The organism is Streptomyces spirodelae (assembly GCF_017676385.1).
Taxonomy (GTDB): Bacteria; Actinomycetota; Actinomycetes; order Streptomycetales; family Streptomycetaceae; genus Streptomyces; species Streptomyces spirodelae.
In genome coordinates this window covers 1-57671 of sequence record NZ_JAFFZN010000002.1, presented here as the reverse complement: position 1 = coordinate 57671, position 57671 = coordinate 1, and the positions used below count along the sequence as shown (strand labels likewise).

Below are 57671 nucleotides of genomic sequence, written 5' to 3'. Positions count from 1 at the left end.
CCGAGAGCCCGGCGATCCTGGTACTGACAGCACCTGGCAGCCGGTGTGCGGCGGCCGGACGATGGAGGATGTGACAGTCATCGCCGAGACAGCAGCGGAGCCGCGGGCGGCGCGCAGCGCCGCCGGAACGCCGCGTACCGGCGGGCGGCGCCGCAGGTCCGAACTGGCCACGTTCCTGCGCAGCCGCCGCGCCCGGGTCTCGCCCGCCGACGTCGGGATGCCTCCCGGGCCGCGCCGCCGTACCCCGGGGCTGCGCCGCGAGGAGGTGGCCCAGCTCTCCGGGGTGGGGGTTACCTGGTACACCTGGCTGGAGCAGGGGCGCCCGATCAACGCGAGCGCGCAGGTCCTGGACGCCGTGGCACGTACGCTGCGGCTCGACCAGGCCGAGCGCGAGCATCTGTACCACCTGGCAGAGGTGCCCCACCCGCCGTCCCCTGAGCGGATCGCCGAGGCCGTCGATCCGGAGGTGCACCGCATCCTGGACGCGATGGACCCGATGCCGGCCGTGGTCTACAACGGCCGGTACGACGTGCTGGCCGCCAACTCCGGCTACCGCCGGCTCTTCCCCGTCCTGGATCTGGTGGACCAGCCCGAACGCAATGTGCTCTGGCAGCAGTTCGTGGCGATGCCGCCGTGCTGCTGCGCGCTGCTCAACCGGGAGGCGGAGCTGTCGCTGATGGTGGCGACGCTGCGCGGCACCTACGGCAGACATGTCGGCGAGCGGCCCTGGGAGGAGTTCATCAGCCGCATGTGCGAGGCGAGCGCCGAGTTCGCCGGGCTGTGGCGCAGCGGGGATGTCGCCCCTCCTGGTGCGCGGATCAAGCTGGTGCAGCACGCCTCGGTGGGCCGGCTTCGGCTCAGCTCGACCTCGCTGCAGATCAGCGGCGCCCCCGAGACGCGGATCGTGGCCTATGTGCCGCACGACGACGAGACCGAGAAGCTGCTCGCGCGGCTGCGGAAGGTGGAGGACCCGTTGATCGGCTGCCGGGAGCACGCCCAGCCGCTCTCCCTCGTACAGGAGCGGCTGCTGCGCGCGAGTCGGCGCAAGGCGCGGGAGCTGGGTGGGGAGCCCGTGGCGGAGTGAGCGGACAAAAAATCCCGCCCTCCGCGTGGGAGGGCGGGATTCGAGAGGTCCGCGTGGAGCTAAGGAGAATCGAACTCCTGACCTCTTGCATGCCATGCAAGCGCTCTACCAACTGAGCTATAGCCCCGAGGACCGGCGCCGGAGCGCCGCGAACGAGATGCAGCTTAGCGCGTGGCCAGGCCGAATGAGAAATCCGCCCGCCCGCGGCCGGCCGCAGCGGCGTTCGGCGATCTCCGTCCGCCTGCCGCCGGCCGGTCTCAGTCGTCGTCGCCGAGCACCGGCTCGGGCAGGCTGCCCGCGTTGTGCTCCAGCAGCCGCCAGCCGCGCACCGTCTCGCCCAGGACCGACCAACTGCAGTTGGACAGCCCGCCCAGGGCCTCCCAGGTGTGCGACGGCAGTCCGATGAGCCGTCCGATGGTGGTGCGGATGGTGCCGCCGTGGCTGACAACGACGAGGGTGCCGTCGTCCGGCAACTTCTCCGCGCCGCGCTCCACCACAGGGGCTGCCCGCTCCGCGACCTCGGTCTCCAACTCGCCGCCGCCCCTGCGCACCGGCTCGCCCCGCTTCCACGCGGCGTACTGATCGCCGTACCGGGCGACGATCTCCTCGTGGGTGAGCCCCTGCCAGTCGCCCGCGTACGTCTCGCGCAGGCCCTCGTCGTGGGTGACGTCGAGGCCGGTGAGGGCCGCCAGCTCGGCTGCCGTGGCGGCGGTGCGCTGGAGGTCAGAGGCGAGGATGGCGTCCGGGCGCAGGGCCGCCAGCAGCCGCGCGGCCCGCCGCGCCTGGTCGAGTCCGGCCTCGGTGAGCGGGATGTCCGTCGAGCCCTGGAAGCGGCGTTCGAGGTTCCACGCGGTCTGGCCGTGCCGCCAGAGAACGATCTTGCGGTTCCTCACCGCCCCCGTGCCGTTCAGCGCAGCTCTCCGTCCAGCTCGTCCGCCGTCCCCGGCACCTGCTCCTCACCAGCGGCCACGGCGCTCGCGTGCTCGGCGGCCCTGCCGTGGGTCGCCTTGGCGTCCTCGGGCAGCTCCAGCTGGGGGCAGTCCTTCCACAGCCGCTCCAGAGCGTAGAAGACCCGCTCCTCGCTGTGCTGGACGTGGACGACGATGTCGACGTAGTCGAGGAGGACCCAGCGGCCGTCCCGCTCGCCCTCGCGGCGGGCGGGCTTGGCGCCCAGCTCCTTGTTCAGGCGCTCCTCGATCTCGTCGACGATGCCCTTGACCTGCCGGTCATTGGGCGCCGAGGCGAGCAGGAAGGCGTCGGTGATGGCGAGCACGTCGCTGACGTCGTAGGCGACGATGTCGTGCGCGAGCTTGTCGGCCGCCGCCTGGGCGGCGGTGTTGATCAGCTCGAGGGAACGGTCCGTGGCGGTCACAGGCAAGGCTTTCGGGTCGGAAACATCTCGTCTTCCAGGGTCTCACGGCCGCGCACGGCATTTTCAGCCCTCGTAGTCGGCACCCAGCACCACCGTGACGTCCGCGTTGGCGGCGCCCTTGGCCTTGCGCACAGCGCTGCCGGGCAGCTCCAGCGTCTTGGCGATCTCCTCGGCCCTGGCCTTCTGCCCGGCCTCGGCGTAGGTCACCAGCGATCTGGTGCGGGCGGCTCCTGTGCCGCCCTTGACGACGGTGTAGCCGCCGTTGACCAGCGCGACGGAGGCGGCGTTGTACAGGCCCCGCTTGCCTGTGGCGTTCTTCAGGCTCACCCGGGGCGCCGCGTCGGGGTCGGAGTTCTTGACGCTGCCGCCGAGGATCTTCTTCACGATCTGTTCGCTGACCTGCGGGCTGAGCGTGCCGTCGGCGCGCACGGGCAGCGTCCGGGTGCGGTAGTCGCCCTGTTCGGCGTGGGTCGCCAGTTTCGCCAGCGAGGCGCCCAGCTGCGACTCGGACAGCGAGGGATCGGGGACCTGCCCGAGGGACTCGACGGTCTTGGTGGCGGCCCCCGCGTCGGTGGAGAGCTTCTTGAGGACCGCCTGCATGACCTGCCCGAACCGGGCCAGCTGCTTGGTCTGCGGCTCGCCAGGGGCGCGGTAGGTGGAGTAGGCGACAGCGGCACGTCCGTCCAGATCCCGCGCGCTGCCCTGCTCGACCTGCGGCCCTTCGCCGCGCTTGGCGCCCGGCACGGTGGTGTCGGCGTCCACGGAGATACCGCCGACCAGTTCCACCAGGTTCTCCAGGAACGGGGCGTCCAGCCGCCAGGTTCCCTTGATGCCGGAGCCGAGCAGGGTGTTCAGGGAGTCGCGGGTGGGCCCCGCGCCCTGGTCCTCGACGGACCTGCCCAGTGTGGTCGTCTTCCCGTCCTCCGTGGAGACGGCCAGCGAGTTCGGCAGCAGCACGGTGGAGCCCTGGCCCGCGCCCTCGTTGTCCACGAGCAGCGCAGTCGAGCTGGCCTCGCCCCGCTTGCGCAGGTGCACCACGATCACGTCCCGCTGCTCACCGGCCGCCGCGCCGCCCTTGCCGCCGTCGTCACCGGTACCGGGCAGCATCCCCGCGTACCAGAGGTAGCCCACGCCGCCCGCCAGCAGCAGGGCGAGGACGACCACGAGCGCGACGACGCGGTTGCGGCCCTTGCGCCTGGCCTCCTCGCGGCGCTCGGTGCGGCTCTCGGTGAACTTGAGCCAGTCGATGACGTCCTCGGTCTCGTCGGTGCTCTCCTCGACGAACGAGAACTGCTCGGTGCGGTAGTCGTCCTCCGCGCCGGGGGACGGCTTCGCGGGACCGGGTGCGGCCGGTCCGGACGGCGCCCCGGCCGCCGGGTCCCCGTACGGCTGCTCGCCGTACGGCTGCTGCGCCGCGGGCCCGGTCTGCTGCGCGCCAGGTGCGTACTGCTGCGCTGCCGTCTCGTACTGCTGTCGGCCGTACTGGTCCTGCTGCGGGTCGTACTGCTCCTGCTGCGGCGGCCCGCCCTGCGCGGGCATTCCTGGCGCCCAGTCGGTCTGCTGCTGCGCTGCCTGCTGCTGCGCGTAAGGGTCGTACGCGCCGGGGTGGGCGCCCTGCTGTTCCTGGTAGCCCGCGTAGGGGTCGTACCCGGGCTGCTGCTGGGCAGAGGGCCGGGCATAGGGGTCGTAGGACGGGTACGCGTCCTGGCCGGCGTACGTGCCCTCCTGCGGGGCCTCCGGCCGGCGGTATACGGGCCGACCGTACTCGTCGTAGCCGATGATCTCCGGCTGCGGGCCGTACGGGTCGTATCCGTAGCCGTCGCTCACGCTCGCGAATCCCCCTCCGTGCCGTCCCGGTACAGCGCGCGCTTGTTGATGTACCGCACGACGCCGTCGGGGACCAGGTACCAGACCGGATCGCCGCGTTCCACCCGGGCGCGGCAGTCCGTGGAGGAGATGGCCAGCGCGGGGACCTCCACCAGGGAGACGCCGCCCTGCGGCAGCCCCGGGTCGGCCAGCGCGTGGCCCGGACGGGTGACACCGATGAAGTGAGCCAGTGAGAACAGTTCTTCGGTGTTGCGCCAGCTGAGGATCTGCGAGAGCGCGTCGGCGCCGGTGATGAAGAACAGATCCGTGTCCGGATTGGCCTCGGCGAGCTCGCGCAGGGTGTCGATGGTGTACGTCTTGCCGCCGCGGTCGATGTCGATCCGGCTGACCGAGAACTGGGGGTTCGACGCCGTCGCGATGACCGTCATCAAATAGCGGTCCTCGGCGGGCGAGACATGTTTGTGGCTCTTCTGCCACGGCTGCCCGGCCGGTACGAACACCACCTCGTCGAGGTGGAAACGCGCCGCCACCTCGCTCGCGGCCACCAGGTGACCATGGTGGATGGGGTCGAAGGTCCCGCCCATCACGCCGAGCCGCCGCTTACCGGTCCCGGGCACTATGTCCTCTCCCATGCGGGACGACTTTACGCTCAGCGATCCCGGCCGGGGTCAGCGATCCCGGTTGAACCGGGTGGTGATCCACAGCAGCAGGAAGAGCGCGAGGAGCGCACCGCCACCGGTCAGGTACGGGCTCAGGCTCTCGTGCTGACCGCCTTCACCGTGCTCGCCCCCCGAGGCGAGGGTCAGCAGGGCGTCGTGTGCGGTGCTGGGCAGAGTCATCGTCGGCGGTACCTATCCCTGAAGGCGCGGACAGTTGGCGTGCACCCGTCCCGACGCCGCACACCGGTGCGGCGCGGAAGTGCGCAGCCACATCGTAAGCGGGGACCCTCCGGCACCTCACCCCGACTCATCCGGAACGCAACGGGAAGGCCCCGCTCCGCGTCCCACCCTCTAGTGTGGACAGCCCAGTCGAAGAGGGGGATACACCATGACAGACGGCACAGGCGGCACGGAGCGCCTGCCGGGCCGCGAAAGGCGGCGTTTTGAGGGCATCTCGTCCCGCGCGTACGAGCACCCCACCGATCGCTCGGCCCTGGTGGCGCTGCGCAAGCTGAGCGGCTTCGACACCGCGGTCAAGGCGCTGAGCGGCCTGCTGCCCGAGCGGAGCATGCGGCTGTTGTTCCTCTCCGACTCGGTGCGGGTCAGCGACCAGCAGTTCGCCCATCTCAACGCGATGCTGCGGGATGCCTGTTACATACTGGATCTCGAGAAGATCCCGCCGATGTACGTCACCCAGGACCCGAAGCCCAACGCGATGTGCGTCGGTATGGACGAGCCGATCATCGTGCTCTCCACCGGCCTGGTCGAGCTCCTGGACGAGGAGGAGATGCGCGCTGTCATCGGCCATGAGGTCGGGCACGCGCTCTCGGGCCACGCGGTCTACCGGACGATACTGCTGTTCCTGTCCAACCTGGCCTTCAAGGTCGCCTGGATTCCGCTGGGGAACGTCGCGGTCATGGCGCTGGTGACGGCGCTGCGCGAGTGGTTCCGCAAGTCGGAGCTGTCGGCCGACCGGGCCGGGCTGCTGGTGGGCCAGGACCTGCAGGCGTCGATGCGCGGGCTGATGAAGCTGGCGGGCGGCAACCACCTGCACGAGATGAACGTGGACGCCTTCCTGGCGCAGGCCGAGGAGTACGAGGCGGGCGGCGATCTGCGCGACTCGGTGCTGAAGATCATGAATGTGCTGCCGCGTTCCCACCCGTTCACCACCGTGCGCGCGGCGGAGCTGAAGAAGTGGGAGGCCAGCCGCGACTTCCAGCGGATCATGGACGGCCACTACCCCAAGCGCACCGACGACAAGGACACCTCGGTACGGGACTCGTTCAAGGAGTCGGCGAGCCACTACTCCGAGACGGTGCGCAACAGCAAGGACCCGCTGATGGGCTTCGTCCGCGACCTGGCGGGCGGCGTGGGCGACGTCGGCGGCAGGCTGCGCGACACCTTCGCCGGCCGGAGCGGTGGCGGCCAGGACGGCGGCAACGGCGGCAACGGCGGCAACGGCGGCAACGGCGGGGCTAACGGCTCGGGCGGGAAGGATGGTCCGGGCTCGGCTGAGCGCTAGCCGCCAGCAGCCCGCACGCCGAGGCGGCGGACCTGCCCCGCGCGAAGGGGTCGGTCCCCGCCTTGCCCGCTTCCTTGGCCCGCTCGCCCGCCAGCAGCGGCGTCAGCGCCTCGGCGGAGTCCCCGCCGCAGTCCATCGGGCCGGCCCGCATGGCGACCTGCCGCACGGTGACCTGGCGCTCGCGCAGGTCCTCGCGCTCGAACCGGAAGTGCACCTCCCGTCGTACGGAGAACAGGGACGCGCTCTTGCGGGCCTCCTCGCCCTTCTCCGCGTCGGCCGGGCGCAGGGCGTAGACGAACACATGGTCGGCGGTGACCTCGAGTCCGTCGCCGACCTCCTGGACCGCGAGCGTGCCGTCGACCCGTACCTTGGGACTGGCGAGCGCCGCCTTGTCGCGGTCGAAGCGCACCATCCAGGCCGTGGCCGCGTGCCGCCCGTCGCTGCGCGGCTTCTCGACGCTGCGGTCGAACTGGTTCTGCTGACGCGGGTTCAGCAGAACCCGCACCGGCCGTACGGCGCCCCCGGTGAGCACCTTCGGGTCGAGCGAGCTCTCCACCACGTACTCCTTGGCCATGGTCAGCGCTGCCAGCACCTGGCTCTCGGAGAAGTGGTCACTGCTGCGAACGGGTGGCAGCGCCACTCCATCGGCCCCCGTCGCGAACCGGTCGGCGGGGCTGTTCTCGAACAGGTCCGCAGGGGTGCTGCCGGGCACCGGTGCGGTGGGTGCCAGCGGAAGTGTTTCGCTGTGCAGGGGCTCCGCGCCGGTCCGTGCGGGAGACCGGTACGGATTCCGTATGCCCATGTAGATGGCGGTGCCGAAGGCGAGCGCGATCAGCAGCACCAGAACCAGGCCCTGCCGGGAGAAGCCCAGCCCCGTCCTGCCGTGGCGTTCGGCCTCCGGGCGGGCGCGGACCGCGGCGTGCTCCTCGTCCTGGAGGCGCTCTTGTGCCGAGAACTCCTGGAGGTGCGCAGCCTTGACGAACGACTCGTCGAACACCAGCGACCGGTATTCGTCGTCGCCGCCACTGGCGCCGTCGGGACCGCCGTCGGACGTCCCGTCGGGAGGATCTGCTCGCCCGGCCATGACAACAGGGTAGGACCGACCGGGCGGAGGCGAACGGCGTGGCCCCGGCCAACTTGCGGGAACCGGGAGGGTCTGTTCCGCCGGCTGGAACCGTCCATCCGGCGGCGGGGAACCCCGGGCGCGCTCAGCCGCCGGGTGGCTGGGCCGAGACGGTGGGCGGCGCTGCCGGTCCGTTCCGCTCCACGCCGGTGGTGGCCGGTGGCGGGGTGGGTTGCTGCCGCTGGTTGGAGGTGCCGCGGTAGACGGCCGAGAAGGCGAGCGCGACCATGCCGATCCCCATCACCACGGCGAGCACCCAGGCGACGGGCCGCTGCCAGCTGCGGTGGCCGCGGTAGGGGCGCGAGCCGTCGCGGTAGGGCGCGTGGCGGCCGTAGGCGCCGTACGCGTAGCCGAAGTCGGCGCCGTGCTCGTAGGCCGGGTCCAGCTCCGGCGGGAAACCGTAGGCGCCCTCGTACTCCACGCGGTACTCGGAGCGGTCGAAGCGGCCCTCGTCGTCGTCCGGGTCGTCGTCGAAGCCCTCGTCCGCTTCGATCAGCTCGTCGTGCGGGAACTCGCCCTCGCCGCGCGCGTAGCCGACGCCGTCCTCCAGCGCGCGGGGGTTCTCGCTCTCCGCGTGCGACTGGGCCGAGGCGAGTATCCGTTCGGCCGCGGTCGGCTCATGGACCTCGGCGGCACGTACGAAGTCCTCGTCGAGTACCACGGAGGCGAACTCGTCGTCCGCTGCCCCGTGGTCGCGGTACTCGGGCTCCTCACCGTCCGGGAACGGCCCGCCCCCCACGTCGTCCGGCACGCGACCAGCGTAGACCTGCGCGGACGTTTTGGGCAGGGCCGGCGGGAAGCGGACGGAAATCCGCCCCTCCCCACCCGGCGGGCGCTCAGTCGCGGATGTGGCCGTCCCCGGTGACCACGTACTTCGTGGTCGTGAGCTCGGGCAGCCCCATGGGACCGCGCGCGTGCAGCTTCTGCGTGGAGATGCCGATCTCGGCGCCGAACCCGAACTGGGCGCCGTCGGTGAACCTGGTGGAGGCGTTGACCATGACGGCGGCGGAGTCGACCAGGGCCGTGAAGCGGCGGGCCGCCGCCGTGTCGGTGGTGACGATCGCCTCCGTGTGCCCGGAGGACCAGGTGCGGATGTGCTCGACGGCCGCGTCCAGCGAGGGTACGACGGCGGCCGCGATGTCGTACGACAGATACTCGCTCGCCCAGTCCTCGTCGGTGGCCGGCAGCACGGTGCGCGCCGAGGCCCCGGCCACCGTCTGCCAGGCGTCGTCGCCGTGCACGGTCACACCGGCCTCGGAGAGGGCTTCGAGGGCGCGTGGCAGGAAGGCGTCGGCGATCCCCGCGTGCACCAGCACCGTCTCGGCCGCGTTGCAGACGCTGGGGCGCTGCGCCTTGGAGTTGACGAGGATGGCGAGCGCGGTGTCGATGTCGGCGCGCTCGTCCACGTAGACGTGGCAGTTGCCGGTGCCGGTCTCGATCACCGGCACTGTGGACTGCTCGACCACGGTCTTGATCAGCGAGGCGCCGCCGCGCGGGATGAGCACGTCCACCAGGCCGCGGGCGCGCATCAGCTCGGTGACGCTCTCCCGGCTCTCACCGGGCACCAACTGCACGGCGTCCGCCGGGAGTCCCGCCTGTGCGACAGCGTCCCGCAACACGGCGACCAGCGCCGTGTTGGAGGCGTGCGCGGAGGACGAGCCACGCAGCAGTACGGCGTTGCCGGACTTGAGGCAGAGCGCAGCGGCGTCGACCGTGACGTTCGGGCGGGCCTCGTAGATGATCCCGACGACGCCCATCGGCACCCGCACCTGGCGCAGCTCCAGCCCGTTGGGCAGCGTGGAGCCGCGCCGCACCTCGCCCACCGGGTCGGGCAGCGCGATCACGTCGCGGACATCCGAGGCGATGGCCGCCACCCGCTCGGGGGTGAGCGTGAGCCGGTCGACGACGGACTCGGCCACCCCGGCGGCGCGCGCCTTGGCGACGTCGTCGGCGTTGGCGGCGACGATCTCCTCCGTGCGGGCCGTGAGCGCCTCGGCGATGGCCAGCAGCGCGCTGTCGCGGGTGGTGCGAGGGGCCGGGGCGAGGTCGGCTGCCGCAGTCCGCGCGCGGCGGGCCGCCTGGCGGACGGGGGTGTCCGTGGTCTCGGATGCGCTCATGGCGCGCATGGTAGCCGGGGTGCGAGGCGGCCGCCTCGCCGTCTCAGAACGGGTGCACCCCCACCGGGCTCGCGGGCGGCGGACCGTAGCCCTCCGCGACGCGCTGCTGGTAGGTCTCGCGCCCGATCACCTCCAGTCCGACGATCTCCCAGGGCGGCAGTTTGGCCGAGGCCCGGTGCTCGCCCCACAGCCGCAGCGCCACAGCCGCGGCGTCGTGCAGATCGCGGGCCTCCTCCCAGTAGCGGATCTCGGCGTGGTCGTTGGCGTAGCGGCTGGTGAGCAGGAACGGGTGGTCGTGGGCGAGCTGTTCGAGCGCGCGCCGTACGTCGGCCAGCGGCGACTCCCGCCCGGCGACGCTGAGCGTGATGTGCCAGAGCCGGGAGCCGACTCGTTCCTCGGGCTGGGGAGAAGACGCCATGTCGACGCTGGCCAGTCGTCTCACCGGTGGCCTCCTGGAGTGGTGCTGGTGCTGCTCGGGTGTCCGTGCGTGGTTCCTCGGGGACGCTGCGTGCACGTGCGGGTGCACGTGCCGCTCGCGGCGCCCGCGTCAAAGTTGACCAGTCCGAGGGCCGGCGCGGGGCCGTTTTACGGAAGGTGTCCGTGGAAAGGCTGGACTTTTTCTCGCACTGCAACCGTCCGGCTTCTCGCACTGCAACCGTCCGGCCCGAAACATCAGGCGCGGCGGACGGCACCAGTCAGTTGCGCAGCAGCACCAGGTCGTCGCGGTGGACGACCTCACGCTCGTAGGCAGGGCCCAGCTCCCTGGCCAGCTCGTGCGTGGTGCGGCCGAGCAGCCGCGGCAGCTCCTTGGCGTCGAAGTTCACCAGCCCGCGCGCGACGGCCCGCCCCCCGGCGTCCCGCAGCTCCACCGGATCGCCCGCCGAGAAGTCGCCCTCCACCCCGGCGATCCCCGCGGGCAGCAGCGAGGTGCGGCGGTCCACCACGGCCCGTACGGCGCCCTCGTCCAAGGTGAGCGCGCCGGTGGGCGTGGAGGCGTGCGCGAGCCACAGCAGGCGTCCGGCCGCGCGCCGCCCGGTCGGGTGGAAGTAGGTGCCCGTCTCCCGGCCCGCCAGCGCGTCCGCCGCGTGCACGGCGGAGGTCAGTACGACGGGCACTCCGGCGCCTGCCGCGATACCGGCGGCCTCGACCTTGGTGACCATGCCGCCGGTGCCCACCCCCGCGGTGCCCGCGCTGCCGATGTCGATGCCCTCCAGATCGGCGGGGCCGCGCACCTGGGCGATACGGCGGGTGCCGGGGGTGGCGGGGTTGCCGTCGTAGAGGCCGTCCACGTCGGAGAGGAGCACCAGCAGATCGGCGCGGACCAGGTGGGCGACGAGCGCTGCGAGCCGGTCGTTGTCGCCGAAGCGGATCTCGTCGGTGGCCACCGTGTCGTTCTCGTTGACGATCGGCACGGCGCCCATGGCCAGCAGCTGGTCGAGCGTGCGGTACGCGTTGCGGTAGTGGGCCCGGCGGCTGGTGTCGTCCGAGGTCAGCAGCACCTGGCCGACGCGGCGGCCGTAGCGCGCGAAGGAGGCCGTGTAGCGGGCCACCAGCAGCCCCTGGCCGACGCTGGCGGCCGCCTGCTGGCGGGCCAGGTCCCGGGGGCGCTTGGCCAGCCCCAGCGGCGCGAGACCGGCGGCGATGGCGCCGGAGGAGACCAGCACTGTCTCCCGGCCGGGAAGGCCGCCCGGCTCGCCCTCGGGGCGCTGCGCGCCGATGTGCTTGGCGAGTACGTCGACGAGGGCGTCCACCCGGTCGGCGTCCAGCCCGCCGGCCGCGGTGGTCAGTGAGGAGGAGCCGACCTTGACGACGACACGGCGCGCCTCCCGCACGGCCTTGCGCGCCGCGCGGTCACTCTCCGTGGCGCTCCCGGGCCCCTGCTGGCCGTCCCCCGCAGCGCCCGCCGCGCGCCCTGTTCCGCTGTCTCCTGCCACGCCCGTACGTACCCCTCGCACCTGTGCCGCCGCGGCGGGCCGTGGGGCGCCGCTGTGCGCCCGCGGCCCGGGACCCGCCCGCTCTTGTGTCGCAATCTACGTCAGCGCCGCTGCGCGCCGCTCATCCGTTTCGCGCAATGGACGCGTGAGGATGGTTACCTTTGACCAGGTAAGCACGTATCCAGGGCCGACGAAGATTGTCACTTGACCCGCGGGCGTCATACGGTCAGTGGTCGACCTTGGCCACCGCCACCGGCCACCCCTGAAGCCAGTTCCCCTGCGAACTTCGATCTCCATGCCAGGAGCCCAGCCCGTGCCCTCTGCCGGACTCTCCGCACGACGCGCCGTGCAGCTCGCGGCCCTGCTCGCACTCGCGGTGTTCTACACCGTGCAGCTCGCCGGCGCGCTGCTGCCGAACGTGCCCGTCTTCGTCACCGCCTCGCTGGCGGGACTCGCCCTCGACCTCTACCTGACGCACAAGCAGCCCGGGCTGCTGGCGCTGCTCGGTAAGGTCCGTTTCGATGTCACCACGCGGCAGCTGCTGCGCGACATGCTCGTCGTCATCGGCCTGGTGCGCCTCCCCGAGGTCCCGCCGGACATCGAGCGCCCGCTGACCCTCCTGCTGCTGGCCGCCTACGCCGCGCACTTCCTGTGCCAGGCGGTGGCCCAGCTCGTGCGCCGCTCCCGCACGCTGCCCGTCGTGACGCGCAACATCGACACCTCCTCGCTCGACCTCACCCACGCGCCCTCCCGGCTGCTGGCCCGCCAGCCCAGCCGCCGGCTGCTGCGCTTCTCCATCCCGGGCACTGTGGGGCTGATGCTCAGCGCGGGTCTCTCGGCGCAGGAGTGGGGCCTCATCGGGGTGACCTGCACTCTGCTGCTGTCCCTGGGCAGCGCCGTCTACCTGGGCACCTGGCTGCTGCCCAGGAAGCGCTCCAAGAGCGAGCAGGAAGTGCTGGCGTGGCTGGACAAGTGGCTCGAGCGGTACCGGCCCACGGTCGGGATGTACTTCTCGGGCGGTGCGTCCTCCGCGTATCAGGCGAACATGTGGCTGAGCACGCTGGCCCAGCTGGACGGACGGCCGCTGATCGTGCTGCGTGAGCGGTTCATGGTGCAGAAGATCGACGCCACCGACATCCCCATCGTCTGCATCCCCAAGGTCGCCCACCTGATGCGGCTGGAGCACTCCACGCTCAAGGTGCTGCTGCACCCGGCCAACTCCGGCAAGACCTCCCAGGTGCTGCGCATCCCGACCCTCAAGCACGCCTTCATCAACCACGGCGAGTCCGACAAGCTCTCCTCCTGCAACCCCTACGCCAAGGCATACGACCAGGTCTGGGTCGCCGGAGAGGCCGCCCGCGAGCGCTACCAGCTCGCCGAGGTCGGGGTGGACGACAAGGACGTGGTCGAGGTCGGCCGCCCCCAGCTGAGCCCGATCCAGCACGCCGACGAGCGCGCCGGAGCGCGGGAGAGCGAGTACACGACGGTGCTGTACGCGCCCACCTGGGAGGGCTGGGACGGCAACCCGGGCAACACCTCGGTACGGCTGGCGGGCGAGAACATCGTCAAGGCGCTGCTCGCCGACCCGAAGGTGCGGCTGCTGTACAAGCCGCACCCGATGACCGGCTCGGTCGACCCCCGCGCGGGCGCCGCCGACCAGCGCATCCGCGCCCTGATCACACAGGCCAACGCGGCACGCGGCGGCTCGCGCCGCGCCCCGGAGGCGGTCGCCGAGCTGGAGCGGCGCACCGCGGAGCTGGACCGGGTCTCCACCGCCGCTTTCCGCAACAGCGCGGACGAGATGGAGCGGATGAAGATCCAGGGCACGCCCGAGGAGGGCAACGCCGAGCGGGTGCGGGCCGCGACCGAGGCATGGGAGGCGGCCTACTGGGCGTCCTTCCCCGAGTCGGAGCACCAGATCATCGACGGCCCCCGGCCGGCCATCTTCACCTGCTTCAACCAGGCCGATCTGCTGATCTCGGACGTCTCGTCCGTCGTCTCGGACTACCTCAGCAGCGAGAAGCCCTACGCGGTGGCGAACACCAGCGGGATGACCGAGGACGAGTTCCGCGGCACCTTCCCCACCGTACGGGCCGGCACGGTGCTCACTCCGGACGCGCAGCAGATCCCGGCGCTGCTCGAGTCGGTGCGCCACCCGGAGAAGGACACCCTGGTGCGGGCCCGCAAGGAGCTCAAGACCCATCTGCTGGGTCCCTCGGAACCGCCCTCGCTCGTCCGTTTCAACGCCGCGGCGCTGGAGTTGGCGGACGAGGCCGAGGCCCGCAACGAGCGCGTGGCACGGCGTACGACGGAGATCCCCGGCCAGCGGGAGGCCGAGGAGGCCGCCGAAGAAGCCGAGATGGAGGCTCCGGGCAGCGCCGACCCGGAGGACGTGGTGCCGACCTGAGGCGCCGAGGCGGGCCGCGCACGGCGCCCCGCCGTCCCGGCGGGGACACGGCGTTCCACCTGTTCGGGTGATGTTCGCGCGTTACACCGGCGCATAGGAGCACGAAACGGTGCGGGGCCCCGGGAGGAGTTCACCTCCCGGGGCCCTTCCGTATGCCTGCGTCACTTCTGTCCCACTCGTACCAGCAATTGGGATCATCGCCTGAAAATCGGGCTTTGCGCTCCCTACGCTCGCTGGCGACCCGGCCCGCACCATCCGCCGGGTTCCGCACCATCAGCCAGGAGGGGACGCACGTGACACGCCTGAGAACAGCCATAACACCTCTGGCCCTTGCCCTGGTGGCGGGGCTCCATCTCATGGCCCCCTCCCCCGCCACGGCCGCATCTCCCGCCACGGCCCCATCTCCCGGCATGGCCGCGTCTCCCGCCATGGCCCCATCTCCCGGCACCGGGCCCGTCTTCAATCTGCCCAACGGCACGCCCGCGCAGCAGCGCGCCATCCGCAGCGATCTGCTGGCCCGCGTCAAGGCGGCCGCGCCCCGCTCCACGATCAAGGTGGCCCTCTACCACTTCTGGGACGCGGAGGTGGCCCGCGCTCTGGCCAAGGCGCACACCTCCGCCAAACGACGCGTCAACGTCCAGGTGATGCTGGACGAGTCGAGCGTGAGCGCGATGCCCTCCAGTACCTCGTACACGATCCTGCGCAAGGCGCTCGGCACCAACCGGGCGAAACGGTCCTTCGTCGGACTGTGCCCGAAGGGGAAGTCCTGTCTGGGCGATCCGGGTGCCGGACCGTCCATCGCGCACAACAAGTTCTGGCTCTTCTCCCGGACCGGCCGGCTGCGGAACGTCGTGGTCCAGACGTCGTCCAACCTGTCCAGCGGCAGCTGGACCAAGTTCTGGAACGACGCCATGGTCGTCTCCCAGGCGCGCACCTACACCGCCTACAGCCGGTACTTCGACAAGCTCGCCGCGGCCGACTGGCGCGCCTGGCGCTACACCCGCGCGGGCGCCGGGCCGTACACGGGCTACTTCTTCCCGCGCCCCGGGCGCGCCGACACCGTGACCGCGATCCTCGACAACGTCACCTGCCGCTGGAAGGACGCCCTCGGCAGCCATCGCACCAGCGTCCGGCTGGCCATGTTCAAGCTCACCAGGCAGCGCGTCGCCGACAAGCTCGCCGCGCTGCACCGGCAGGGATGCGCCGTCGACATCGTCTACGCACAGACCGACAGCGAGGACAGCACCGGCTCGCCCGGTACCTGGGAGGCCCTGCACGCGCCCGGCGGCCCGGCGGTGCGGTGCCTGCACTACGACGACGACGGGAACTCCAGGACCTCCCGCGAGGTCCTCCACTCCAAGACGCTGATGATCTCCGGGCGTTACGCGGGCGCCCGGAACAAAGTGGTGTGGACCGGCAGCCACAACTACTCGGGCCCGGCGCTCACCAGGAACGACGAGGCGCTGCTGAAGGTCGACGACGACGCCGTGCACGATGCGTACGTGCGGCACTTCCACCGGGTGCGCGGCTCGGCGCTGCCCGGTCTGGCCGACGACACCCCCAGTTGCAAGGGGGTGAGCCCGCAGCCCGAGCACTGATGGCCGTCCATGCCCATCTGACGGCCATCAGATGGCCATGGACGGGCGCGGGGCTCAGCCCTCGAACGGGTCGAAGTCCTCGTACTCGCCCAGGGCCTCGTCGCGCTCCGCCTCGCGGTCACGGCGGCGCTGGGCCGCCGGCCGGGGGGCTTCCATACGGTGGTCCTCGCCGCGGCGGCCGAGCATTTCGGCGCCGGTCACCATGGCGGGCTCCCAGTCGAAGACGACGGCGTTGTCCTCGTCGCCGATGGCGACGCCGTCGCCCTCGCGGGCGCCCGCCTTCAGCAGCTCCTCCTCGACGCCGAGCCGGGCGAGCCGGTCCGCGAGGTAGCCGACGGCCTCGTCGTTGTTGAAGTCGGTCTGCCGCACCCAGCGTTCGGGCTTCTCGCCGCGCACCCGGAAGAAGCCCTCCTCGATGCGGGTCACCGTGAAGCCCGCGTCGTCCACGGCCTTGGGCCGGATGACGATGCGCGTGGACTCCTGTACGGGACGTGCCGCACGGGCCTCGTCCACCAGCCCCGCCAGCGCGTAGGACAGCTCCTTGAGGCCCTGCCGGGAGACGGCCGAGACCTCGAAGACGGCCAAGCCGCGCTCCTGGAGGTCGGGCCGGATGATGTCGGCCAGGTCCTTGCCCTCGGGGATGTCCGTCTTGTTGAGGACGACGACGCGCGGCCGGTCCTCCAGACCGCCGTAGCGGGCCAGTTCGGCCTCGATGACGTCCAGGTCGGAGACGGGGTCGCGGTCGGTCTCCAGCGTGGCGCAGTCCAGCACATGGACCAGCACGGAGCAGCGCTCGACGTGCCGCAGGAACTCCAGCCCGAGCCCCTTGCCCTCGCTGGCGCCGGGGATCAGTCCCGGCACGTCCGCGATGGTGTAGACGGAGCCGCCCGCGGTGACCACGCCCAGGTTGGGCACCAGGGTGGTGAAGGGGTAGTCGGCGATCTTCGGCTTGGCGGCGGAGAGTACCGAGATCAGCGAGGACTTGCCCGCACTCGGGTAGCCGACGAGCGCGACGTCCGCGACCGTCTTCAACTCCAGGACGACGTCCCGCTCCTCGCCGGGCTCGCCCAGCAGCGCGAAGCCGGGGGCCTTGCGCCGCGCGGAGGCCAGCGCCGCGTTGCCGAGCCCGCCGCGCCCGCCGCGGCCCGCGACGAAGGTGGTGCCGGCGCCGACCATGTCGGCCAGCACCTCGCCGCGCCTGTCGAGTACGACGGTGCCGTCCGGCACCGGCAGCACCAGGTCCTTGCCGTCCTGCCCGGACCGGTGCCCGCCCTCGCCGGGCCGGCCGTTGGTGGCCTTGCGGTGCGGGCTGTGGTGGTAGTCGAGCAGCGTGGTCACATCCGGGTCGACGACGAAGATCACATCGCCGCCGCGCCCGCCGTTGCCGCCGTCGGGTCCGCCGAGCGGCTTGAACTTCTCCCGGTGCACGGAGGCGCAGCCGTGTCCACCGTTACCCGCGGCGACATGCAGCTCGACGCGGTCCACGAAGGTGGTCATAGGGGGTGTGCCTCCAAAGGCGTGCTGGGGGGTGTACTGCGCACGCAGCGCGCACGAAGCCGCGCACTACGCACCGAGGGCGGACCCGCTTCCCGTGCGTACGCGGTGCCGTACGCACGGGAGGAGGAGGTCCGCCCTCGGGTGTGGAGAGTGTGCCGTCCGGCTGCTTACTTGGCGGCCGGGACGACGTTCACGACCTTGCGGCCGCGGTGGGTGCCGAACTGCACCGCACCCGCGTCCAGCGCGAACAGGGTGTCGTCGCCGCCGCGGCCGACGCCCTTGCCCGGGTGGAAGTGGGTACCGCGCTGGCGGACCAGGATCTCACCCGCGTTGACGACCTGACCGCCGAAGCGCTTCACGCCGAGGTACTGCGGGTTGGAGTCGCGACCGTTCCGGGTGGACGATGCGCCCTTCTTGTGTGCCATCTCTCCTCAGTCCTTACTTCTTGGCCGGGGCGGGGATGTCGGTGACCTTCAGCGCGGTGTGGAGCTGGCGGTGACCGATGCGCTTCTTGTACCCGGTCTTGTTCTTGTACTTCTGGATCCGGATCTTGTCGCCCTTGTGGTGGTCCACCACCTCGGCCTGGACCTTCACGCCCGCCAGGACCCAGGGGTCGCTGGTGACGGCGTCACCGTCGACGACGAGCAGGGTGGAGAGCTCGACGGTGTCGCCGACCTTGCTCTCAGAAATACGGTCAACCTCGATGACGTCGCCCACAGAGACCTTCTGCTGGCGCCCGCCGGTGCGCACGATCGCGTACACGCGGAACTCTCTCTCGCTCGAATCGGAGCTCCTGACGCCAGCCGCCCGCCCGCGCCGGAGCGCGGATCTGATCCGGAAGGATTGAGCGGCCTCTCCCGGAGACCCGGGAGGGATTTGCTCAGGAGCAGCGCGCCCGGGTGAGGACACGCCGACGGTCAAGGGTACCCCATACGGTCCCGGGGTCCGGCCCCGAGGCCCTGGCCGGGGCCCGGTGGGGGTGGGGAGGGCAGCCCCCTCCCCACCCCCACCGGATCACTCCTCGGAGGCCGAGGCGGAGACCGAGGTTCCGGCTCCGCCTTCCTGCTCGGCGGCGGCCGTCTTCTTGGCGGCGGACTTCTTGGCGGTCTTCTTCGCCGCCGTCTTTCCTGCCGCCTTCGCCGTGGACTTCGCCGCCGGCTTGGCCGTCGACTTGGCCGTCGACTTGGTGGCCGACTTCGCCGTCGTCTTCTTGGCGGCGGTCTTCTTGGCCGCCGCCTTCTTCGCCGGAGCCTTCTTGGCCGTCTTCTTGGCCGCGGTCTTCTTGGCCGGGGCCGGGGCCTCGCCCTCCTCGGCCGGCGCGGTGGTGGTGATCGTCCGGGTCACCCTGCGCCGGGGGCGGAGGGGAGCCACATCGGTGACGACCTCGCCGACCACCGGCTCGGGCTCGGGGGCGGCGGCCTCGGCAGCCGTCTCGTCCGCGGGGACGACCAGCACGGCGGCGGTGTCGTCAGCGGCTGGGGGCGCCCCGGCCGGTGCGCTGACCTTGCGCGTGACCCGGCGCCGACGCCGCGCGCCGGTGGCCGGCTCGGCGGCGGACGGCTCGGGGGTGGTCGGCTCCGGAGCGGGACCGGTCGGCTGCTCCGTGCCCGGTCCGGCAGCCGGTTCCCCGGCCGGTTCCGCCGTCGGCGCCGCCTCGGGGGCGGCGGGCACGGCCGGGGCCTCAGCCGAAGCGGATTCCTGGGCCCGGGCCTGTACCGGCTCGGTCACGGCAGGCTCAGCGGCGGCGCGCTCCGGCGCCACCGGCTCGACCACCTCCGCCGCCGCGCTCGCGGCCTTCGGCGAACCGGCGGGAGCGCCCGCCCTGCGGCTGCCGCGCCGCCGGCCGCGCCCACCGCGTGCGGCGGCCGCCGCTTCCGCCTCGGCCGCACTGTTGAACAGCTCCTCGTCCGGCACGAACTCCACCGGCACCGGTGCCTGCGCCGAGACGTCGGCGGCCTCGGCCACCACCTCGGCGGGCTCCACGGCAGCAGCCGCGGGAGCGGTCGCCGGAGAGGGCTCGGGCTCGGCGGGGACGGGCTCGGCTGCAGCGGTCACCGGCTGCGGCTGCGCGGCCTGCCGACCGCCCTTGGCCTCGACCTTGTCCGCCTTGCCCTTGCCCTTCTTACCCTTCTTCCCGCCGCCACCGCCGGCGGTCATGGCCTGGTCCAGGTGGACGATGACGCCGCGCCCGTTGCAGTGCACGCACTGCTCGGAGAACGACTCCAGCAGCCCCTGGCCGACCCGCTTACGGGTCATCTGCACCAGGCCCAGCGAGGTGACCTCCGCCACCTGGTGCTTCGTTCGGTCCCGGCCCAGGCACTCCAGCAGGCGGCGCAGCACCAGATCGCGGTTGGACTCCAGGACCATGTCGATGAAGTCGATCACGATGATGCCGCCGAGGTCGCGCAGCCGCAGCTGGCGCACGATCTCCTCGGCCGCCTCCAGGTTGTTCCTGGTGACCGTCTCCTCCAGGTTGCCGCCCTGGCCTGTGAACTTGCCGGTGTTGACGTCGACGACGATCATCGCCTCGGTCCTGTCGATCACCAGCGAGCCGCCGCTGGGCAGCCACACCTTGCGGTCCAGCGCCTTGGCCAGTTGCTCGTCGATCCGGTACGTGGCGAAAACGTCCACCTCCGAGCTCCACTTCTGGAGCCGGTCGCCCAGGTCGGGAGCCACGTGCGAGACATAGCCGTGGATGGTCTCCCATGCCTCGTCACCGCTGATGGTGACCTTGGAGAAGTCCTCGTTGAAGATGTCCCGCACCACGCGGACGGTCATGTCCGGCTCGCCGTAGAGCAGCGTGGGCGCGTTGCCCTTCTGGGCCTTCTTCTGGATGTCCTCCCACTGCGCCTGCAGCCGCTCGACATCCCGGCGCAGCTCGTCCTCGCTGGCACCCTCGGCCGCCGTACGGACGATCACGCCGGCGCCCTCGGGGACGACCCGCTTTAGAATCTGCTTGAGCCGCGAGCGCTCGGTGTCCGGGAGCTTGCGGCTGATGCCCGTCATCGAGCCCTCGGGCACATAGACCAGGTAGCGGCCCGGCAGCGAGACCTGGCTGGTCAGCCGGGCGCCCTTGTGGCCGATCGGGTCCTTGGTGACCTGCACCAGCACCGACTGGCCCGACTTGAGGGCCGTCTCGATCCGGCGCGGGCCGCCCGCCATGCCCAGCGACTCGAAGTTGACCTCGCCCGCGTACAGCACGGCGTTGCGGCCCTTGCCGATGTCGACGAAGGCGGCCTCCATCGACGGCAGCACGTTCTGCACCTTGCCGAGGTACACGTTGCCGACGTACGAGGTCGACTGCTCCTTGTTGACGAAGTGCTCGACCAGCACATCGTCCTCGAGGACGGCGATCTGTGTACGCTCGCCGCTCTGCCTCACGATCATCTCGCGCTTGACGGCCTCGCGGCGGGCGAGGAACTCCGCCTCCGTGATGATCGGCACCCGGCGACGGCCCTGCTCACGGCCCTCGCGGCGGCGCTGCTTCTTCGCCTCCAGCCGGGTGGAGCCCTTGATGGCCTGCACCTCGTCGGAGGGCTCGTCCTTCTTCTTGCGCGGCTCGCGGACCTTGACGACGGTGCGCTCGGGGTCGTCAGCGGTCACGGTCTCGGTCGTCGCGGGCTCCGCGTCACCGGAACGGCGGCGGCGCCGACGGCGACGGCGGGAGCTGCTGCTGGACGGGCCGCCGGAGGGCGCGGTCGCGCTCTCCTCGCCCGCGGCACCGGCCTCGGCGTCCTCCGCGGCTTCGCCGGCCGGGGCAGCGGCCGGCTCTGCGGCCTCGGTCTCCCGGTCAGCGGAGCGGTCCTCGCGCTCGGCCTGCTCGTCGGTCTCGGCGCCCTCGGCCTGCTCGGCACTCTCGCCACGGCGCCGACGCCGACCGCCCCTGCGACGGCGGCGTGCGGGACGCTCGTCGGCCTGGGCGCTGTCCTGCTCCTCGGCCTCGGTCTCCTCGGCCTGGTCCTCGCGCTCCTCCTGGCCCTCGTCGCGGGCGGTGGGAGCCGGCTCGGCCGACTCGGCGCGGCGCCGACGGCGACGGCGCGGGGCGCCCGCGCTCTCCTCCTCGGCTCCGGCCTCGAACTCCGGCTCCGCCTCGGACTCCGCCTCGATCTCGGCGCGGCGTTCCGCTTCCGCGGCAGCGGCGGCCGACTGCGGGGTCTGGAAGGCCGGCTCGGTGAAGACGGGCGGCTGGAACATCGCCATGGGCGGCGCGGTCCGCTTCCGGCGCCCCGCGCGGGCCTCGGTCTTCTCGGACTTCTCGGTCTTCTCGCCCTTCTCGCCCTTGGCCGGCTGTGCGGACTCCCCGCCCGTCCCGGCGGTCTCGGCGGGAGCCCCGCTCGCGGGGGCCGCGAAGCCCTTGGCGACCTTCGGCTCGGCGGCCTCGGTGCCCTTGCGGGCCGCACGTCGGCGGGTACGGGCAGGCGCGGGAGCCTCGTCGGCTGCCGCGGCCGGCTCGCCGGTCTCCGCGGTTCCGGAGGCGGCGGTCTTCTCCCCCTCGGTTCCGGTCCCGGCCTCCGTCTCGGCCGCTGCCTCGGTGGCCGCCGCCTTACGGGTGCTGGTACGGCGGCGGCTGCGCGCCTTGGGGGCCTCGTCGCTCTCTTCCGGGCTGGCCGCCTCGGTGGCCTCACCCGTCGCGGCGGGCGCGGCGGTCTCGGTGGCTGCCTCGGTGGCGGGCGTGGAGGCCGCACGGGTGGCACGGCGACGCCTGGTCGTCGTGGGCTTCTGCTCGGGTGCCGTCTCCTCGGTGCCCTCGGCCTCACCGGCCTGAGCGGCGGAGGCGGCGGAAGCGGCGGAAGCGGCCTTGCGGCTGGTGGCGCGGCGGCGGGTACGTGCCTTCGGCGCCTCGGTCTCTGCTCCCCCGGCTCCCTCGGCCTCGGCGGGCTGCGCGGTCTCGGCGGACTCCGCCGGGGCAGGCGAACCCGCCGGGGCGGTGGCCTTACGAGTGGCGCGGCGACGACCTGCGGCCTTCGGCGGCTCCGTGCCCACCTCGACGGTGCCCCCCGCCACGTCGGGCTGCGCGGCGGCAGCGGGCTGCTCGGTGCTCCCGGGCTGCTCTGCGGGGGTCGCCGGAGGCGGCGAACCGGCCGGTGCGGTCGCCTTGCGCGTGGCCCGGCGCCGGGTGCGGGCCGCGGGGGCCGGAGCGACCTCGGCGGGGGTCTCGGAAGAGGCGTCACCAGCGGCGCCGCCCTGACCGCCGTCCTGGCCCTCGGCGTCCTGCGGGGCCTCGGCGGCGCTGTTCAGCACGGTCGGTGTCGCGGCCGTGCCCGCCGTCTCGCCCGTTTCGGTGCCGGACGGCGGCCCCTCAGGGCGGCTGGCGGCGCGGCGACGGCGCGGCGGCAGGGTGTCGCTCGGCGTGCTGAGCGCACCGCCGGCGGTCTCGGGCGCACCGGTGGCTCCGCCGCCGACAGTGCTCCGACTGTCGACGACCGATCCGCCGGACGCGGTGGACGATCCCGGAACGCCGGAAGTGCCGGGTTCCGCTGAAGCGGCGCTACCGACTGCGGGTGCCTCGGCTTCGTTGGATTCAGTTGGTTCGAGCATGCGGGCATATCTCCCGTCACGCTCCCGGGCGCCGCGCTCGTGGGGTCCGGGGCGGCCCGCCCTTGTGGGTGGGCCGCTCTCCGGGGCGCGGGCGCCGCACGGGAGCTCGTTGTCTCACTCGCCGGTTCCGGCCCTTGTCCGGCCCGGCTACGGCGAAAGTCTGCTGGTCTGTGCGCTCGCCTGCCGTACGACTGCCCGGGTGGCTCCCTGGCGTGCGTCGTCGGCGGCGGCGCGGCTTCGGCGGCTGTCCTACGCGGCGCCGCCCGGCACCGTCGCGGCGCTGGAGATCCCTGAGCCGATGGGCTCCGGAACCGCGTCGCGGTCAGGTGCGAACGGGTCGGTCACCGTGCCGTTCTCCTCATCGAGTGGCCCCTGCGCCAGCCTGGTCACCGCTGCGGGTGACGGCGGCGCCAGGTCGGCCGTAGCGCGGAGACCGGACAGGACGTCGTCGGGTCGTACGGCAGGTGTCACGTGTCGTACTACCAGGCGCAGTATCGCACAGGCCCCCTTGCCGGGCCTATCGGCGCCGGTGGAGGTGTCCGCCTCGGCGCTCGGCGCGGCGACCGTGAGCGAGCGGACGGCGGCGCGGGCGTCGAAGGAGCGGATGCCCTTCTTGGTCTGGCGCTGCACCTCGACCGACTCGGCGGCCAGGAACGCGTCCGCCGCCCGCTGTGCCTCGTGCGGGGTGACGCCGTCGAGGCGCAGCTCCCACACGGACGCCTGGAGGCGGTCGCTGAAGTCGGAGCCGCGCGCCTCGACGGCGTCGACGATGTCGAGGCCGTCCGGCATGCATCCGTCGAGCAGTGTGCGCAGCTGTTCGGGGTCGCGCTGCTGGACGAGGGCGATCTCCAGGTACTCGGCCTCACTGCCGGTGCCCGTGGGGGCGGCGTTGGCGTAGCTGACCTTGGGGTGCGGGGTGAAACCGGCGGAGTACGCCATGGGTACCTCGGCCCGGCGCAGTGCCCTCTCGAAGGCGCGCTGGAAGTCGCGGTGGCTGGTGAACCGAAGGCGGCCTCGCTTCGTGTAGCGCAGGCGGAGGCGCTGCACGGTGGGTGCGGGCGGCGGGCCTTCGGGCTGTCGCTTGCCCAGTGGTTCTCTCCTCGGTGCAGGGCGGCGCGCGGAGCACGGCCGCCCATGTCTTATGGGTCTGCCTTATGGGTCTGTATGGGTCCGTCTTGTGCGTCGTGTACGAAGGCGGAAGTCCGCACCGGCCAGGCCCGGCGCTCTCGGTGACGAGGCGCCTCACCTGCGGCCGACGCAACCGGACGCCAGGGTTCCGCCGGCGGTGGCCGGGGGCGTCCGCCCGGGCCGGAGCCCGGAACGCGTGTGCGTTTGTGCGGATGATCCTGCTGCCTAGGGTACGCGGCTGCCCTTCGACAGCGGCTCCCGCTCCTTGGAGCGGGGCGCTGCCCCGGCCTCCGGCCGGGGAGACCCCCACAGGGCACGCCGTATCTCTGCCCGCGTCGCGCGCGCCGATTCACGCGCAGCGCGCAGCGCTTCCCGCACCGGCCGTGCGGCGGCTCGCAGGGCGCAGCCCACCGCACGCGCGGCATGGGTCAGCGGAGTCCACACCCAGTCGCGCAGCAGCCTGCCGACCGGCGCGACCACATACCGCCACAGCCCCACGAAGGGGGCGATCAGCAGGACGTAGAGCACTCGTCCGAGCAGCCGGAAGAGCGTCACCGTCACCCGTCCGGTCACCCGCCAGGCGACGGCCACGGCGTCCGCGAACTCCCGTGCGGCCAGCGCGAGGCCGCGTACCACAGGTGCGAGCACCCAGCGGTGGAGGGCGAGCGCGGGCACCACGAGCAGATACCGCCCCAGCCATACCAGCCCGGTGCCCACCGCCCGTCCCACCGGGGCCAGCACATACCGCCACAGCAGCACCGAGGGCAGCAGCACCAGGTGCCGGCCCAGCCAGGACAGCGCGCTGCCCAGGCCACGCAGCAGGACCAGCACCGCATGGCCGAGCGGGGTGAGGAGCGTGGCGTACACCCACACCAGCGGCACGACGACCAGCACCCGGACGGCAAAGGTGACGGCGATGGCGAGACCGCGGCCCACCGGCGCCACCACGTACCGCCACAGGGCGACCCACGGCCAGACGAGAAGAGCCCTGGCCGTCCAGGTCAGTACCAGCCCGATGCCGCGGAACAGCGGGGCGAGGACGGCGCGCCACAGCCGGCTCGCCGGAGCCGCCACCAGCGTGCGCCACAGCCACGCCAGCCCGCGCCCCACCGGGAGCAGCACCCCGCGCCGGACGGCACGCCCCGCCAGCACCAGCCCGTCCCACACCAGGCGGACGGGCAGCACCAGCACGACCATCACGACGCGCACTGGCAACCGGACCGCCGCGATCAGACACCCTTCGGGTTCCTTGGTGCGCGCGGTGGCGCCGTGCCGTGGCTGGTATCCGTTCACGCTGGTGAGGACATGGAGAGCCACGTCACCGGTTCGGCGGCCGGTGTGCGGATCCGGTAACGGGCCGACCCGAGGCCGGGGATGCGGACTTCCCAAGCGCGAGAGCCGGCCGTTCAGGGACGCGGAGAACTACCTGTTGACCACACTCAGCGGCAGCAGCTTCTTGCCTGTGGGGCCGATCTGGATCTCGGTGTCCATCTGCGGACACACGCCGCAGTCGAAGCACGGGTCCCAGCGGCAGTCGGGGACCTCGGTCTCGTCCAGGGCGTCCTGCCAGTCCTCCCAGAGCCAGTCCTTGTCGAGGCCCGAGTCGAGGTGGTCCCAGGGGAGCACCTCCTCGTAGGAGCGCTCGCGGGTGGTGTACCAGTCGACGTCCACGCCCGTGCCGTCCAGCGCCTCGGCGGCGGAGGACATCCACAGGTCGTAGGAGAAGTACTCGCGCCAGCCGTCGAACCGGCCGCCGCGCTCGTAGACCTCGCGGATCACCGCGCCGATCCTGCGGTCACCACGCGAGAGCAGGCCCTCGACGATGCCGGGCTTGCCGTCGTGGTAGCGGAAGCCGATCGAGCGGCCGTACTTCTTGTCACCGCGGATCTTGTCCCGCAGCTTGCCCAGCCGGGCGTCCGTCTCCTCGGCGGAGAGCTGCGGCGCCCACTGGAAGGGGGTGTGCGGCTTGGGCACGAACCCGCCGATGGAGACGGTGCAGCGGATGTCGTTGGACTTCGCCACCTCGCGGCCCTTGGCGATGACATTGACGGCCATGTCGCCGATCTGCAGCACGTCCTCGTCGGTCTCGGTGGGCAGCCCGCACATGAAGTACAGCTTCACCTGGCGCCAGCCGTTGCCGTAGGCGGTGGCGACGGTGCGGATCAGGTCCTCCTCGGAGACCATCTTGTTGATGACCTTGCGGATGCGCTCGCTGCCGCCCTCGGGGGCGAAGGTCAGTCCGGAGCGGCGGCCGTTGCGGGTCAGCTCGTTGGCCAGGTCGATGTTGAAGGCGTCCACCCGGGTGGAGGGCAGGGAGAGGCCGACCTTGTCCTCCTCGTAGCGGTCGGCCAGGCCCTTGGCGATGTCGCCGATCTCGCTGTGGTCGGCGGAGGAGAGGGAGAGCAGGCCGACCTCCTCGAAGCCGGTGTTCTTCAGCCCCTTGTCGACCATCTCGCCGACCCCGGTGATGGAGCGCTCGCGCACCGGGCGGGTGATCATGCCCGCCTGGCAGAAGCGGCAGCCGCGGGTACAGCCGCGGAAGATCTCCACGGACATCCGCTCGTGCACCGTCTCGGCGAGGGGGACCAGCGGCTGCTTGGGGTAGGGCCACTCGTCCAGGTCCATCACGGTGTGCTTGCTCACCCGCCACGGGACGCCCGAGCGGTTGGGCACCACGCGGGAGATCCGGCCGTCGGACAGGTACTCGACGTCGTAGAAGCGCGGCACGTAGACGCCGCCGGTCTTCGCCAGCCGCAGCAGCAGTTCATCCCGGCCGCCGGGGCGTCCCTCGGCCTTCCAGGCCCTGATGATCTCGGTGACCTCCAGCACGGCCTGCTCGCCGTCCCCGATCACCGCGACGTCGAGGAAGTCCGCGATCGGCTCCGGGTTGAAGGCCGCGTGCCCGCCCGCCATCACGATCGGGTGGTCCTCGGTGCGGTCCTTCGCCTCCAGCGGGATGCCCGACAGATCGAGCGCGGTGAGCAGGTTGGTGTAGCCGAGTTCGGTGGAGAAGGAGACGCCCAGCACGTCGAAGGCGCCGACCGGGCGGTGCGCGTCGACCGTGAACTGCGGGACGTGGTGCTCCCGCATCAGCTTCTCCAGGTCCGGCCAGACGCTGTAGGTGCGCTCGGCCAGCACTCCCTCGCGCTCGTTGAGCACCTCGTAGAGGATCATGACGCCCTGGTTGGGCAGACCGACCTCATAGGCGTCCGGGTACATCAGCGCCCAGCGGACATCGCACTCGTCCCAGTCCTTGACGGTGGAGTTGAGCTCGCCGCCCACGTACTGGATCGGCTTCTGGACGTGCGGGAGGAGGGCCTCTAGCTGGGGGAAGACCGACTCGACGGGCATCACGGGCGCGCTTTCGTACAAAGGGACAGGGCCAGTCGTCCAGCGTAACGGTTGGCCGCGACAGCCCTGCCGGGCCGGGCCGGGGCGCAGAGGGCCGCTCGGGCCTCCCGGCGCCCCGGCCCGGCCCCGCTCATGCCGCTATGGGGCGCTGGGTGCGGATCGACTGGAGCAGCCCGACCGCGATCCACACCGCGAACATCGAGGTGCCGCCGTACGAGACGAACGGCAGCGGCAGACCGGCCACCGGCATGATGCCGAGCGTCATCCCGATGTTCTCGAACGCCTGGAAGGCGAACCAAGCGATCACACCGGCCGCCACGATGGTGCTGTACAACTCTGTCGACTCACGGGCGATCCGGCAGGCGCGCCAGATCAGGATGCCGAGCAGGACGAGGATCAGCCCGCCGCCCACGAAGCCGAGTTCCTCGCCCGCGACGGTGAAGACGAAGTCGGTCTGCTGTTCGGGGACGAACTGGCCGGTCGTCTGGGTGCCGTCGAAGAGGCCCTTGCCGGTCAGGCCGCCGGAGCCGATGGCGATACGCGCCTGGTTGGTGTTGTAGCCGACGCCCGCGGGGTCCAGCGCCGGGTTGGCGAAGGCCGCGAACCGGTTGATCTGGTACTCGTCCAGCAGTCCCAGCGTCCACACCAGCACCGCTCCCCCGGCGCCCGCCAGGCACAGCCCGATCACCCAGCGGTTGGAGGCGCCGGAGGCGAGCAGGACTGCGAGCACGATGATGACCAGCACCATCACCGAGCCGAGGTCGGGCATCAGCAGGATGATCGCGATCGGCAGCGCCGCGAGACCGAGCGCGTGCAGGACGGTGCGGTGATCGGGGTGCTCCCGGTCACCGGCGTCGACCTTGGCCGCGAGCAGCATCGCCATACCGAGGATCACGGTGATCTTGATGAACTCGGCCGGCTGGACGGTGAAGCCCGCGCCGAGGTTCAGCCAGGCGCGGGACCCGTTGATGGTGGCGCCGAGCGGGGTGAGGACGCAGACGGCGAGCAGCACGGTGATGCCGTAGAGCACCGGTACGGCGCTGCGCAGTCTGCGGTGGCCGAGCCAGACAGTCCCTATCATCAGCGCGAACCCGATGCCCAGGCTGATGACGTGGCGCACCAGGAAGTACTGCGGGTCGCCCTGGTTGAGCTCGGTCCGGTTGCGGGTGGCGGAGTAGACCAGGAGCGAGCCGATGACCGCGAGGGCGACACCGGACAGCAGGATGACCCAGTCCATCCGCCACACGATCGAGTCGCGCGCGGTCAGCCGGTCCCACGCCGAGCGCCGGCGGGGGCCGTAGCCGCCGAGTGCGAATGTCCGGCTGCTCATGGGCGCTGACCTCCGGCGAGCACCCGGGTGGCGCGGGCCTGCTGGGCACCGTCCCGGCGGCGCTGCTGCCGCTCGCCCTCGTTGCGTACGGCCTCTGCCTCACCGCGGGCCCTGGGGGTCTCCCCGGGGGGCGAGGCGGACGGGCTGCTTCCGGTGGGCGAAGCCGACGGACTCGCGGACGGGCTCGCTGACGCGTCCCGGCCCCGCCGCTTGTCGCGCTTGGCGACGATGGTGCCGTCCTTGGAGATCTTCGGCAGCTTGGCCTCCGGCTTGGGCAGCAGCGCCTTCTTCTTGTCGATGCCGCCGTCCTCGCCCACGCCGTACATGGCGTCGTAGATCTTGCGTACGGCCGGCCCCGAGGCGCCGGAGCCGGTGCCGCCCTGGGAGATGGTCATCACGATGGTGAAGTCGTCGGTGTAGGTGGCCAGCCAGGAGGTGGTCTGCTTGCCCGCGACCTCGGCCGTACCTGTCTTGGCGCGCATCTTGATCTTGTCCTGCGGCCAGCCGGCCTCGCCGAAGCGCCAGGCCGCCGTGCCGTGGGTGGCCACGCCCTGGAGGGCCTTGTCCATCTGCTTGAGGGTCTTCTTGCCGAGCGGCAGCTTGCCGTGCGACTGCGGCTTGATCTCCTTGACCGACTTGCCGTCCCCGCTGACCACGGCCTTGCCCAGGGTGGGGTCGTAGAGGGTGCCGCCGTTGCTGAGGGCCGCGTAGATGGTGGCCATCTGGATCGGGGTGACGAGGGTGTCGCCCTGGCCGATGGAGTAGTTCACGCTGTCACCGGCGCGCATTTTCATACCGGATACGCAGTTCTCCTTGGCGATCCGCTCGGCGTAGCTGGGCCGGCCCTTGGCGTTGTCGGCCTGCTTGCACCAGGCGTCCTTGTTGGCCTCCCAGTAGTTCTTCTTCCACTTGCGATCCGGGACGCGGCCCTCGACCTCGTTGGGGATGTCGATCCCGGTCTTCTCACCGAGGCCGAACTGGTGCGCGGTCTTGTAGAACCAGTCCTTGGCGCCCTTCTTGGGCAGGTTCCCGCCGTCCTTCTTCCACTCCTTGTAGGCGAGCCGGTAGAAGACGGTGTCGCAGGAGACCTCCAGCGCGCGGCCCAGGTTGATGCTGCCGTGGCCCTCGGACTCGAAGTTCTTGAAGACCTGGCCGCCGATCTTGAAGCTCGGGGAGCAGTCGTACCGGCCGTTGAACGGATAGCCCGCGTTGACGGCGGCCGTGGTGGAGATGACCTTGAAGATGGAGCCCGGTGCCGCGAGCCCCTGGACGGCACGGTTGAGCAGCGGGTAGTTGGACTTCTTGCCGGTGAGCTTCGCGTACTCCTTGCCGGAGATGCCGCCGACCCAGGCGTTGGGGTCGTACTCCGGGTTGGAGGCCATGGACACGACGCGCCCGGTCTTGTTCTCCATCACCACGACGGCGCCCGCGTCGGCCTTGTAGTTGCGGCCGGTGTTCTTGTCGAACTTCTTGCGCGCTTCCTTCATCGCCTGATCGAGCTGCTTCTCGGCCACGGCCTGCACCCGGGCGTCGATCGAGGTGATCAGGCTGGAGCCGGGGCGGGCCTTGTCGCTCTCCGCCTCGCCCATCACCCTGCCGAGATTGTCCACCTCGTAGCGGGTCACCCCCGACGAGCCGCGCAGCTCGCTGTCGTAGGAGCGCTCCAGCCCGTTGCGGCCCACCTCGTCGGAGGGCAGGAAGGGCGAGTCGGTGTCCTTGGCCTTCTCGATCTCCTCGTCGGTGACGGGCGAGAGGTAGCCGAGCGCCTGCGCCGTATTGGCCCCGTACGGCGCCGGGTAGCGGCGGACGGCCTCCGGCTCGGCCGTGATCCCGGGGAAGTCCTCGGAACGCTCCCTGATCTGCAGGGCCTGCTGGGGCTTCGCGTCGTCGGTGATCGGGATCGGCTGGTAGGGCGAGCCGTTCCAGCAGGGCTGCGAGGTGTCGGCGTCGCAGAGCCGGACCTTCTCCCTGACGGTCTTGGGCGACATGCCCAGGACCTTGGCGAGCCGTTCGAGAACGGCCTTGCCGTCGTCGTCCTGCTTCATCAGCTCGGTGCGGGAGGCGGAGACCACCAGCCGGGCCTCGTTGTCGGCGATGGGCACGCCCCGCGCGTCCAGGATGGAGCCGCGGGTCGCGGGCTGGACGACCTGCTGGACATGGTTGCCCTTGGCCTGCTTCTGGTACTCGTCCCCGTTGCGGATCTGCAGGTACCACAGCCGGCCGCCCAGGGTCAGCAGCAGGGAGAGCACCAGGATCTGGATGGCGACCAGCCGGATGGTCACCCGGGAGGAGCGGCCGGTCTCAGGAATGTTGGTCACGGCGCGTAGCGCCTCCTTGTGGGGCGGTGGTCGGGCTGGGGGTACCTCCCGGCCGGAGGCTGGGGGAGGGTGGCATGGGTCACAGCCGCTTGACCCCCTTGATCTTGCCCGCCTTGCCGCCGCCCAGGTTCACCGTGCTGTTGCGCGAGGTGCGCTTGCCGGCCTTCAGTCCCTTGGCGGTCTTGCCGCTCTTCCCGCTCTTGCCGAGGAGAGTGCTGCCGGACGAGGCGCTCAGCCCGGTGCCGGAGGTCAGCCAGCCGTAGGCGCGCATTCCCCCGTCCGCGCTGCCGCCGCCGGGCTCGGCCCCGATCGGGTCCTTCTCACCGCGCCGCGCCAACGACATGATCAGCGGGACGACGAACGGCGCCAGCAGCAGGTCGTAGACCGTGGCGGTGATCAGCAGCCCGCCGAGGCCGACCTGGCGAGCCACGGTGTCCCCGACCAGCGCACCGACCCCCGCGTACAGCAGCGTGGAGCCGATGGCTGCGGAGGCGACCACCAGCATGGGCACGGTCGCCGAGCGGTGCTGGCCGGCCTCCGGCTTGGTCAGCCCGGCGGCGTAGCCGATCAGGCAGAGCACCAGCGCGTAGCGGCCCACGGCGTGGTCGGCGGGCGGCGCGATATCGGCCAGCAGACCGGCGGCGAAGCCGACGAGGGCGCCCGCCGTGTGACCGTAGACCAGGGCCAGGCCCAGGACGACGAGCAGCAGCAGATCCGGTACGGCGCCGGGCAGTTGGAGTCTGGCCAGAACGGTGACCTGGAGCATGAGGGCGACGACCACGAGAGCGGCCGAGAGCAGCATCCGGTTGAGGTGCACGGGGATCAGCTCCTGGGCGAGGGCGTACCGCTGGGCGTCTTGGTCACGGTCACCGTGGGGGCGGGTTTGGGCTTCGGCGGTTTCCTGGTCTTGAGGACCTCGTCGCGCGGGTCCTTACGGGGCGGCTTGACGACGATGCCGACCACATCCAGCCGGGTGAAGCCGACATAGGGCCGCACCCGGACCGTGCGGGTCAGATCACCCTTGTTGCGGTTGACCTTGATGACCTCGCCGACGGGTACCCCTGGCACGAACGGCTTGTCGTTGCTGGAGCCGAAGGTGACCAGCCGGTCGCCCTTCTTCACCTTGGCCTTGCCGTTGAGCAGCTGCACGTTGAGTGCGTTGCCGCCGCGCCCGGTGGCGAAGCCCAGCTCGTTGCTCTTCTCCATGCGGGTGCCGACGGTGAAGTCGGGGTCGTTGGCGAGCAGCACGGTGGAGGTGGAGGGGCCGACCGTGGTGAGGCGGCCGACCAGCCCGTCACCGTTGAGTACGGTCATGTCGCGGCGCAGCCCGTCCTCGCGGCCCGCGTCGATGGTGACGGTCCAGGAGAACCCCTGTGCGGCACCGATCGCGATGACCTGGGCGCCCTTGACGCCGTAGCCGCCCGCTCCCGCGGTCTTGAGGAGCTTGTCCAGCTCCCTGGCCCGGGAGCGGTTGCGGTCGCTGGAGCCGAGCTTCTGCCGCAGCGCCGCGTTCTCCTGCTCCAGGCGGCTGATCTTGTCGTGGCGGGCACCCGAGTCGCGGACGGCGGCGATGGCGTTGCCGACCGGATCGACCGCCGAGGCCATGCCGTTCTCGACCGGGCCCAGGATGGAGGCGGCCGAGCGCCGCGCCCCGTCGAGCGGAGACTGCGCGCCCCCTCTGAGATCCACCGTGATCAGTGCGAACGCGATGGCGATCAGCAGGACGAGCAGCAGCCGGCTTTCTCGTGTGTCCCTCACGTGCGGCGGCCGAGCCTTTCTCTGGGGCAGCCCCGCGTCCGCGGGGTGCATGGCGGCGGCCGCCACTGCGTTCGAACGACCCGCCGCGTGAACGGTCAGTTATGGCGAACAGGTGCGCCGCGCGCTCAACGGCGCGGCTGGGCGTCGAGCACCTGCTGGAGGGCCTCGAACTCCTCCACGCACTTGCCGGAGCCCAGCGCGACCGAGTCCAGCGGATCCTCGGCGATGTGGATGGGCATGCCCGTCTCGCGGCGGAGCCGCTCGTCCAGGCCGCGCAGCAGGGCGCCACCACCGGTGAGCACGATGCCACGGTCCATCACATCGCCGGACAGCTCCGGCGGGCACTTGTCGAGGGTGGTCTTGACCGCGTCGACGATCGCGTTGACCGGCTCCTCGATGGCCCTGCGTACCTCGGCCGCGGAGATCACCACCGTCTTGGGCAGTCCGCTGACCAGGTCACGGCCACGGATCTCGGTGTGCTCGTCCTTGTCGAGGTCGTGCGCCGAACCGATGGTGATCTTGATGCTCTCGGCGGTGCGCTCGCCGAGCAGGAGGCTGTACTCCTTCTTGATGTGCTGGATGATCGCGTTGTCGAGCTCGTCGCCCGCCACCCGGATCGACTGTGCGGTCACGATACCGCCCAGCGAGATCACGGCGACCTCGGTGGTGCCGCCGCCGATGTCCACCACCATGTTGCCGGTGGCCTCGTGGACGGGCAGCCCGGAGCCGATCGCCGCGGCCATCGGCTCCTCGATGATGTGCACCTGGCGGGCGCCCGCCTGGGTTGACGCCTCGATGACGGCGCGGCGCTCGACCCCGGTGATTCCGGAGGGCACGCACACCACCACGCGGGGCCGGGCGAGGTAGCGCCGCTTGTGGATCTTCAGAATGAAGTAGCGGAGCATCCGCTCGGTGATCTCGAAGTCGGCGATGACGCCGTCCTTCAAGGGCCGTACGGCCACGATGTTGCCAGGGGTGCGGCCGATCATCTTCTTCGCCTCGGCGCCGACCGCCAGGATTCCGCCTGTGTTGGTGTTGATCGCGACGACGGACGGCTCGTTGAGGACGATCCCGCGACCCCTGACGTACACCAGCGTGTTGGCGGTCCCGAGGTCGACAGCCATATCACGGCCGATGAACGACATGTTGGTTCCCATGGATGCGTCTGGCCTTCCAAGTGGGGCGATGTGGTGTGCGGCTACGGAAGGAGGTGGACTACCGCGCTGGCATTCTCAAAGCGCGAGGCTTCCATCGTAGACGCGCTTGCTCGAACACGTGGAGACGGTTCCTCCGCCATTGTCGGCGGAAGTCCGAACGGCCACCGTAATGGTGACGTCGTGTCGGAGCCGAGCCCCCGTCCAATCCGACTCCGCCCTCGAGTCGCCGTAAAGGCACGGTGCGGTTCAGGAAAAAGCAGGGAAAAAGATCTTCATCTCGCGCTCGGCGGACTCCTCCGAGTCCGAGGCGTGAATCAGGTTCTCCCGCACGATGGTCCCGAAGTCGCCGCGCACCGAGCCGGGAGCCGCCGCGATCGGGTCGGTCGGACCCGCCAGCGCGCGGATGCCCTCGATCACCCGTTCGCCCTCGACGACCATGACGACGGACGGGCCCGAGGCCATGAACTCCATCAGCGGCTCGTAGAAGGGACGGCCCTCGTGCTCCGCGTAGTGCTGCTCCAGCGTGGCGCGGTCCAGAGTGCGCAGCTCCATGGCCGCGACGGACCAGCCCGCCTTGCGCTCGATACGGCCGATGATCTCGCCAACCAGGCCGCGGCGGACGGCGTCCGGCTTGAGGAGGACGAGGGTGCGCTGGCTCATGTGTGCGGCTCCTTGGCTGCAAGTCGTACGGTGAGCAGAGGCTACCTGCGGCCTGCAACCAGGGGGTAACCGGGGATCACTTTTCCGCCGCCGCGGGCTCGGCCGCGCTCTCTGCCGCGGCGGCGAAGCGCGCCTTCGCCTCGTCCACCTTTCTGCCGAAGTGCACCGAGGCCCACCACAGCCCGGCGAAACAGGCACCCAGGAAGAACATCGCCGGGACCACGAAACCGCTGGCGATCAGTGCGATCTGGAGCGCCCAGCCGAACTGCACGCCGCCCGGACGGGTGATGAAGCCGCACAGCAGTACGCACAGTGCCATGGCGATACCGCTGACCGTCCAGACAGTCGACGTCGAAAGGTCACTCGTTCGCATCGCGACCAATCCGGCGAAACCGATGACGAAGAACTCACCGATCAGCGTGGACGCGCACAGTGTTCGCATCTAACGCCTCCCTCCCAGCAGCAGCCGGGCCTCGCCCACCGTGATGACCGAACCTGTGACCAGTACGCCGGCCCCCGCGTACTCGCCCTCCTCCTCCGCGAGCGCGACCGCCTCCTCCAGCGCCGCGTCCAGCCGCGGTTCCACCTGCACCCGCTCCTCGCCGAAGACCTCGACGGCGACGGAGGCCAACTCGTCCACGTCCATCGCACGGTGGCTGGAGTTCCGGGTGACGACGACCTCGGCGAAGATCGGCTCGAACGCCTCCAGGAGCCCGCGCACATCCTTGCCCTCGCTGGTCCCGACGACGCCGACGAGCCGGCTGAAGTCGAACGCCTCGCTGACGGCCTGCGCCGTGGCCTGCGCCCCGCCCGGGTTGTGCGCGGCGTCCAGCAGCACCGAAGGGCTGGTACGCACCAGCTCCAGCCGGCCCGGCGAGGAGACGGAGGCCAACGCCTGACGCACCACGTCGATGTCGAGAGTGCGTGCCTGCTGCTGGCCGATGCCGAAGAACGCCTCGACGGCGGCGAGCGCCACACAGGCGTTGTGGGCCATATGGGCACCGTGCAGCGGCAGGAAGACGTCCGGGTACTCGCCGCCCAGTCCGCGCAGGGTGAGCTGCTGGCCGCCGACGGCCAGCTGCCGGTCGACGACGCCGAACTCCATGCCCTCACGGGCGACCGTGGCGTCCACCTCGACGGCCTTCTTCAGCACCACCGACGCGGCCTCCACCTGCTGCTGGGCGAGCACCACGGTGGCATCGGGCTTGACAATGCCCGCCTTCTCCTTCGCGATCTGCTCGGGCGTGTCGCCGAGCCGGTCGGTGTGGTCGAGGGAGATGGGGGTGAGGACGGCGACGCCCGCGTCGATGACGTTGGTCGCGTCCCAGGTGCCGCCCATCCCGACCTCGACGACGGCCACATCCACCGGCGCGTCCGCGAACGCGGCGAACGCCATACCGGTCAGCACCTCGAAGAAGGAGAGCCGGTACTCCTGCTGCGCGTCGACCATCTCCACGTACGGCTTGATGTCCTCGTACGTCTCGATGAAGCGCTCGGCGGAGACCGGCGCCCCGTCGATGCTGATGCGCTCGGTGACCGACTGCACGTGCGGCGAGCTGTAGCGCCCGGTGCGCAGCTCGAAGGCGCCCAGCAGGGCCTCGATCATGCGGGCCGTGGTCGTCTTGCCGTTGGTGCCGGTGATGTGGATGGACGGGTAGGAGCGCTGCGGCTCGCCCAGCACATCGACCAGCGCGGCGATGCGCTGCACGGAGGGGTCGAGCTTGGTCTCACCCCAGCGGGTGGCCAGCTCCTCCTCCACCGTGCGCAGCGCACGGTCCACCTCGGGGTCCTCGGGCCTGGCCGGGACCACCTCCGGCTGCGGAGGGCCGGCCTGGGCCCGCAGGGTGCGGCTGCCCGCCTCGATCACCGCCAGGTCGGGGTCGCGGTCGGTCTCCTCCCCGACGATCTCCTCGAAGGAGGAGGGCTGGGACGAGTCGGGCTCGGGTTCGTGCGGCTGGGGCGTGTCGCTCACGCGCCCCAGTCTACGGAAGAGCCTCCGGCGGTTGAGCCGGCGACCATGCCCGCCGCAACGGCGGGAAAGAGATCAGAGCCTCTCCAGCTGCTGCGTCAGCCGCGCGATATCGGCCTCCGCTGCGGCTTTGCGGCCGCGGATCTTCTCCACCACATGGTCGGGGGCCTTCGCCAGGAACGCCTCGTTGGCGAGCTTGGCACCGGTCTGCGCCAACTCCTTCTCGGCCACCGCCAGGTCCTTGGTGAGCCGCTTGCGCTCGGCCTCCACGTCGATCGCGCCCGACAGGTCGAGGCTGACCGTCGCTCCGGCGACCGGCAGCGAGGCCGTGGCCTGGAAGTCGTCCCCGGCCCGCTGGAGCCGCAGCAGCTGCCGGATGGCGTCCTCGTGGGCCACCAGCGCGGTGCCTTCCAGCTCCAGCCTGGCCGGGACCTTCTGGCCGGGCTGGAGGCCCTGGTCGGCACGGAAGCGGCGGACCTCGGTGACCGCCTGCTGGAGCGTGGCGATCTCGCGCTCGGCCGCGCCGTCCCGGAACCCGGAGTCCTGCGGCCAGGCCGCGACGACCACGGACTCGCCGCCGGTCAGCGTCGTCCACAGCGTCTCGGTGACGAACGGGACGACCGGGTGCAGCAGCCGCAGCGTCACGTCCAGCACCTCGCCCAGCACCCGGCGGGAGACCTCGGCGGGCCTGCCGCCCTTGGCGAAGGTGGTCTTGGACAGCTCGACGTACCAGTCGAAGACCTCGTCCCAGGCGAAGTGCCGCAGGGCGTCGGAGAGCTTGGCGAACTGGTAGTCGTCGTAGTAGCCGTCGACCTCGGCCACCACTTCGTTCAGCCGGGAGAGGATCCAGCGGTCGGTGGACGCCATCTCGCTCGCGTCCGGCAGCGGGCCGGAGACCGTGGCGCCGTTGATCAGCGCGAAGCGGGTGGCGTTCCACAGCTTGTTGGCGAAGTTGCGGGACGCCTTGACCCAGTCCTCGCCGATCGGCACATCGGTGCCGGGGTTGGCCCCCGAGGCGAGGGTGAAGCGCAGCGCGTCGGAGCCGTAGGCGTCCATCCAGTCCAGCGGGTCGACGACGTTGCCGAAGGACTTGGACATCTTCTTGCCGTGCTCGTCGCGGACGAGGCCGGTCAGCGCGATGGTGTGGAAGGGCGGCTCCTCCATCACGTACATACCGAACATCATCATACGGGCGACCCAGAAGAAGATGATGTCGTAGCCGGTGACCAGGACGTCGGTGGCGTAGAACTTCTCCAGGTCCGGGGTCTGGTCCGGCCAGCCGAGCGTAGAGAAGGGCCACAGGCCCGAGGAGAACCAGGTGTCCAGGACGTCCGGGTCCTGGTGCCAGCCCTCGCCGGTGGGAGGCTCCTCGTCGGGGCCGACGCAGACGACCTCGCCATCCGGGCCGTACCAGACCGGGATGCGGTGGCCCCACCACAGCTGGCGCGAGATCGTCCAGTCGTGCATGTTGTCGACCCACTCGAAGTACCGGGACGACATGTCGGCGGGGTGGATCCGGACCCGGCCGTCGCGCACCGCGTCACCCGCGGCCTTGGCCAGCGGGGCGACCTTGACCCACCACTGCATGGACAGCCGCGGCTCGATGGTCGTCTTGCAGCGGGAGCAGTGCCCGACGCTGTGCACGTAGGGGCGCTTCTCCTGAAGCACCCGCCCCTGTTCGCGCAGCGCCGCGACGATGGCCGAGCGGGCCTCGAAGCGGTCCAGGCCCTGGTAGGGGCCGTGCGCCGTGATCACGCCGCGCTCGTCCATCACCGTGAGCATGGGCAGCCCGTGCCGGCGGCCGATCTCGAAGTCGTTCGGGTCGTGGGCTGGGGTGACCTTGACCTGCCCGGTGCCGAACTCGGGGTCGACATGGCTGTCGGCGACGACGGGGATGGAGCGGTCGGTCAGGGGCAGCTTGATCAGCTTGCCGATCAGGTGCTGGTACCGCTCGTCGTCGGGGTGGACTGCGATGGCGGTGTCACCCAGCATCGTCTCGGCGCGGGTGGTGGCCACCACGACGGTGTCCTCGCCCTCGCCGTACTTGAGCTGGACCAACTCGCCGTCGTCGTCCTGGTACTCCACCTCGATGTCGGAGATGGCGGTCAGACAGCGCGGGCACCAGTTGATGATCCGCTCGGCGCGGTAGATCAGCCCGTCGTCGAACATCTTCTTGAAGACGGTCTGGACGGCGCGCGAGAGGCCCTCGTCCATGGTGAAGCGCTGGCGGGACCAGTCGACCCCGTCGCCGAGGCGCCGCATCTGGCCGAGGATCTTGCCGCCGTACTCCTCCTTCCACTGCCACACGCGGTCGACGAAGGCCGCACGGCCGAGGTCCTGCCGGGACTTGCCCTCCTCGCCGAGCTGCTGCTCGACCTTGTTCTGGGTGGCGATGCCCGCGTGGTCCATGCCGGGCAGCCACAGCGCCTCGTAGCCCTGCATCCGCTTGCGGCGGGTGAGGGCGTCCATGAGGGTGTGCTGGAAGGCGTGTCCGAGATGGAGAGATCCTGTGACGTTCGGGGGCGGGATGACGATCGTGTACGGCGGCTTGCCGCTCTTGGCGTCCGCCTCGAAGTAGCCCCGCTCCACCCAGCGCTCGTACAGCTTCCCCTCTACCTCGGCCGGCGCGTACTGGGTCGGCAGATCTGCGGGGATGGCGCTGTTCGGCCCGTTGACTTCCGGGCTCTGCTGAGTGTTGTCGGTCACGACCGCCAGTGTACGGGCGCCCATGTCCCGGTCTCGAATCGGTTTGTGGACCGGTGCACCACGCCCCGGCTCCATCCGTCACTATGAGCCTCAGCGCATTCGGCTACTTGTTCACGGAGGGAAAGCGCCGCTCATGAGTAACAACCAGCCCGGCCCTTACGGCGGGCAGCCAGGGCAGCCCGGGCCGTACGGCCAGCAGCCGGGCCCGTACGGGCAGCCCCCGCAGCAAGGCGGCGCCAACCCGTACGGCGGCGCCCCCGGCCAGCCCGGATACGGCTATCCCCAGCAGGGTGCCCCGCAGCAGCCCCCCGGCCCGCCGCCCCAGTCCGGGCAACCCGGCTATGGCTATCCCGGGCAGCCGGGCATACCCGGGCAGCAGGGCCAACCCGACCCCTATGGCCAGCCAGGCCCCTACGGTCAGCCCGGCCCCTATGGCCAGCCCGGCCCGCCGATGCCGCCGCAGGCCGGCGGAGGGAAGGGCAAGACGATCGGCATCGTCGTCGGCGCCCTGGTGGTCGTCGGCGCCATCATCGGCGGCGTCCTGCTGTTCACCGGTGGCGACGACGACAACGGGAAGGGCGGAGGGGGTGGCGGGGGCGGCTCCTCGGTCGCGGACGACGGCAAGAAGTACAAGCTGATCACTCCGGCGACGGTGGCCACCGAGTTCGACAAGAAGCCCGGCTCGGAGAACAACTCCTCCAACGGGTTCAGCGAGTCCGACAAGGAGAAGTTCGAGCAGTTCGGCGTCAAGGACCCGAAGAACGTCTCGGCCAGCTACGAGAGCGGCAGCGGCTTGAACGCCAAGAAGCTCAGCTTCGGCGGCGTCTACGGCGAGATCGAGAACCCCGAGGCAGTGGTCAACGCCGCACTGCTGATGGTGGCGAACGAGGCCGAGAAGGACCCGAACACCAGCGGAGGCGGCAAGGCCGAGCTGGACGGCAAGCCGCAGGAGGTCCACCCCAGCGGTCTGGGCGACGACGCGGTGATGAAGTGCCAGAACGTGAAGTACAGCGCACCGCCCGGAAGCAGCTCCAGCGTCGACAGCTTCACCATGCCGTTCTGCATGTGGGGCGACCACAGCACCGTCGGCTTCGTGGTGACCGCGTCGGCGGCCGACGCGCTCAGCGGCAAGGGGACCTCGGTCACCGAGGCCGGCGAGACCACCGCCAAGGTGCGCGACGACGTCCGCGTCCCGATCGAGTGACACCCGCCGGCGCCCGGTGGACCTCCGCCGGGCGCCGACACGGCCGCGCGCTGCGACTTTGGGAGCATATCCGGACAACTCGCTGAGAATTTTTCACGATTGGGTCCCCAGCCGGCCCCGATTCGGCGCCCGGTGCGGCGCTCTCGTCGTGCATCCGTCAAGATGTGCGAGCGCGTTCAGCACATCAACGGAGGGGAAGCGCCGCCATGAGTCAGAACCAGCCGGGGCCCTACGGCCAGCAGGGGCCGTACGGACAGCAGCCGCAGCAGCCGGGTCAGCCCGGACCCTACGGTGGCGCTCCGGGCCAGCCGCAGCAGCCCGGTTACGGCTACCCGCAGCAGGGGCAGCCGCAGCAGCCCGGCTACGGATACCCCCAGCAGGGCCAGCCGCAGCAGGGCCAGCCGCAGGGCGGGGCCCCGTACGGGCAGCCGGGTCAGCCCGGGATGCCGGGTCAGCCGCCGCAGCCGGGGATGCAGGGGCCGTCCGGCCCGGGCATGCCGATGCCGCCGCAGGGCGGCGGGGGCAAGGGCAAGACGATCGGCATCGTCGTCGGCGCCCTGGTCGTGGTGGGCGCCGTCATCGGCGGTCTGTTCATGTTCGGAGTCGTCGGCGGCGGCACGAAGTACAAGCTGACGACCCCCAGCACCGTGGCGGGCGAGTACCAGCGCGACGGCGACGGCAAGACCCTCAAGGGCAAGAAGGGCGCCTTCGGCCAGAGCAAGGACAAGATCCCCGGGATGTCCGCCGACGAGGGCGTGCAGGCCCGCTACAAGTCCGGCTCCACCAAGCAGCTCCAGTTCACCGGCGCCTACGGCTCGGTGGACAACCCGGAGGAGGCCGTGGACTGGGTCTTCGAGGAGTCGGAGAAGAACATGGGTTCGGCCGGTAGCAAGTCCCCCGGCGACCCCAAGACGGTCTCTCCCTCCGGCTTCGACGGCGACACGATGAAGTGCAAGTCCTACTCGGTGCTGACCCAGAAGGCCGACCTGTGCATCTGGGCCGACGGCAGCACGCTGGGCCAGGTCGTCCTGATGGACCGGAACGGCGGCGGCGACCTGGACAAGGCAGCCGAGACGACCGCGAAGGTCTTCAAGGACTCCCGCAGCGAGAGGTGAGCCGCGGATGAGCCAGCCCCCCGGACCTCCCGGGCCCTACGGCGCCGGCGGGTACGGGCACGGGCAGCAGCCACCGGGTCCCGGTGGCGGTCCCTACGGGCCGCCGCCGGGGCCCGGTTACGGCGCTCCCGGCCCGTACGGCGCCTGGCCGCCCCTTCCTGTGCCGCCACGCCGCCGCGGCCTGGGCGGGGGCGCCATCACGGCCATCGTGCTGGGCAGTCTGACACTGGTGGGCGTGGTGGTGTTCGCGCTGGCGGCGCTGGTGCGCGCCACCCAGCCGCTGGGCACGGAGAAGATCGCGTTCCCGTCCACGCTGGAGGACGGCGAGTACCACCGGATGGACAACAACGCCCAGGTCGAGTCGCAGGAGCGGCAGCTGCAGGAGCAGCTGCCCAGCGACGGCACCGCCAAGGTCGCCACGTACTCGATCAGTGCGTCGGGTGATCCGACGGCGGGCGGGCTGGCGATCGCAGGTGCCTACGGTGACATCGACGTCTCCTCGTCCAAGATGCGCGACGACATGCTGGACGGCATGCAGCAGAGTCAGGCCGGACAAGTTGTGGGACCGCGCCGCGAGTTCAGGCCCGGGTCGGGCGAAGTGGAGATCTCCTGCCAGTTGACGCGGATCAGCCAGGGCGGCGCCTCCATCTACGCACCGGCCTGCGCCTGGGCCGACGACTCGACGGCGGCCACCGTGCTGGAGATCAAAGTCGCCAACACGACGCCGGGCAGCGTCGATCTGGAGGAGTTCGCGAGCGTCACGGCGCGCGTGAAGGACGATGTGACGGTACCGAAGTAGGCAGAGCCGCAGCAGTGCGAAAGGCCCGCTCCCCGAAGGGAGCGGGCCTTCCCCGGTGTTCGCGTCGGCGCTCAGGCGCTCTTCTCGTGGCGCTGCTGCTCACCGTTGCCGCGGGCACGCGGGACCAGGGTCGGGTTCACATTGGAGTGCACGACGTCCTCGGTGATCACCACGCGCTCGACATCCTTGCGCGAGGGAACCTCGTACATCACCGACTGGAGGACCTCCTCCATGATGGCGCGCAGGCCGCGGGCTCCGGTGCCGCGCAGGATGGCCTGGTCGGCGATGGCTTCCAGCGCGGGGCGGTCGAAGTCCAGCTCCACGCCGTCGAGTTCGAACAGCCGCTGGTACTGCTTCACCAGCGCGTTCCTGGGCTCCATGAGGATCTGCAGCAGCGCCTCACGGTCCAGGTTGTGCACGGAGGTGATGACCGGGAGCCGCCCGATGAACTCGGGGATCATCCCGAACTTCACCAGGTCCTCCGGCATGACCTCCTCGAACTGGTTGGTCGCCTCGATCTCCCGCTTGGAGCGGATGTCGGCGCCGAAGCCGATGCCCTTGGCGCCGGCCCGGGACTCGATGATCTTCTCCAGCCCGGCGAAAGCGCCACCAACGATGAACAGCACGTTCGTGGTGTCGATCTGGATGAACTCCTGGTGCGGGTGCTTGCGCCCGCCCTGCGGCGGCACCGAGGCCGTGGTGCCCTCCAGGATCTTCAGCAGCGCCTGCTGCACGCCCTCGCCGGAGACGTCCCGGGTGATCGAGGGGTTCTCGCTCTTGCGGGCCACCTTGTCGATCTCGTCGATGTAGATGATGCCCGTCTCGGCCTTCTTGACGTCGTAGTCGGCCGCCTGGATGAGCTTCAGCAGGATGTTCTCGACGTCCTCGCCGACATATCCCGCCTCGGTGAGCGCCGTCGCGTCGGCGATGGCGAAGGGGACGTTCAGCATCCGGGCGAGCGTCTGGGCCAGCAGCGTCTTGCCCGATCCTGTGGGGCCCAGGAGCAGGATGTTGGACTTGGACAGCTCGATGCCGTCGTCCCTGCCCTGGCCGTTCTCACCGGCCTGCACCCGCTTGTAGTGGTTGTAGACGGCCACCGAGAGCGCCTTCTTGGCGGCCTCCTGGCCGACGACGTAGCCCTCGAGGAACTCGTAGATCTCCCGGGGCTTGGGCAACTCGTCCCAGCGCACCTCGGAGGACTCGGCGAGCTCCTCCTCAATGATCTCGTTGCAGAGATCGATGCACTCGTCACAGATGTACACACCTGGACCCGCGATGAGCTTCTTCACCTGCTTCTGGCTCTTGCCGCAGAACGAGCACTTGAGCAGATCGCCGCCATCACCGATGCGTGCCACGAGGAGCTTCCCCTTCGCCTGGGATCCGTCAGGGTACGGACCGAGGTACGTGCTCTCCGACGGTACCTTGCCGGGCCGCCGGAATGGGCCCCCCTTGGAGCGACGGACCGACACATGTGGCGCCGTGCCGGGTCGATCGCGCCGTTCCAAGGGGGCGCGGGTCGTGCGCGGACCCGTCAGACTCCCACGGAGGTCTTCCGGGTGGAGACGATCTGGTCGATCAGGCCGTACTCCAGCGACTCCTCAGCGGTGAGGATCTTGTCGCGCTCGATGTCGTTCGAAATGATCTCGCGGTCCTTGGTGGAGTGCTTGGTCAGCATCTCCTCCAGCTGCTCGCGCATCCGCTGGATCTCGTTGGCCGCGATCTCCAGGTCGGAGACCTGACCGCGCCCGGTCTCGCTGTAGGGCTGGTGGATCAGGATGCGCGCATTCGGCAGCGCCATCCGCTTGCCGGGGGTACCGGCCGCGAGCAGCACGGCAGCGGCGGAGGCCGCCTGGCCCATGCAGACCGTCTGAATGTCGGGCTTGACGAACTGCATCGTGTCGTAGATCGCGGTCAGCGCCGTGAAGGAGCCGCCCGGCGAGTTGATGTAGACCGAGATGTCGCGGTCCGGGTCCATCGACTCCAGGCACAGCAGCTGCGCCATGACGTCGTTGGCCGAGGCGTCGTCGATCTGCACCCCGAGGAAGATCACGCGCTCCTCGAAGAGCTTCGCGTACGGGTCGTACTCCCGCACGCCCTGCGAGGTGCGCTCGACGAAGCGCGGCACGACGTAGCGGGACTCGGGCGCGATGCCGGTGAACTCGGCCCGGGGGCCCGTCTGGAATGAGGTCATCGGGAGGTTCTCCTGAAGATGAGCTGGTGGCTGCGGTAGGGGCGGGTGCCGTACGGCGCTGTGGCGGGGCTCACGCACCCGTGCCGCCACCGCCGGGGAGCTGCGCGGCGTTGCCGTAGACCTCGTCGATGAGGCCGTACTCGCGCGCCTCCTCGGCCGTGAACCAGCGGTCGCGGTCCGCGTCGCGGGTCCACTGCTCGACGGTCTGACCGCTGTGCGCGGCCGACAGCTCGGCCAGCCTCTTCTTGGTACGCAGCAGCTGCTCGGCGTGGATCTTGATGTCGGTGGCCGAGCCCGCCAGGCCCGCGGAGGGCTGGTGGATGAGGATGTCGGCGTTGGGCAGCGCGAACCGCTTGCCGGGCGTGCCCGCGGTCAGCAGGAACTGCCCCATGGAGGCGGCCAGGCCCATGGCGATGGTGACGACATCGTTCTTGATGTACTGCATGGTGTCGTAGATCGCCATGCCCGCCTGGACCGAACCACCCGGGCTGTTGATGTACAGGAAGATGTCCTTGTCCGGGTCGGCGGCAAGGAGCAGAAGCTGGGCGGTGATCTTGTTGGCGATATCGTCGTCCACCGGCTGGCCGAGGAAAATGATGCGCTCGTCGAGCAGCCGGTTGTAGACCTGGTCGCCGAGGCCACCACCGAAGTTGGGCTCGCCGGCGGCGGAAGGCATCGGAAGCGTCACGTGTCCACCTGCTCGTGTCCGGACGGCCACGCGAAGCTGGCCGTCACTGGGGTCTTCGTCTACTGGGGACCCTAACGCGCCGGTCGTCGGCCGCCATCCCGGGCCGAGCGCATTTCGCTGTGAGCGCAGGTCCCCTCCGGGAGCCGTGCCGCCCGGGTCCGGGCCCCGGCCCCCGCGGTCCGGCTGCGCGCCGCGTGCCCTGCCTCCGCCGGGCCGTGCGCCCGGCGGGCCACTGGTGGAGCACCCGGGTGGGGCGGGACGCCGCGGGCCGCGGCCGAAGCCGAACGGGGGGCGCCCGGGCGTGCACTCGCGCGCCCCGGCGCCCCCCGTTCGTGGGTCAGGCGGGCCGGATCAGCCCTCGGCCTTGTCGGCCTTGTCCGCCTCGGAAGCCTCGTCGGCACCGGCGGGAGCCTCGGACTCCGCCGCGGCCTTCTCGGCGGCCTCGGCGCCTTCGGCGGCCTCGTCCTCGTCCTCGTCGCTCAGGTCGACGACCTCACCGTTGGTGTCCTTGACGGTGACGGCCTCGACCACGGTGGCCAGGGCCTTGCCGCGGGCCACCTCACCGACGAGGACCGGCACCTGGCCGCCCTCGACGACGGCCTGCGCGAACTGGTCGGGGCTCATGCCGGAGGACTGCGCACGGCGCATCAGGTGCTCGGTCAGCTCTTCCTGGCTGACGTTGAGCTTCTCCTTGCTGACCAGCTCGTCGAGGACGAACTGCGTCTTGATGCCCTTCTCGGCCTGCTCCTTGAGCTCGGCGTCGAACTCTTCCTCGCTCTTGTCCTGCATCTTCAGGTACGAGCCGAGGTCCAGGCCGAGCTGGCCGAGCTGGTGGTTGACCAGGTTGTGCTTGCGGCTCTCGATCTCGTCCGCGAGCAGCTTCTCCGGCACGGGGACCTCGGTGAGCTCCAGGAGGGCGTCGAGCACCTTCTCCTGGGCCTGGGTCGCCTGCTCCTGCTTCTTCTGGTCGGTCAGCCGCCTGCGGCTGTCCTCGCGCAGCTCCTCCAGGGTGTCGAACTCGCTGGCGAGCTGGGCGAACTCGTCGTCCAGCTCGGGCAGTTCGCGGGAGGAGACGCTCTCGACGGTGACGCCGACCTCGGCCTCGCGGCCGGCGCCGGAGCCGCCCTTGAGCTCGGAGGTGAAGGTCGCGGAGCCACCGGCCTCCAGGCCCGTGACGGCCTCGTCGATCCCGTCGAGCAGCTCGCCGGAACCGATGGTGTAGTCGACGCCCTTGGCGACGCCGTCCTCCAGCACCTCGCCGTCGATCCGCGCCTCGAGGTCGACCTTGACGACGTCGCCCTCGGCGGCGGCGCGCTCCACGACAGAGGTCGAGGCGAAGCGCTCGCGCAGCTGCTCGACGGCCGCGTCGACGTCCTCGTCGGAGACCTCGGCGGCGTCGACCTCGACCTCGATACCGGAGTAGTCCGGGATCTGGATCTCGGGGCGGACGTCCACCTCGGCGGTGAAGGCCAGCAGCTCGTTGTCCTTCAGCTCGGTGATGTCCACCTCGGGCTGGCCGAGCACATTGAGCTCACCCTCCTCGACGGCGGACTGGTAGAGCTTCGGAAGCGCGTCGTTGACGGCCTCCTCCAGGACGGCACCGCGACCGAAACGCTGATCGATCAGGCGCGCAGGGATCTTTCCCTTGCGGAACCCGGGCACGGTGACCTGCTGGTTGATCTTCTTGTACGCCGCGTCGAGGCTGTCCTTGAGCTCCTCGAAGGGCACCTCGACAGTGAGCCGAACCCGGGTGGGGTTCAGAGTCTCCACGGCGCTCTTCACGGTCGGTCTCCTTGGGGCTGGCATTGGGGGTCTTGCTGATTCTTGGCTGCGCCCCGTATGCATGCAGACACGACACAGGCACGCGCGTCTTTCATAGTACGTGGTCGGGGTGGCCGGATTCGAACCGACGACCTTCCGCTCCCAAAGCGGACGCGCTACCAAGCTGCGCCACACCCCGTCGGTGCGACACGTAGAGTACATGTCGTAGGATGCGGTTCGTGCCGATCCGGCCGCCGAGCCGGTTCACGCGGGCGTAGCTCAATGGTAGAGCCCTGGTCTTCCAAACCAGCTACGCGGGTTCGATTCCCGTCGCCCGCTCGTCAGCACGAAGGCCCGGCCCCCGTCGCGGGGGCCGGGCCTTCGTCGTCGCACCGGAGCGCCGCGTTGCGCGAGCAGCCGGTCACAGCGGGTGCGGGCGCCGGAGAGCGCCGCTGCCCGCGGGGCACACCTGGAGGCTTCGGGACGCCCTAGAGGCTGATCTGGTTGATGGTGTCGGCGACCGAGTCCAGGAACCGGTTGATGGACGGGGCCATGCCGGTGGAGGCGAGGAAGAAGCCGAAGAGTATGGCGACGATGGCGGGGCCGGGCTTGATGGATTTGCTCCGGATCATCACGACCAGGATGACCGCCAACAGCACGACTACGGACAGCGAGATGGCCACAACTGCTCACACCCTCATGGTCGGAACGCCTCACCCGGCCTTGGGGGTCTGCCACCGTGGCCGCACCCCCGCGCGCACAGCGCGCACCCATCGTGCCACCAACTCCCGTACGGGAGGACCCGGCTGAGGGCCCGCCGGTCTCATCATCGGGTAAATACTGATCTCCGGACGGGGGACAGTACGGGACAGTCCGGACGTACACGGCGTAGCGGGTGAGCCGTGGAGTGCTCGGAATTTCAGCCATCAATTCGGCTTGATCAATGCACGACAGCTTGACGAATGCGGTGAATGCGGCCGCGCCATGTGAACAAGATGTGCACCTGGTGCATAAAGTCCGGCACCTGGTGCCACCCGGCCCTGATCCCGTGAATTCCCGGAGAGGGCCTGCGAATTGTGTCCTCCCTCACAGGGGGTGCCCGTCGGCGACCGAAGCCCCGCCACAGCCGCCTCAACGGCCCCGTGTCACACCCCGTCAGCTCCGTTCCGCAAGCGGGGACGAATAGCGCCCGCAGAGGCGGGAAGGAGCAACGCGACGAGAAATTTACGGTTCACATGTTCAACCGCTATGGTGCGGCAGATGTTGCACGCTGGTTATGAGCGGGCGCCGCTCCCTCCCGTCCGCCAGGAGTCCCCCTCCCAGACGCCACCGGCGTCCGCGGAGCAGCCTGCGAAGACGCAGCCTGCCAAGGCGCAGAAGAAGCCAGCAGCCAAGCAGCGGGACCCGTTCTTCGACAACGCCAAGTACCTGACGATCGTCCTCGTCGGGATCGGCCACGCGTGGGACCCGCTGCGCCACGACAGCCGTACGGCAGAGGCGCTCTACTTCGTCCTCTACACGTTCCACATGCCGGCATTCATCATCATCTCCGGCTATCTGTCCAGGAGCTTCGAGGGCAAGCCGAAGCAGGTCCAGCGGCTGGTCACCGGGGTCGTCGTCCCCTACCTCGCGATCCAGTTCATCTACACCTACTTCATGCGGTGGGCCAACGACGACCCCGACCGTGAGTTCCACTTCCAGGAGCCCGGGTTCGCGCTGTGGTTCCTGTGCGCGCTGTTCATCTGGCGGCTGACCACCCCGCTGTGGAAGAGCCTGCGCTGGCCGATGCCGGTCGCCCTGGTGATCGGAGCCGCGGCGAGTGTGACGCCGAGCATCAGCGGCGACCTGAACCTGATGCGGGTCGCTCAGTTCCTGCCCTTCTTCGTCCTCGGCCTCCAGCTGCGCCCCCATCACTTCCAGCTGGTCAAGCGCAAGCAGACGCGGTATCTCGCGGTTCCGGTGACCCTGTGCACGATGGTCTTCGCCTACTGGGCCGTGCCCCGGATGTCCAAGGCATGGTTCCTGCACGACAAGGCGGCCGCCGACATGGGCGTCCCGTCCTGGGCGGGCGCCGTGATGTATCTCGCGCTGTTCGGCTGCGGCCTGGTGATGACGGCCTGCTTCCTGTCCTGGGTGCCGCGTCGCCACATGTGGTTCACGGCGCTGGGTGCCGGCACGCTGTACGCGTACCTGCTGCACATCTTCTTCATCCAGGGCTCGCGGCAGTTCGACTGGTACGAGATGGACTGGGTCGACCACCCGCTCAGCCGCGTGGCCATCACGCTGCTGGCGGCCGTGATGATGACGGTGCTGTGCACTCCGTGGGTGACCCGGCTGTTCAGGTTCATGATCGAGCCCAAGATGGACTGGTTCTTCAAGCGGGACCCGGGTGCCATGGCCCGCCGCAGGGAGTCCGGCAAGCCCGTCTCCCACCGCAAGAAGTAGCCCGCCCCCACGGCACTTCCCGGCCCTCTCCCGCAAATGCGTGAGGGGGCCGCCTTGTTGGTCCCTCCTCGCCTTCCCCCGGCTCCGTTTCGCACATCCGGACAGGGGGTGATCCGTGGCCGCCCGGGTTGCCGCGCTCGTCAGTCGCGGCAGATCAGCAGCAGCGCCCGGTCGTCGTTGACGTCCCGTGCCACCGACTCGATCAGGTGCCAGGCGGCGCCGTGGAAGCTGGAGGCGACGTAGCGGTCGGCCTCGCCCGTGAGGCGGTCCATGCCCTCGGTCAGATCCCGGTCCGCGGTCTCCACCAGCCCGTCGGTGAAGAGCATCAGCACGTCCCCGCGCCGCAGCGTCCCCTTGACCGGGTCGAACTCGGCACCGTCGTACACGCCCAGCAGCGGGCCCTCGGCGGCCTTCTCCTCCCATTTGCCGGAGCCCGCGTTGAGCTGCATCGCGGGCACGTGCCCCGCGGACAGCAGCTCGTAGTCGCCGCTGTCCAGGTCGAGGACGAGGTGTACGGAGGTGGCGAAGCCCTCCTCCCAGGACTGGCGCAGCAGATAGCCGTTGGCGGCCGGCAGGAAGGCGTGCGGCGGCAGGGAGCCCAGCAGTCCGCCGAAGGCCCCCGAGAGCAGCAGCGCCCGGGAGGCGGCGTCCATGCCCTTGCCGGAGACATCGGTGAGGACGAGCTCCAGGGTGCGGCGCTCGGGTCCGGTGCGGGCCGCGACGACGAAGTCCCCGGAGAAGGACTGGCCGCCCGCGGGGCGCAGGGCCATCTCGTGGTGCCATCCCGCGGGCAGCTTGGGCAACTTGCTCTGCACCCGGATGCGTTCCCGCAGGTCGAAGAGCATGGTGCCGCCGCGCCGCCAGGGCACGCCGACGCGGCTGCGGAACTGGGCGATGAGCAGCCCGGAGAGCCCGGCCGCCGCCACCACCAGGATGGTGCCCGGTGTGACGCTTCCCGCGCCGCCGGCCGGGTCCCAGGGCCTGAGCAGCAGCGACTCCACCATGAGACCGATCGCGGCGGCGGCGTACAGCGCCAGCAGGCTGGCGGGCCGCAGCAGCAGGCCGCCCGCGATCAGCGGCAGCACCAGTGCCTCGGGCGCGAACCACAGCGGATCGAGGACGGTGGCGCACGCCAGCGCCGGGACGGTGAGCAGGAGGCCGGCCAGCGCCACCCAGTCGGAGGCACCGCCTCTGAAGTAGTCGACGGCAGACTTGCGCAGGTTTGTACGGACCCGGTGCCAGGCCTTGTACGCCTGGTGCGACCGGGCCGTCGCTGCTGAGATTCCCGCGCGGCGTTCCGCCATGCTCACGGAGCCTAGCCACCCCCTTGGCAAGCCGTCGATTCCCGGCACTGGCCGGGGGGCGTACGGGCGGTTGCCGCGCACAGGGGGCGGCGCGCCCGCGGACAAAAACGTTCGCCCGCGTTCGAACTGCCTGCTAGTGATGGCGGTATGACAAGTGAGCCCCGGGTTCTCCGGCCGTCGGAGTGGGACACCTGGTACGGCGCGCTGCTGAGCGCGTTCGCCTCCCAGGACACGTCCGAGGAACATGAGCTGTACCGGTCGCTGACCGAGGTCGAACGGTCGATCGGAGTCTGGGACGAGGACCGTCCGGTGGCGACGGCTGGACTGCTGTCCTTCCGGATGACGGTGCCCGGCGGCGCGGTCGTCCCCACCGCCGGGGTGACGATGGTCAGCGTGGCGCCCACCCACCGCAGGCGCGGTCTGCTGTGGGCGATGATGCGGCGCCAGCTGGACGATGTGCGTGCGGCGGGCCAGGAGCCGCTCGCGGTGCTGACCGCCTCCGAGGCGGCGATCTACGGCCGTTTCGGGTACGGGCTGGCCGCTCGCTCCCTCTCCGCCCGTATCGACACCAGCAGGGTCGCGCTGGAGCTGCCCGAGCGGACGGCGGCCGAGGCCGACGCGCTGCGCCTGCGCCAGTCCGACGAGGCCGCGTCGCTGCTCGCCGAGTGCGAGGCCGTCTACGCGCGGACGGTGCCCCGGCGCCCGGGGATGCTGCAACGGCACGCCGGCTGGGAGCGGATGCCGCTGCTCGACCCCGAGCGCAGCCGTGCGGGCGCCTCCCCGCTGCGCTGTGTGGTGGTGCTGCGCGACGGTGAGCCGGTGGGGTACGCGCGCTACGCGGTGAAGCTGCGCTGGACGGAGACGGACGCCTCGGACGGCGAAGTGCACCTGCGGGAACTGGAAGCCCTCGATCCGGCCGGATATGCCGCCCTCTGGCGGTTTCTGTGGGGTATCGACCTGACGACGTCGATCGTTGCCGAGAACCGGCCGCTTGACGATCCGTGGCTGCACCTGGTGAACGACCCGCGCCGGTGCGGAACGGCCGTCGGGGACTCGCTGTATCTGCGACCGGTGGACGTCGGTGCCGCACTGGCGGCGCGCTGCTATGCGGCGCCGGTGGACGTGGTGCTGGAGGTCGAGGACGCGTTCTGCCCGTGGAACACCGGGCGCTGGCGGCTGTCGGGCGACGAGAAGGGGGCGGTGTGCGAGCCGACCCGGGACGCCGCCGACCTGTCCCTGTCCGTACGGGAGCTGGGCCGCGGCTACCTGGGCGGTACGTCGCTGACGGCGCTGGCGGGTGCCGGTCTGGTGGACGAGAAGCACCCCGGCTCCGGGGCGCTGCGGACGGCGGCCGCGGCCTTCGCGAGCGAGACGGAGCCGTGGCTGCCGCACGGGTTCTGAGAGCGGCACCCCGCGCTCCAAGGCCCTCTCAGCGACGCTGGCAGGTGGGGCACCAGAAGAGATTGCGGGCCGCCAGCTCAGCGGTGGCCACGGGCGTGCCGCACACCAGGCAGGGCTGAGCCGCCCGCCGGTAGACGTAGACCTCACCGCCGTGGTCGTCCACGCGCGGCGGGCGTCCCATGGCCTCGGGGGTGTGCTCGTCCCGCACGGTGTCGATGCGGTTCTTCCGGACCCCGTCGGTCATCAGCGCGACCAGATCCGCCCAGATGGCCTCCCATTCGGCACGGGTGAGATCGCGTCCGGCCCGGTACGGATCGATCCCGTGCCGGAACAGCACCTCGGCGCGGTAGACGTTGCCCACTCCGGCGACGATCTTCTGGTCCATCAGCAGCGCCGCCACGCTGGTACGGCTCCGGGAGATCCGTGCCCAGGCGGCCTCGGGGTCCGAGGCGGGGCGCAGCGGGTCGGGCCCGAGCCGGTCGCTGACCGCCTGCTTCTCCGGCTCGGTCAGCAGCTCGCAGCGGGTGGGCCCGCGCAGGTCGGCGTAGTGCAGCAGCCCCGCGTGCGGCAGCGGGCCCGCGGGGTGCTCGCCGGCGCGGGTGGCCAGGCGCAGCCGGATCTGCCCCACAGGCGCGGGCGGTGGCCCCTCGCCGAAGCGGAAGGTGCCGTACAGGCCGAGGTGTATGTGTACCCAGCCCAGCGGTCCGAAGCCCAGGAACAGGTGCTTGCCGTGCGCCTCGGTCGCGGTCAGCGCCGCGCCGTCGAGCAGCGCGGCGCCGTCGGCGAACTTGCCCTGCGGGCTGGAGGCGTCCAGCGGGTGTCCGGCGAACCGGTCCGCGACATCGCGCGCGAGCCGGTGGATGGTATGGCCCTCGGGCACGGCTCAGGGCTGGGGGTGGTGCGCCGGCACGGGCGGCAGCTGACCGGTGCGCTCGTAGTCGGCGAGCATCCCGATGCGGCGCTTGTGACGCTCGCCCTCGGAGAAGGGCGTGTTCAAGAAGGTCTCCACGAAGGAGACGGCCTCCTCGGCGGTGTGCATCCGGGCGCCGACACTGATCAGGTTGGCGTCGTTGTGCTCGCGGGCCAGCGCGGCCGTCTCGGTGCTCCACGCCAGGGCGCAGCGGGCGCCGGGGACCTTGTTGGCGGCCATCTGCTCGCCGTTGCCCGAGCCGCCGATGACGATCCCGAGGGAGCCGCTGTCGGCGACGGTGCGCTCGGCGGCGCGGAGGCAGAAGGGCGGGTAGTCGTCCTCGGCGTCGTGGATGTGGGGGCCGCAGTCGACGGGCTCATGGCCCGCGGCCTCGAGCCACTCGACGAGGTGGTTCTTCAGTTCGAAACCGGCATGATCGGAGCCGAGGTACACGCGCATGGGGGAGAGTGTGCCATCCCCGCCCGGCGGCCGGCCGCGCAGGGCGCGGCCCGGAGGGTAGTAAAAGCTGCTTCTCAGCCAAACGGCACTGTTTCCCCGATGTTCCGTAGGCAACAATCGGGATTCACCTCTTCCATAGGGGGCGGTAAGGGCCGTTACATGTGATCGCTCGATTCAAGAACGACGCATAGGAGCCGGCTGCCCCATGAGTTCTCAGCACACCCCGCACACGTCGGGGGAGCCGCCGCAGTCACCCCGGAACGGCGGTGACGGCCTTCAGGCGGGCCTCAAGAACCGCCACCTGTCCATGATCGCCATCGGCGGTGTCATCGGCGCCGGGCTCTTCGTCGGGTCCAAGGCGGGCATCGCGGACGCGGGCCCCGGCATTCTGCTGTCCTACGCACTGGCCGGGCTGCTCGTCGTCCTGGTGATGCGGATGCTCGGCGAGATGGCCGCGGCACACCCGACCTCCGGTTCGTTCTCCACCTACGCCGATCACGCGCTGGGCCGCTGGGCCGGGTTCACCATCGGCTGGCTGTACTGGTTCTTCTGGTCGGTGGTACTGGCTGTGGAGGCGACGGCGGCCGCGGAGATCCTGGAGGGCTGGGTGCCCTCGGTACCGCAGTGGGGCTGGGCCCTGCTGGTGATGCTGGTGCTGACCGGCACCAACCTGATCTCCGTCGGGTCGTACGGCGAGTTCGAGTTCTGGTTCGCGGGGATCAAGGTCGTCGCGATCATCGCGTTCATCGCCGTCGGTCTGATCGCGTTCACCGGACTGCCGCCCGCCGACCACTTCGCCGGCGCCGAGAACCTGACCGGGCACGGCGGATTCCTGCCCAACGGGCCGGGAGCGATCCTCTCCGGCATGCTGCTGGTGGTCTTCTCCTTCATGGGCAGCGAGATCGTCACCCTGGCCGCCGCCGAGTCGCCGAACCCGGTCACCGCCGTCCGCAAGGCCGTCAACAGCGTGATCTGGCGGATCGGGCTGTTCTACATCGGCTCGATCTTCGTGATCGTCTCGCTGCTGCCCTGGGACGCGAAGGCGATCGCCACGGACGGCCCGTATGTGGCGGTCCTGGATATGCTGGACATTCCGTACGCGGGCACGGTCATGGACGTCGTCGTACTGACCGCCGTGCTCTCCTGCCTGAACTCGGGCCTGTACACCGCCTCGCGGATGGCCTACTCGCTGGGTGAGCGCAAGGACGCGCCGGCCGCCTTCGGCCGTACCAACAGCAGGGGCGTGCCCACCGTCGCGATCCTGGCTTCGGTGGCCTTCGGGTTCGTCGCGGTCTTCTTCAACTACATCGCCAAGGACACCGTCTTCGAGTTCCTGCTGAACTCCTCCGGCGCTGTCGCGCTCTTCGTCTGGCTGGTCATCTGCGCCTCGCAGCTGAGGATGCGGCGCCGGATCGAGCGGGAGACCCCGGAGCGGCTGACGGTGCGGATGTGGCTGTACCCGTATCTGACGTGGGCGACCATCGGCCTGATCGTCTTTGTGATCGGCTACATGTTCACCGACGACGACGGGCGCACCCAGATGATCCTCTCGCTGGCCGTCGCGGCCGTGGTGCTGGTGGCGTCGCTGATCACGCACCGGGGCCGGCGGGGCGCCGGCGCTGCGGTCGTCGCGCCGGAGGGCGCCGAGCCGCAGGGCAAGGGGCCGCAGGCCGCCGGGGCGTCCGTACCGGAGCCCGCCGCCGAGGCGGATGCGGTGGACGCCGCGGGCGAGCCGGAGTCCTCGCGCCGCTGACCTCCGCGACCTCCGCACACGCGTGAGGGCCCGGCGCAGTGCACGCCGGGCCCTCTCCAGGAGCGGGGCCGAGCCCTCACGGGCGGGCAGATGTCAGCCCCTGCGGCCCGCGAGCTTCCAGGCGGCGGGCAGCGCGCCCATCGCCAGCGCTGCCTTGACGGCGTCACCGACCAGGAACGGCACCAGTCCGGCGGCGACCGCCTCACCGGCCGACATCCCGGTGGCGAGCGCCAGGTAGGGGACGCCGATCGCGTAGGTCACCGCCATGCCGACCGCCATCGTCCCCGCCGTACGCAGCGCGCCGCGGTCGCCACCGCGGCGGGCCAGCGCACCCACGGCGGCGGCGGCCAGCATCATGCCGAACACATAGCCGAGCGAGGGCATCCCGGCCCCGGCCGAGGCGTCCGCGAACCACGGCACCCCGGCCATCCCGGCCACCGCGTACAGCGCCAGCGCCAGGAAGCCGCGTGAGGCGCCCAGGCCCGCGCCGACCAGCAGCGCGGCGAAGGTCTGGCCGGTGACCGGCACCGGGGAGCCCGGGATCGGCACCGAGAGCTGGGCTGCTGTACCGGTCAGCGCGGCACCGCCGACAACGAGTGCGACATCCCGGACGCGGGCGCGAGCGGCGCTGGAGGCGGGCAGCAGATCCGCGAGCACGGCTCCCGGACGCGGCGTGGCTGCGGAGGTGAGGGCACTCATCTGGCATCTCCCTGAAGTGTGCGAGCTGGTAGGAGCAGGCACGGGCGCGCAGGACGACGGCCTCGTGCCCGACGACGCTAGCCGAATCGACTCGTGCGCCGAGCGTGAGCGGGGCGTGAGGTTGGCGACAGTACGGGCGCGCGCGGGCCCTCCTCACCCCCGTTCACCTCGGCACATCCCGTTCGGCGGCGGTCCGCCGGCGAAAAAGGGCTGTCCGCAATGCGGAAACCGCTGCACGATTATTGCCGCTCGGGGGCGCCTCCCCAAGACTGGGCCCCCGGCGGTACCCCAGCAGTCTCCCCGGATGCTGGGGGGACACGAAACCGCTCTGTTCCCGCTCACCACTTCGAACACACCAGGAACGGCCACTGATGACGCGCACCGAGACCTCCGACGCGCCACACTCCCCCGACGGGCCGGCCCGGCCCGACGGACCGCCGGACGGCACCGACCCCTCCCGTCGCTCCCTCGCGCACGGCCTCAAGCAGCGCCACCTCTCCATGATCGCGCTCGGCGGCGTCATCGGCGCCGGGCTCTTCGTCGGCTCCGGCGCCGGCATCGCGGCGGCGGGCCCCTCGATCGTCCTCGCGTACGCCGCCTCCGGCGCACTGGTGATGCTGGTGATGCGGATGCTGGGCGAGATGTCGGCAGCGCGCCCGGCCTCCGGCTCCTTCTCCGTCCACGCCGAACGCGCCCTGGGCCCCTGGGCGGGCTTCACCGCCGGCTGGATCTACTGGACGCTGCTGTGCGTGGCCATCGCCACCGAGGCGACGGCGGCAGCCAAGATCATGACCGACTGGCTGCCCGCGACCGACCAGTGGATGTGGGTCGCGCTGTTCATGCTCGCCTTCTGTGCCACCAACCTGGCGCAGGTCCGCAACTTCGGCGAGTACGAGTTCTGGTTCGCCGCGATCAAGGTGCTGGCCATCACCGCGTTCCTGGTACTGGGCGTGCTCGCGATAGCCGGGCTGCTGCCGGGCACCGACTCGCCGGGCAGCAGCCATCTGACGGGCGACGGCGGCTTCTTCCCCACCGGCACCGACGGGCTCATCGTGGGCCTGCTCGCCTCGGTCTTCGCCTTCGGCGGCCTGGAGACGGTGACGATCGCGGCGGCCGAGTCGGAGAAGCCGGTCTCCGGCGTCGCCAAGGCGGTACGCACCGCGGTCTGGCGGATCGCGATCTTCTACGTCGGCTCGATGCTGGTGATCGTCACCCTGATCCCGTGGCACGACAAATCCGTGCTCTCCGGCCCCTACGCCGCCGTACTGGACTACATCGGCATCCCGGCCGCCGCGCAGATCATGAACGTGGTGGTGCTGATCGCGCTGCTGTCCGCCATGAACGCCAACATCTACGGCGCCTCGCGGATGTCCTACTCGCTGGTGGAGCGCGGCGAGGGCCCGGCCTTCCTCAACCGGGTGAGCGCGCAGGGCGTGCCGCGCTACGCGGTGATCGCCTCGTCCCTCTTCGGCTTCGTCGCGGTGCTGCTGAACCTCCTGTGGGAGAAGACGGTCTTCCAGTGGCTGCTGAACATGGTCGGCGCCGCCACGCTGGTGGTGTGGGGCTTCATCGCCGTCTCACAGCTGATCACCCGCCACCGGCTGGAGCGCGAGGCTCCGGAGAAGCTGGTGGTGCGCATGTGGCTCTTCCCCGGGCTGACCATCGTCGCGCTGGCGGGTATCGCGGCCGTGCTGCTGCTGATGCTGCGCGAGGGCGACACCCGCACGCAGCTGGCCTTCACCGCGGGCCTGACGGTGGTACTGGCCGCCGCCGGTTACCTGCGGCAGCGCCGGAAGCCGCGTACACCGCTGCCTGAGGACTGACGGCTGCCGGGTGCTGGGCTGCCCCCGGGCTGCCGGGTGCTGGGCTGCCGGGCTGCATGACCGC

General features: G+C 70.9%; 46 protein-coding genes and 3 tRNA genes. 12 read left to right on the top strand and 37 right to left on the bottom strand.

Annotated elements, in window-relative coordinates; translation table 11 throughout:
- The first annotated feature begins 61 nt into the window (after nt 1–61).
- Nucleotides 62–1084: a helix-turn-helix transcriptional regulator gene (locus JW592_RS02515; RefSeq protein WP_209263185.1), complete on the top strand. Its 1023-nt coding sequence runs from the start codon at nt 62–64 to the stop codon at nt 1082–1084.
- 54 nt (nt 1085–1138) lie between these two features.
- Here JW592_RS02515 and JW592_RS02510 read toward each other — a convergent pair.
- The 6 genes from JW592_RS02510 to JW592_RS02485 all read right to left on the bottom strand — a co-directional run bounded on the left by JW592_RS02510 (nt 1139) and on the right by JW592_RS02485 (nt 5122).
- Nucleotides 1139–1211 (bottom strand) — tRNA-Ala (locus JW592_RS02510).
- Between the two features lie 130 nt (nt 1212–1341).
- Nucleotides 1342–1977 carry a histidine phosphatase family protein gene (locus tag JW592_RS02505; RefSeq protein ID WP_307805261.1) on the bottom strand — a complete coding sequence of 212 codons (636 nt, stop codon included), beginning with the start codon at nt 1975–1977 and terminating at the stop codon, nt 1342–1344.
- A 14-nt stretch (nt 1978–1991) separates the two neighbouring features.
- The gene (rsfS, locus tag JW592_RS02500) at nt 1992–2456 is read right to left on the bottom strand and encodes a ribosome silencing factor (protein WP_209263184.1); all 465 of its coding nucleotides are present in this window, start codon (nt 2454–2456) and stop codon (nt 1992–1994) included.
- 63 nt (nt 2457–2519) lie between these two features.
- The gene (locus JW592_RS02495; RefSeq protein ID WP_209263183.1) at nt 2520–4283 is read right to left on the bottom strand and encodes a LytR C-terminal domain-containing protein; all 1764 of its coding nucleotides are present in this window, start codon (nt 4281–4283) and stop codon (nt 2520–2522) included.
- Nucleotides 4280–4915, bottom strand: coding sequence for a nicotinate-nucleotide adenylyltransferase (gene nadD, locus JW592_RS02490; RefSeq protein WP_209263182.1), 636 nt, complete (start codon nt 4913–4915; stop codon nt 4280–4282). Before nadD ends, JW592_RS02495 begins: the two co-directional genes overlap by 4 nt.
- A gap of 36 nt (nt 4916–4951) precedes the next feature.
- On the bottom strand, nt 4952–5122 hold the full coding sequence (locus JW592_RS02485; protein ID WP_209263181.1) for a hypothetical protein: 171 nt from the start codon (nt 5120–5122) through the stop codon (nt 4952–4954).
- A 208-nt stretch (nt 5123–5330) separates the two neighbouring features.
- Here JW592_RS02485 and JW592_RS02480 point away from each other — a divergent pair, with 208 nt between their 5' ends.
- Entirely contained in the window at nt 5331–6464 is a 1134-nt protein-coding gene (locus tag JW592_RS02480; RefSeq protein ID WP_209263180.1) for a M48 family metallopeptidase, read from the top strand.
- Here JW592_RS02480 and JW592_RS02475 read toward each other — a convergent pair.
- The 5 genes from JW592_RS02475 to proB all read right to left on the bottom strand — a co-directional run bounded on the left by JW592_RS02475 (nt 6418) and on the right by proB (nt 11536).
- Nucleotides 6418–7548, bottom strand: coding sequence for an SCO2583 family membrane protein (locus JW592_RS02475; protein ID WP_209263179.1), 1131 nt, complete (start codon nt 7546–7548; stop codon nt 6418–6420). The genes JW592_RS02480 and JW592_RS02475 overlap by 47 nt on opposite strands.
- Before the next feature lie 124 nt (nt 7549–7672).
- On the bottom strand, nt 7673–8338 hold the full coding sequence (locus tag JW592_RS02470) for an SCO2584 family spore wall biosynthesis protein (protein WP_209263178.1): 666 nt from the start codon (nt 8336–8338) through the stop codon (nt 7673–7675).
- An 85-nt stretch (nt 8339–8423) separates the two neighbouring features.
- Entirely contained in the window at nt 8424–9713 is a 1290-nt protein-coding gene (locus tag JW592_RS02465) for a glutamate-5-semialdehyde dehydrogenase (protein ID WP_372446439.1), read from the bottom strand.
- A gap of 34 nt (nt 9714–9747) precedes the next feature.
- On the bottom strand, nt 9748–10122 hold the full coding sequence (locus tag JW592_RS02460; RefSeq protein WP_229375117.1) for a DUF8830 family protein: 375 nt from the start codon (nt 10120–10122) through the stop codon (nt 9748–9750).
- Nucleotides 10123–10399: 277 nt separating this feature from the next.
- Complete coding sequence (gene proB / locus JW592_RS02455; protein ID WP_209263461.1) at nt 10400–11536, bottom strand: glutamate 5-kinase; 1137 nt, start codon at nt 11534–11536, stop codon at nt 10400–10402.
- 415 nt (nt 11537–11951) lie between these two features.
- Here proB and JW592_RS02450 point away from each other — a divergent pair, with 415 nt between their 5' ends.
- Together JW592_RS02450 and JW592_RS02445 are read left to right on the top strand one after the other, a co-directional pair.
- Nucleotides 11952–14045, top strand: a complete 2094-nt coding sequence (locus tag JW592_RS02450; RefSeq protein ID WP_209263175.1) for a CDP-glycerol glycerophosphotransferase family protein — start codon at nt 11952–11954, stop codon at nt 14043–14045.
- Between the two features lie 428 nt (nt 14046–14473).
- Nucleotides 14474–15643: a phospholipase D-like domain-containing protein gene (locus tag JW592_RS02445; protein WP_229375085.1), complete on the top strand. Its 1170-nt coding sequence runs from the start codon at nt 14474–14476 to the stop codon at nt 15641–15643.
- Nucleotides 15644–15697: 54 nt separating this feature from the next.
- On the opposite strand, the gene obgE is transcribed toward JW592_RS02445, so the two are convergent.
- From obgE to JW592_RS02365, 16 genes are all read right to left on the bottom strand, one after another.
- Nucleotides 15698–17140: a GTPase ObgE gene (gene obgE, locus JW592_RS02440; RefSeq protein WP_209263173.1), complete on the bottom strand. Its 1443-nt coding sequence runs from the start codon at nt 17138–17140 to the stop codon at nt 15698–15700.
- 167 nt (nt 17141–17307) lie between these two features.
- A complete protein-coding gene (gene rpmA / locus JW592_RS02435; RefSeq protein WP_099880750.1) occupies nt 17308–17565 on the bottom strand; it encodes a 50S ribosomal protein L27 in 258 nt (85 codons plus the stop codon).
- Nucleotides 17566–17578: 13 nt separating this feature from the next.
- Nucleotides 17579–17902 (bottom strand): 50S ribosomal protein L21, encoded by a 324-nt coding sequence (gene rplU, locus JW592_RS02430; RefSeq protein ID WP_030886289.1) that lies wholly within the window; start codon nt 17900–17902, stop codon nt 17579–17581.
- Nucleotides 17903–18154: 252 nt separating this feature from the next.
- Nucleotides 18155–22678 carry an Rne/Rng family ribonuclease gene (locus JW592_RS02425; RefSeq protein ID WP_209263172.1) on the bottom strand — a complete coding sequence of 1508 codons (4524 nt, stop codon included), beginning with the start codon at nt 22676–22678 and terminating at the stop codon, nt 18155–18157.
- Nucleotides 22679–22927: 249 nt separating this feature from the next.
- The gene (locus JW592_RS02420) at nt 22928–23725 is read right to left on the bottom strand and encodes a TIGR03936 family radical SAM-associated protein (RefSeq protein WP_209263171.1); all 798 of its coding nucleotides are present in this window, start codon (nt 23723–23725) and stop codon (nt 22928–22930) included.
- 306 nt (nt 23726–24031) lie between these two features.
- Nucleotides 24032–25099 carry a hypothetical protein gene (locus JW592_RS02415; protein WP_209263170.1) on the bottom strand — a complete coding sequence of 356 codons (1068 nt, stop codon included), beginning with the start codon at nt 25097–25099 and terminating at the stop codon, nt 24032–24034.
- A 129-nt stretch (nt 25100–25228) separates the two neighbouring features.
- Nucleotides 25229–27157: a TIGR03960 family B12-binding radical SAM protein gene (locus tag JW592_RS02410; RefSeq protein ID WP_209263169.1), complete on the bottom strand. Its 1929-nt coding sequence runs from the start codon at nt 27155–27157 to the stop codon at nt 25229–25231.
- A gap of 130 nt (nt 27158–27287) precedes the next feature.
- Nucleotides 27288–28487: a rod shape-determining protein RodA gene (rodA, locus tag JW592_RS02405; protein ID WP_209263168.1), complete on the bottom strand. Its 1200-nt coding sequence runs from the start codon at nt 28485–28487 to the stop codon at nt 27288–27290.
- Nucleotides 28484–30805 (bottom strand): penicillin-binding protein 2, encoded by a 2322-nt coding sequence (gene mrdA / locus JW592_RS02400; protein WP_209263167.1) that lies wholly within the window; start codon nt 30803–30805, stop codon nt 28484–28486. The genes rodA and mrdA overlap by 4 nt, the downstream gene beginning before the upstream one ends.
- Before the next feature lie 79 nt (nt 30806–30884).
- Nucleotides 30885–31622 carry a rod shape-determining protein MreD gene (mreD, locus tag JW592_RS02395; RefSeq protein ID WP_209263166.1) on the bottom strand — a complete coding sequence of 246 codons (738 nt, stop codon included), beginning with the start codon at nt 31620–31622 and terminating at the stop codon, nt 30885–30887.
- Nucleotides 31623–31627: 5 nt separating this feature from the next.
- Nucleotides 31628–32563: a rod shape-determining protein MreC gene (gene mreC, locus JW592_RS02390; RefSeq protein WP_209263165.1), complete on the bottom strand. Its 936-nt coding sequence runs from the start codon at nt 32561–32563 to the stop codon at nt 31628–31630.
- Nucleotides 32564–32688: 125 nt separating this feature from the next.
- Complete coding sequence (locus JW592_RS02385) at nt 32689–33708, bottom strand: rod shape-determining protein (RefSeq protein ID WP_026004902.1); 1020 nt, start codon at nt 33706–33708, stop codon at nt 32689–32691.
- 258 nt (nt 33709–33966) lie between these two features.
- The gene (gene ndk / locus JW592_RS02380) at nt 33967–34380 is read right to left on the bottom strand and encodes a nucleoside-diphosphate kinase (RefSeq protein WP_209263164.1); all 414 of its coding nucleotides are present in this window, start codon (nt 34378–34380) and stop codon (nt 33967–33969) included.
- Nucleotides 34381–34456: 76 nt separating this feature from the next.
- Nucleotides 34457–34822, bottom strand: coding sequence for a DUF4233 domain-containing protein (locus JW592_RS02375; RefSeq protein WP_209263163.1), 366 nt, complete (start codon nt 34820–34822; stop codon nt 34457–34459).
- Nucleotides 34823–36352 carry a bifunctional tetrahydrofolate synthase/dihydrofolate synthase gene (gene folC, locus JW592_RS02370; RefSeq protein ID WP_209263162.1) on the bottom strand — a complete coding sequence of 510 codons (1530 nt, stop codon included), beginning with the start codon at nt 36350–36352 and terminating at the stop codon, nt 34823–34825.
- Nucleotides 36353–36424: 72 nt separating this feature from the next.
- Nucleotides 36425–39055, bottom strand: coding sequence for a valine--tRNA ligase (locus JW592_RS02365; RefSeq protein WP_209263161.1), 2631 nt, complete (start codon nt 39053–39055; stop codon nt 36425–36427).
- A gap of 133 nt (nt 39056–39188) precedes the next feature.
- Here JW592_RS02365 and JW592_RS02360 point away from each other — a divergent pair, with 133 nt between their 5' ends.
- From JW592_RS02360 to JW592_RS02350, 3 genes are all read left to right on the top strand, one after another.
- On the top strand, nt 39189–40259 hold the full coding sequence (locus JW592_RS02360) for a hypothetical protein (RefSeq protein ID WP_209263160.1): 1071 nt from the start codon (nt 39189–39191) through the stop codon (nt 40257–40259).
- Between the two features lie 206 nt (nt 40260–40465).
- Nucleotides 40466–41374 carry a hypothetical protein gene (locus JW592_RS02355; RefSeq protein WP_209263159.1) on the top strand — a complete coding sequence of 303 codons (909 nt, stop codon included), beginning with the start codon at nt 40466–40468 and terminating at the stop codon, nt 41372–41374.
- A gap of 7 nt (nt 41375–41381) precedes the next feature.
- Nucleotides 41382–42173: a hypothetical protein gene (locus JW592_RS02350; RefSeq protein WP_209263158.1), complete on the top strand. Its 792-nt coding sequence runs from the start codon at nt 41382–41384 to the stop codon at nt 42171–42173.
- A 71-nt stretch (nt 42174–42244) separates the two neighbouring features.
- Here JW592_RS02350 and clpX read toward each other — a convergent pair whose 3' ends face one another.
- The 5 genes from clpX to JW592_RS02325 form a co-directional block, all read right to left on the bottom strand.
- Nucleotides 42245–43528 (bottom strand): ATP-dependent Clp protease ATP-binding subunit ClpX, encoded by a 1284-nt coding sequence (clpX, locus tag JW592_RS02345; RefSeq protein WP_209263157.1) that lies wholly within the window; start codon nt 43526–43528, stop codon nt 42245–42247.
- A 176-nt stretch (nt 43529–43704) separates the two neighbouring features.
- On the bottom strand, nt 43705–44364 hold the full coding sequence (locus JW592_RS02340; protein WP_209263156.1) for an ATP-dependent Clp protease proteolytic subunit: 660 nt from the start codon (nt 44362–44364) through the stop codon (nt 43705–43707).
- 70 nt (nt 44365–44434) lie between these two features.
- Nucleotides 44435–45040, bottom strand: coding sequence for an ATP-dependent Clp protease proteolytic subunit (locus tag JW592_RS02335; RefSeq protein WP_209238803.1), 606 nt, complete (start codon nt 45038–45040; stop codon nt 44435–44437).
- A gap of 363 nt (nt 45041–45403) precedes the next feature.
- Nucleotides 45404–46834, bottom strand: a complete 1431-nt coding sequence (gene tig, locus JW592_RS02330; protein ID WP_209263155.1) for a trigger factor — start codon at nt 46832–46834, stop codon at nt 45404–45406.
- Nucleotides 46835–46935: 101 nt separating this feature from the next.
- A tRNA-Pro gene (locus JW592_RS02325) sits at nt 46936–47012 on the bottom strand.
- A 69-nt stretch (nt 47013–47081) separates the two neighbouring features.
- Between JW592_RS02325 and JW592_RS02320 the strand changes: the two genes are divergently transcribed.
- Nucleotides 47082–47152 (top strand) — tRNA-Gly (locus JW592_RS02320).
- Between the two features lie 149 nt (nt 47153–47301).
- Here JW592_RS02320 and JW592_RS02315 read toward each other — a convergent pair.
- Complete coding sequence (locus JW592_RS02315; RefSeq protein WP_209263154.1) at nt 47302–47496, bottom strand: hypothetical protein; 195 nt, start codon at nt 47494–47496, stop codon at nt 47302–47304.
- 565 nt (nt 47497–48061) lie between these two features.
- Between JW592_RS02315 and JW592_RS02310 the strand changes: the two genes are divergently transcribed.
- Entirely contained in the window at nt 48062–49258 is a 1197-nt protein-coding gene (locus tag JW592_RS02310) for an acyltransferase family protein (RefSeq protein ID WP_209263153.1), read from the top strand.
- A gap of 140 nt (nt 49259–49398) precedes the next feature.
- Here JW592_RS02310 and JW592_RS02305 read toward each other — a convergent pair whose 3' ends face one another.
- Nucleotides 49399–50562, bottom strand: a complete 1164-nt coding sequence (locus JW592_RS02305) for a PP2C family protein-serine/threonine phosphatase (RefSeq protein WP_209263152.1) — start codon at nt 50560–50562, stop codon at nt 49399–49401.
- Nucleotides 50563–50709: 147 nt separating this feature from the next.
- Here JW592_RS02305 and JW592_RS02300 point away from each other — a divergent pair, with 147 nt between their 5' ends.
- The gene (locus tag JW592_RS02300; protein ID WP_209263151.1) at nt 50710–51963 is read left to right on the top strand and encodes a GNAT family N-acetyltransferase; all 1254 of its coding nucleotides are present in this window, start codon (nt 50710–50712) and stop codon (nt 51961–51963) included.
- 28 nt (nt 51964–51991) lie between these two features.
- Here the strand turns inward: JW592_RS02300 and JW592_RS02295 are convergent, their stop codons facing one another.
- Nucleotides 51992–52843 carry an Fpg/Nei family DNA glycosylase gene (locus JW592_RS02295; protein WP_209263150.1) on the bottom strand — a complete coding sequence of 284 codons (852 nt, stop codon included), beginning with the start codon at nt 52841–52843 and terminating at the stop codon, nt 51992–51994.
- A 3-nt stretch (nt 52844–52846) separates the two neighbouring features.
- A complete protein-coding gene (locus tag JW592_RS02290; protein ID WP_209263149.1) occupies nt 52847–53332 on the bottom strand; it encodes a ribose-5-phosphate isomerase in 486 nt (161 codons plus the stop codon).
- Between the two features lie 205 nt (nt 53333–53537).
- On the opposite strand from JW592_RS02290, the gene JW592_RS02285 reads away from it, so the two are divergent.
- Complete coding sequence (locus JW592_RS02285; RefSeq protein ID WP_209263148.1) at nt 53538–55085, top strand: amino acid permease; 1548 nt, start codon at nt 53538–53540, stop codon at nt 55083–55085.
- Nucleotides 55086–55178: 93 nt separating this feature from the next.
- On the opposite strand, the gene JW592_RS02280 is transcribed toward JW592_RS02285, so the two are convergent.
- Nucleotides 55179–55784, bottom strand: a complete 606-nt coding sequence (locus JW592_RS02280) for a biotin transporter BioY (protein WP_209263147.1) — start codon at nt 55782–55784, stop codon at nt 55179–55181.
- Between the two features lie 371 nt (nt 55785–56155).
- Between JW592_RS02280 and JW592_RS02275 the strand changes: the two genes are divergently transcribed.
- A complete protein-coding gene (locus tag JW592_RS02275; RefSeq protein ID WP_209263146.1) occupies nt 56156–57607 on the top strand; it encodes an amino acid permease in 1452 nt (483 codons plus the stop codon).
- Nucleotides 57608–57671 lie beyond the last annotated feature (64 nt).

Coding starts and splice junctions, on each gene's coding strand:
- rpmA (WP_099880750.1), bottom strand. CDS start 17,565: ATGGCACACAAGAAGGGCGCATCGTCCACCCGGAACGGTCGCGACTCC.
- JW592_RS02515 (WP_209263185.1), top strand. CDS start 62: ATGGAGGATGTGACAGTCATCGCCGAGACAGCAGCGGAGCCGCGGGCG.
- JW592_RS02360 (WP_209263160.1), top strand. CDS start 39,189: ATGAGTAACAACCAGCCCGGCCCTTACGGCGGGCAGCCAGGGCAGCCC.
- JW592_RS02305 (WP_209263152.1), bottom strand. CDS start 50,562: ATGGCGGAACGCCGCGCGGGAATCTCAGCAGCGACGGCCCGGTCGCAC.
- JW592_RS02480 (WP_209263180.1), top strand. CDS start 5,331: ATGACAGACGGCACAGGCGGCACGGAGCGCCTGCCGGGCCGCGAAAGG.
- JW592_RS02385 (WP_026004902.1), bottom strand. CDS start 33,708: ATGTCGTTCATCGGCCGTGATATGGCTGTCGACCTCGGGACCGCCAAC.
- JW592_RS02350 (WP_209263158.1), top strand. CDS start 41,382: ATGAGCCAGCCCCCCGGACCTCCCGGGCCCTACGGCGCCGGCGGGTAC.
- JW592_RS02290 (WP_209263149.1), bottom strand. CDS start 53,332: ATGCGCGTGTACCTCGGCTCCGATCATGCCGGTTTCGAACTGAAGAAC.
- JW592_RS02300 (WP_209263151.1), top strand. CDS start 50,710: ATGACAAGTGAGCCCCGGGTTCTCCGGCCGTCGGAGTGGGACACCTGG.
- JW592_RS02340 (WP_209263156.1), bottom strand. CDS start 44,364: ATGACCTCATTCCAGACGGGCCCCCGGGCCGAGTTCACCGGCATCGCG.
- obgE (WP_209263173.1), bottom strand. CDS start 17,140: ATGACCACCTTCGTGGACCGCGTCGAGCTGCATGTCGCCGCGGGTAAC.
- JW592_RS02445 (WP_229375085.1), top strand. CDS start 14,474: ATGGCCCCATCTCCCGGCACCGGGCCCGTCTTCAATCTGCCCAACGGC.
- JW592_RS02375 (WP_209263163.1), bottom strand. CDS start 34,822: ATGCGAACACTGTGCGCGTCCACGCTGATCGGTGAGTTCTTCGTCATC.
- JW592_RS02475 (WP_209263179.1), bottom strand. CDS start 7,548: ATGGCCGGGCGAGCAGATCCTCCCGACGGGACGTCCGACGGCGGTCCC.
- JW592_RS02285 (WP_209263148.1), top strand. CDS start 53,538: ATGAGTTCTCAGCACACCCCGCACACGTCGGGGGAGCCGCCGCAGTCA.
- JW592_RS02465 (WP_372446439.1), bottom strand. CDS start 9,713: ATGCGCGCCATGAGCGCATCCGAGACCACGGACACCCCCGTCCGCCAG.
- nadD (WP_209263182.1), bottom strand. CDS start 4,915: ATGGGAGAGGACATAGTGCCCGGGACCGGTAAGCGGCGGCTCGGCGTG.
- JW592_RS02280 (WP_209263147.1), bottom strand. CDS start 55,784: ATGAGTGCCCTCACCTCCGCAGCCACGCCGCGTCCGGGAGCCGTGCTC.
- rodA (WP_209263168.1), bottom strand. CDS start 28,487: ATGAGCAGCCGGACATTCGCACTCGGCGGCTACGGCCCCCGCCGGCGC.
- JW592_RS02485 (WP_209263181.1), bottom strand. CDS start 5,122: ATGACTCTGCCCAGCACCGCACACGACGCCCTGCTGACCCTCGCCTCG.
- JW592_RS02425 (WP_209263172.1), bottom strand. CDS start 22,678: ATGCTCGAACCAACTGAATCCAACGAAGCCGAGGCACCCGCAGTCGGT.
- ndk (WP_209263164.1), bottom strand. CDS start 34,380: ATGAGCCAGCGCACCCTCGTCCTCCTCAAGCCGGACGCCGTCCGCCGC.
- JW592_RS02410 (WP_209263169.1), bottom strand. CDS start 27,157: ATGCCCGTCGAGTCGGTCTTCCCCCAGCTAGAGGCCCTCCTCCCGCAC.
- JW592_RS02460 (WP_229375117.1), bottom strand. CDS start 10,122: ATGGCGTCTTCTCCCCAGCCCGAGGAACGAGTCGGCTCCCGGCTCTGG.
- JW592_RS02355 (WP_209263159.1), top strand. CDS start 40,466: ATGAGTCAGAACCAGCCGGGGCCCTACGGCCAGCAGGGGCCGTACGGA.
- JW592_RS02335 (WP_209238803.1), bottom strand. CDS start 45,040: ATGCCTTCCGCCGCCGGCGAGCCCAACTTCGGTGGTGGCCTCGGCGAC.
- JW592_RS02310 (WP_209263153.1), top strand. CDS start 48,062: ATGGTGCGGCAGATGTTGCACGCTGGTTATGAGCGGGCGCCGCTCCCT.
- JW592_RS02275 (WP_209263146.1), top strand. CDS start 56,156: ATGACGCGCACCGAGACCTCCGACGCGCCACACTCCCCCGACGGGCCG.